This window comes from Variovorax sp. GW821-FHT09B01 (genome assembly GCF_059418345.1).
This window is the reverse complement of sequence record NZ_JBWKPQ010000007.1, coordinates 55524-110975: the sequence shown is the minus strand read 5'-3', so window position 1 is coordinate 110975 and position 55452 is coordinate 55524. Positions and strand designations below refer to the sequence as shown.

Genomic DNA, 55452 nt, shown 5'->3' with positions numbered 1-55452 from the left:
GATTCGCTCAAGCTGGTGGAAGGCCAGACGGCCTATGCCGTGATCAAGGCCTCGAGCGTGATGGTGGGCACCGACTGAGGCGCGGCGCGTCAGGCGGGCGCGGCTGCCTGCGCCGCGGCGAACCAGGCCGCGGGCGCCGGTGACCATTGGCGATCGGGTTGCCGCTCGAGCAGGGCGCACGCCAGTGCCCCGAGGTCCGCATCGAAGACCTCGAGCGCCGCCTCGGCACCGCCGTCTTCGCGACGCGCGCTCGAGGCGAAGCGCGCGAAGGCGTTCCAGTCCCGGGCCAGCTGCTCGACCAGGATGCGGGCGAGTTCGTACGACAGCAGGTTGCCGTCGTCGGTCCGGAAGAAGGATTCGCCCGACCAGAACTGCTGGATCTGCGCCTCGCCCCAGAACGCGAGATGCTTGCGCCGCAATTCCTGCGGCGTGTGCATCGCGGGGCCGGCGCCCGCGAGCCGGCGCTCGGTGTTGACCGCGAGGCCTTCGTCGAGCCATCGGGGCAGGTCCAGGTGCGACAGGGCGTTGTGCGTCATCTCATGCGCGATCACGGGCTCGATGGCCGAGAGGTCGGCCCGCTTCGCGAGAAAGTGCGGGCAGCCCGCGTCGATGAACATGCCGCCGCTGAAGGCGAATTCGCCTTGCTCCGGGTAGTAGCCCGAAACGTAGCCGTAGTAGCTCTCCTCGTCGTCCACGACCAGCAGGATGCTCCTGTCGCCGGCTTCGAACAGGGCGATGCCGGCCAGGACCTGCTGGATCCGCTTGCGCGTGGCGACCACATAGGCCGCCGTGGCCGCCGCGACCACGGGCTCGAGCGAGGACAGCACCCAGGCCTGTTCCGATTCGTACAGATGGAAGTGGGGGCCCAGGGCATCCCGCAGATGCAGCAGCCATGCGCGCCGTCCCCGCGCGAGCGCTTCGCGTCGAAGGCCGGGATCGTCCTGCGAGGAGGCCCAGGCTTCGAGCGCTTGCCAATCCAGCAGCGGAAGACCCTGCGTCGTGTCCATGTTCGCGGACAGGGAGAACGCCGGCGCAGCGCCGACGGCAAGCTCGGCCGGTGCCGCTTCGGCGACGAAGCCGTGGGGCAGCGCGGCATCGTCCGCGTCCTTTCCCGCGCCTCGCGGCAATCTCGGCAAGTGGGTCCATGCGATCAGCGCACCCATGAAGGGAACGAGCCAGGCCATCGCGATCAGCAGATTCCGGCGCAGCGCGGTCTCATCGATGGCCCGGATGCGCCGCGTGATCCACGCGTTGAGCGCGAGCAGCGAGGCGAGGGTCGCGACGAGGAGGAGGGTGTCCATCGTCGAATTCTAGGGAGCGCGCCAGTGCCCAAAGTCATGGTCATGGGCCAAAAGATTTTTTGACATGTTATGTCGGCGGCCCTATAGTGAACCCACCGAGGCAAGAGCGCCTTCACGTCACTCAATCACCAGGAGGGGTATGCAAACGCTGCTGAATCAACTCGAGGGTCTGGACGTTCTGGCGGGGGCCGCGATGGGCGGCGTGACGGTGCAGCTGCAGCCGATCCCGGGCCAGACGCCCGTGATCCAGGTGAGCATCGAGGGCCGCGACGAGCTCCCGATCTTCGTGACGAGTTCCGACATGCAGATCATCTGCATCTGTTACCTGTGGACCGAGGCCGACGTCAAAGCCGAGCGGCGCACCGAGCTGCTGGAGTCCCTGCTCGACCTCAATCCCTCCGTGCCGTTGTCGTCCTTCGGACGCGTCGACGGCCGCTACGTGCTCACCGGTGCGCTCGGGCGCGATGCGCGCGTCGAGGACATCGCGCGCGAAGTCGCGGTGCTCAGCGACAACGCGCTCGATGCACTCGATGCGTTGTCCGAATTCCTGAACTAAGCGAGGTCATCATGACGGTCATCAAGAAACTGGTCACCCTGCTGCGCGGCAGCGCACGCGAGATCGGCGAGAGCGTGGTCGACAGCAACGCGACCCGCATCTACGAACAGGAAATCATCGACGCCAAGCACAGCATCGAGAAGGCCAAGGGCGACCTCACGGGCGTCATGGCCAAGGAGATGCAGTCGGCCCGCGAGATCGAGCGCCTCAAGAACGAGGTAGCGCGCTACGAGGGCCTCGCGCTCGAGGCGCTCAACAAGACGCAGGAAGGGCTGGCGCTCGACGTGGCCGCGCGCATCGGCACCATCGAGCAGGAGCTCGAGGAGCAGGCCAAGGCCCATGCCTCGTATGCGCTGCAGGTGAGCAAGCTCAAGGAGCTGATCCGCTCGGCCGAGGCGCGCATCCGCGAGCACGAGCGCGAGATCGGCATCGCCAAGACCACCGAGAGCGTCTACCGCGCCACGCAGTCGATCTCCGAGAACATCGGCAGCGGCGGCTCGCGGCTGGCCAATGCGCGCGAATCGCTCGAGCGCATCCGCAAGCGCCACGAGGACCTGTCCGACCGCATGACGGCCAGCGAGTCGCTCGAGAACGAGCTGGGCCACGCCGCGCTCGAGAAGAAGCTCGCGGCGGCCGGCATCGGCAGCGATGCCAACCGCACCGGCAAGGTCATGGACCGCATCCGCGCGCGCCAGGCCGGCGCGGCCGGCGGCGGCACGCCGGAGTCCGGCGCGCAATGACCGTGCGGGCCAAGCCGGCACGCTGGCAGGGCTCGGACGACGCCATTCGCGCGGTGCAGGTGGCCTTCGACGTCGAGGAGGCGGTGCTCGAGGCGGTGCGCAAGGCGGCGTTCGACCGGCACGTGTCGACCTCCGACCAGATCCGGCAGGTGCTGGGCCTCACGACCACCGCGGGCCCCAAGCGCCCGCGGCTCACGGTGTCGCTCGGTGCGGCAGACTACGAGTTCCTGGCGGCGCGCTACGGACTGGCGGCCGACGACCGGCTCGCCATCAAGGAACGGGCGACGCGCGACCTGATCGCATTCGCGGGCGGTGGGAAGGCCGCGGCGAAGAGCACGACGAAGAACGCGATGAAGAGCACTGCGAAGAGCGCCGCCAAGAGCGCTCCCGAAGGCGTGAAGCAGAGCGCCCGCACCGGCAAGCCGGCGCGGCGATAACAACAACGCAGAGACCACCGGCTGGCCCGGGGGAGGATCGATGGGCAATTTCATGGAAGCGGTCACGGGCTACCCGACCGCGATCTACACGGTGCTGCTGGGCGTCGTGCTGGTCTACTGGGTGCTGGCGATGCTGGGCCTGGTCGACATCGAGCACCACGGCATCGACGTCGACCTCGCGCACGCCGACGGCGATGCCGAGGACGTCGGCGACCTCGCGAGCTACGTGGTGGCCATGGGCCTCAACGGCGTGCCGTTCTCGGTCGCGGTGAGCCTGCTGGTGCTGGTGGCCTGGGTGGTGTCGTGCCTCGGCGGCGAATGGCTGCTGCCGCTGGTGCCGACCACGCTGCTCAAGCTGGTCGCGGGCACCGCGCTGCTGGTGGCGAGCGCCGTGGTGGCGATCCCCGTCACGGCGGTGGCGATCCGTCCGCTGCGCGGCCTGTTCGTGAGCCACACGGCCGTGAGCAACGCGGCACTGGTCGGCCAGACCTGCAAGGTCGTCACCGGCGTGGTCAACGAGAAGGACGGCCGCGCCGAAGTGGCGCGCCGCGGCGCGAGCCTCAACATCCGCGTCTGGGCACCGGTGCCCAACACCCTGAAGCGCGGCTCGATCGCGCTGATCCTCGAATACGACGAGGTGGCCGCGCGCTACCTCATCGCCGCGCACGACGACCTCGCGTCCTGAGCGCGGCGCCCCGCCCGATCCCCTGTTTTCCGCTTCAAGTACTGGAGAAAAAAGATGGAGCCCATCCTCATTGCCGTCGCCGTGCTGGCCATTGTCATCCTCGGCCTGTTCGCGATGTTCGCCAAGTTCTATCGCAAGATCGAACAGGGCCACGCGCTGATCGTGAACACGCTGCGCGCGGAACCCGAGGTCACCTTCACTGGCCGCATGGTCTACCCGATCATCCACAAGGCCGAGCTGATGGACATCTCGGTCAAGACGATCGAGATCGACCGTTCGGCCAACGAGGGCCTGATCTGCCGCGACAACATCCGCGCCGACATCAAGGTGAAGTTCTTCGTGCGCGTCAACAAGACGGCCGACGACGTGCTCAAGGTGGCGCAGGGCATCGGCTGCGCGCGCGCCTCGAACCACGAGACGCTCGAGGAGCTGTTCTCGGCCAAGTTCTCCGAGGCGCTCAAGACCGTGGGCAAGTCGATGGACTTCGTCGATCTCTACCAGGCGCGCGACAACTTCCGCGACCAGATCGTGAGCCAGATCGGCAACGACCTCTCGGGCTACGTGCTCGAAGACGCGGCGATCGACTTCCTCGAGCAGACGCCGCTGTCGGAGCTCGATGCCAACAACATCCTCGATGCGCAGGGCATCAAGAAGATCACCGAGCTGACGGCGGTCGAGCACGTGCGCACCAACGAGCTGCGCCGCAACGAGGAAATGCAGATCAAGAAGAAGAACGTCGAGACGCAGGAAGCGCTGCTCGAGCTCGAGCGCCAGCAGGCCGACGCCACCTCGCGCCAGCACCGCGAGATCGCCAGCGTGCGCGCCCGCGAGGAAGCCGAGACGCTGAAGATCCAGGCCGAGGAGCGCACCAAGTCCGAGAGCGCGCGCCTGCTCTCGGAGCAGACCGTGGCCGTGCAGCAGGAGAACGTGCAGCGCGAGAAGGAAGTGGCCGAGAACAACCGCAAGCGCGCGGTGGCGATCGAGGAAGAAAAGGTCACGCGCGCCCGCGATCTCGAGATCGTCGACCGCGAGAAGGAAGTGACGCTGCAGCGCATCGAGAAGGACAAGGCCGTCGAAGTGCAGAAAAAGGCCATCGCCGACGTGATCCGCGAGCGCATCGTGGTCGAGCGCACCGTGGCCGAGCAGGAAGAGGCGATCAAGGAGCTGCGCGTGGTGGCCGAGGCCGAGCGCACCAAGAAGTCGGTGGTGATCATGGCCGAGGGCCAGGCCGACGAGAAGATGGTGCTCGACGTGAAGGCGGCCGAGACGCAGGAGAAGCGCGCACGCCACAAGGCGGCCGAGGAACTGACGCTGGCCGATGCCAAGCTCAAGGTGGCCGAGCGCGACGCCGAGTCGAAGAAGCGCGAGGCCGAGGGCGTGGAGGCCATCTCGGCCGCGCCGGGCCTCGCGGCCGCCAAGGTGCAGATCGCCACCGCCCAGGCCAAGCTCGCGAGCTTCGAGGCCGAGGCCACGGGCAAGGAGAAGATCGGCTTGGCCGACGTGCACGTGCGAGCCGCCGACGCCGATGCGATCCTCAAGGCCGGCCAGGCCGACGCGCAGGTGATCGAGGCGCGCTCGCAGGCCGAGGCCGCGGGCATGCGCGCCAAGTTCGAGGCCGAGGCCACGGGCAAGGAAAAGCTCGGCCTGGCCGAGGTCAACGTGCGCACGGCCGACGCCGAGGCCACGCTCAAGTCGGGCCAGGCCGATGCGCAGGTGATCGAGGCGCGCTTCGGTGCCGAGGCCAAGGGCCTGCACGAGAAGTTCGAGGCCATGAAGTCCATGAGCCCCGAGACCCGCGACCACGAGGAATTCCGCATGCGCCTCGAGAAGTCGCACATCGAGACCCTCAAGGGCATCGAGGCCCAGACGGCCATCGCCAAGGAGCAGGCCGAGGTGCTGGGCACCGCGCTGTCGAACGCCAAGATCGACATCGTGGGTGGGCAGGGCGACTACTTCGACAGCTTCGTGCGCTCGCTCTCGGTGGGCAAGGGCATCGATGGCGTGATCTCCAAGAGCAACGCGATCCAGGTCGCGTTCAAGGACCAGCTCTCGGGCAACCGCGACGTGGTGCAGGACCTGCGCGACATCGTGGGCGCGCTCGGCTCGTCCTCGGGCGAGATCCAGAACCTCAGCGTGGCGGCGCTCGTCAACAAGATCGCCACCGAGGGCAGCGAGACCCAGAAATCGGCGCTGCACAACCTGATCTCCACCTTCCGCAACTGAGCGCGGGCTGACCCGCACGGCACCCACCCATGGACACCAACCAACCGGGCCATCCGCCCGGTGCCGCGGCCGATGCGACCGAGGCCCTGGTCTCGGGCAGCGGCAGCTACGACCTGCTGAAGAAGCGCCTCGAGACCCAGGGCGAAGGCCTGCTGAAGAAGGCGCGCGCGCTCAACGAGAAGCGGCTGGCCGAGTTCGGCCGCTCCGAGCAGTCGCTGGTGCTGCGCACCCGCGCGCGCACCGAGAACAACGCCGTGGCGCGCGACATCGTGCGCATCGGCGACCTGCTGCTGTTCGGCTACAACGTCTTCATCGGCCTGCGCAAGGAAACCGCCGTCGGCGACGTGTTCGGCCTCTACCGCATGGCGCAGCTCGGCGCGCCCGATGCCGACGAGCTGCAGCCGGTGCCGATCGCCGGCACCTTCCTCGAGGACGCGCGCTTCGCCTCCGACTTCCGCGAGCTCTACGCCTACTACAAGCAGGCCACGCTGCTGCAGCTGCGCGTGACGCAGGACAAGCTGCTGGCCGCGTTCCAGATCGGCCAGCAGCTGCACGACGTGCGCGTGTTCCGCTGGGCCATCGAGCGCGACGGCGGCATCCACTACATCGACAACCGCGGCGAGCGCGACATCGCACTGCCGGCCAGCCACGACTTCGAATGGACCGTCGCCACGCGCGAGGACCACGTGGGCGGCAAGCATCCGCATGTGAACGTGCTCGACACCGTGTTCGTCGAGACGCTGGGCGGCGACCTCACGATCAAGGTCGAGAACAACACCGAGACCGGGCTGGGCATCTACAACGAGCCGGTGGAGGACCGCAGCCAGTCGCTGACCGACGCCGAGATCGCCTGGGCCAAGCTCGGCATGCTGATCCTGCTGCGCGTGAAGCCCTACCGCGAGCAGGTCACGCGCTACCTGGTGTTCAACATCCGCACGCAGCAGGTCGAGCGCATCGATGCCATCGGCGGCTCGTGCGTGCAGCTGCCCGAGGACCACGGCATCATCTTCCCGGGCGGCTACTACCTGCAGTCGGGCGAGCACAAGCGCTTCGACCTGCCGGCCGACATGGTGGGCAGCCTGCGCTTCAAGCGCATGCTGCGCTCGCCCAACGGCGAGGACGTGGCCTATGTCTTCTACGACCCCAAGCCCGGGCGCTACGCGCTGTTCAACTACAACCTGATCGACAAGACGCTGGCCACGCCGATCGTCGCCAACGGCTATGCGCGTTTCGCCGACGGGCGCATCCTGGTGTTCAACGGCGACGAGAACGAGCCGACCCGCGTGCACCCGATGCAGCTGTGGCAGACGCCGTTCGCGAGCGAGGAGCATGCCGGTGCCCAGCCGCCGGCCACCGGCTTCTTCGGCAAGATCGGCAATGCCGAGCTGGTGCGCGGCGTGTCCGACCTGATGGGCATCGCGCGCGCGGTGCGCGAGCAGGCGCCCACGCGCGCCGCCTACGAGGACCTGATCCGCCAGTGCACGCGCGTGAGCGATGCCTACTTCTGGCTCGACTCGCCCGAGACCGACAACCTCTCGGGCGAGCTGCGCAGCATCGCCGAGGTGGCGCGCGGCACGCTGGCCGAGTTCGAGAAGGTCGACACCATCCGGCGCGAAACGGCGCGCGCGCTGGCGCAGGCCGAGGCCGAGCAGCATGCGCTGCTGGTCGACATCGCCAGCACCTTGTGGCGCGCGCCCGACGACTTCGTCAAGGCGCTGGCGCGGCTGCGCGAGCGCCGCGGCCAGCTGCAGATGCTCAAGGAGCTGCGCTACGCCGACCTGCCGCGCATCGCCGCGATGGACGCCGCGCTCGAGACCGAGCAGCAGCGCATCGGCGAGCGCGCGATGCAGTTCCTGGCGGCCGACACCGCCTTCGACGGCCAGCGCCAGGCGCTCGACAAGCTCGCGCTCGAGCTGCCGCAGCTCGGCACCTCGCCGGCGCTCGGCAAGCTGCTCGCCACGCTCGACGAGCAGGCCGCGGGCCTCGACCTGCTGACCGAGCAGCTCGGCAGCCTGCCGGGCGGCGACGCGGTGGTGCGCACCTCGATCCTCGACCGCATCTCGCTGATCTACGCCGACATCAACCGCATGCGCGCCGACGCGCGCTCGCGCCGCAAGTCGCTGGGCGCGAACGAGGCGCGCGCCGAGTTCGGCGCCCAGTTCAAGCTGTTCGGCCAGGCGGTGGAGAACGCGCTCGAGTTCGCCGACACGCCCGAGAAGTGCGACGACGCGCTCACGCGCCTGCTGGCCCAGCTCGAGGAGATCGAGGGCCGTTTCGCCGAGCAGGAGGATTTCCTGGCCGATATCGCCGAGAAGCGCGAGTCGGTCTACGAGGCGCTGTCGGCGCGGCGCCAGACATTGGTCGAGGGACGCCAGCGGCGCGCCAAGGGCGTGATCGACGCGGCCGGCCGCATCCTCGACGGCATCGCGCGCCGCGTGGCGCAGTTCGGCGAACTGGGCCAGGTCCACAGCTACTTCGCGGCCGATCCGATGATCGCCAAGCTGCATGCGCTGATCGCCGACCTGCGCGCGCTCGGTTCGGCGGTGCCGGCCGACGAGCTCGACACGCGGCTGAAGACCGCGCGCGACCAGGCGCTGCGCGCGGTGCGCGACAAGCGCGAGCTGGTGAGCGAGGGCGGCGACACGCTGCGGCTGGGCCGCCATGCCTTCACCGTGCACCGGCAGCCGATCGACCTCACGCTGGTGGCGCATGGCGAGGGCCTGGCCTACCAGGTCACGGGCACCGACTACCTGAGCCCGGTCAACGACGAGCGCCTGCTGCCGCTGCGGCGCTACTGGAACCAGGCGCTGGTGTCCGAGACGCCCGCGCTGTCGCGCGCCGAGTACCTGGCCGGCTGCCTGCTCGAGGCGCTGCTCCAGGGCCGGGCCGAGCGCAACTGGGCCGAGCTGCTGGCGCTGCTGGCCGAGAACCCGCTGCATCCCGAGCTGCTGGAGCTGGTGCGCCGCTTCGCCGCGCCGCGCTACCAGGAGGGCTACCAGAAGGGCGTGCACGACGAGGACGCGCTGCGCCTCCTGGCCGCGCTGGTGCCGATGCAGGACGAGGCCGGCCTGCTGGCCTGGGGCCCGACCGAGCGCGCGCTGGCCTTGCTCTACTGGCAGCACGGCCACCTGGTGGCGATGCGCGAATCGATGCAGCGGCGCGCGCGCGCCGCGCTGCAGATGCAGGAGCTGTTCGGCCGGCGCGATGCGCTGGCGCAGCTCGAGGCCGACATGGCGCGCGTGCTGCGCCACTTCGCGCAGGAGTTCCTGCCCGACCTGCTGCCGCTGCCCGAGCCCGCCGCCGACGACGCGGCGCTCGAGGCGCACCAGGACGAGGTCACCACGCTCTGCGGCCGCGCCGGCGCCTACCTGGTGCGCGAGCTCGCGAGCGCGCAGGGCGGCGAGCACTGGGTGGTGTCGGGCGCGGGCGAAGACCTCGCGGCCGCGCTGCTGCGCGAGCTCGAGCGCGGCGGCCGGCGCGAGGCCTGGCAGCACGACCTCGACAGCGCGCCGCCGCCCGAGCGCTGGCGCCTGGCGCGCGACTGGGTGCGCGCCTATGCGCTGCACCAGTCGCCGCAGTCGCTGGCCTGGGTCGACGACGCGGCCAGCGTGCTCGCCATCCCGGTGCAGCGGGTGCGCGTCAACGCGGCGCTCGACCGCACGGTCGAGGGCCTGCGCGGCGAGCATCCGCGCGTGGCCGAGGGCCGCGTCACGCTCAACCTCAACGACTTCTGGCGCCGCTTCCAGTTCCATGCCGCGCACGCGGTGCCCGACTTCCAGGCGCTGCACGTGCTGCGCCACGAGCTGCTCGCGCACGAGAAGACGCGGCTCAAGCTCGGTCAGTTCCAGGCCAAGCCGCTGTCGACCTTCGTTCGCAACCGCCTGATCGACGAGCTCTACCTGCCGATCGTGGGCGACAACCTCGCCAAGCAGATCGGCGCGGCGGGCGAGGGCAATCGCACCGACCGCATGGGCCTGCTGCTCTTGATCTCGCCGCCGGGCTACGGCAAGACCACGCTGATGGAATACGTGGCCGACCGGCTCGGGCTGATCTTCGTGCGCATCAACTGCCCGGCACTGGGCCATGGCGTCACGGCCGTCGATCCGGCCAGCGCGCCCAACAGCGCGGCGCGCCAGGAGCTCGAGAAGCTCAACCTGGGCCTGGCGATGGGCAGCAACGTGATGCTCTACCTCGACGACATCCAGCACACCAGCCCCGAGTTCCTGCAGAAGTTCATCGCGCTGGCCGACGGCACGCGCCGCATCGAGGGCGTGTGGAACGGCGAGCCGCGCAGCTACGACATGCGCGGCAAGCGCTTCGCGATCGTGATGGCGGGCAACCCCTACACCGAGTCGGGCGACGTGTTCAAGATCCCCGACATGCTCGCCAACCGGGCCGACATCTACAACCTCGGCGACGTGCTCTCGGGCCGCGAGGCCGCGTTCGCGCTGTCCTACATCGAGAACAGCCTCACGGCCAACGCCACCCTGATGCCGCTGGCCTCGCGCGACCCGAAGGACGTGCAGCTGCTGGTGCAGATGGCGCAGGGCCAGGAGGTGCCGAGCAGCGCGCTGTCGCATCCCTACAGCGCGGTCGAGCTCGAGGAGATCAAGGGCCTGCTGCAGCGCCTGTTCCGCGTGCGCGACCTGCTGCTCAAGGTCAACCTCGCGTACATCGAATCGGCCGCGCAGCAGGAGCACTACCGCGCCGCGCCGCCATTCAAGCTGCAGGGCAGCTACCGCAACATGACCAAGCTCGCGGGCAAGGTCACGGCGCTGATGCGCGACGACGAGCTCGATGCGCTGCTGCGCGACCACTACCGCGGCGAGGCCCAGACGCTGACCACCGGCGCCGAGGAGAACCTGCTGCGGCTCGCGCAGCTGCTCGGCAGCCCCACGGCCGAGGAGGCCGCGCGCTGGAGCGCGATCTGCGAGGAGTTCGTGCGCCGCCGCAAGCTCGGCGGCGACGATACCGACGCCAGCCAGCGCATCACCAGCGGCCTGCTCGACGTGGCGCGCGCGGTCGATGCGCTCAAGCCGCCGCCGCCCGAGGCGCCGGCCGAGCCGCTGCCGGAGCCGCCGAGCGAGAGCCAGCGCCTGGCCGAGGCCATGCTGCAGATCGCCGTGACCTACCGCGAGCTGATCCTGCCGCTGGTCACGGCCACCGAGCGCCGGCTCGAGCTCGACCGCACCATCCGCCACGACATGGAGCGCCTCGCGGCCGAGATGCAGGGCACGAAGGCCGCGGCGAAGCGCCCCCCGGGCAAGCCGGAGAAGGACCAATGAGCACCTCGCCTTCCGAGCGGCACGACGCGCTGCCGGTGCTGCTCGCGCAGCTCGATGCCGCCATGGCCGACCACCGCCTGAGCGACGACGAGCGGCGCGTGCTGGTGCACACGCTGCGCGAGGCCTCGCCGCCCGAGGACGGCCTGCGCCAGCTGCGCAACCGGGCCTTCGACCTGGTGCGCGCGCGCACCGCCGATCCGCAGCAGCTCGGGCTGCTCAAGTGGCTCGAGGGCGTGGTGCGCGCCATCGACGTCGGCCGCTCCCCCGGCACCGCCGACGGTGCCGCGCCGCGCTCGCAGGTGTTCTTCAGCCCGGGCACGGCCTGCCTGCAGGCCATCGTCCAGCAGCTGCGCGGCGCGCGCCGCAGCGCCGACCTCTGCGTCTTCACGCTGTCGGACGACCGCATCAGCGACGAGGTGCTCGCGGCCCATCGGCGCGGCCTGCGCGTGCGGCTGGTGACCGACAACGACAAGGAATACGACCTCGGCAGCGACGTGGGCCGGCTGCGCAACGCGGGCATCCCGGTGGCGGTCGATCGCACCGATGCCCACATGCACCACAAGTTCGCGATCTTCGACGGCGCCTGGCTGCTCAACGGCAGCTACAACTGGACCCGCAGCGCCAGCGAGTTCAACGAGGAGAACCTGGTGCTGAGCAACGACGCCACCTTGCTGCGGCGCTTCGCCGACGAATTCGACACGCTGTGGCGCGAACTGCAGGAAGACCGATGAGCCGACGCATCGACTACGACTGGGAGCTGCCGCCCGCCATGCTGCAGCGGCTGGGCCGCGACAGCTACGGCGCGCAGCGCATCGTGCACGAGGACGGCCACCTGCTCGTGATCCTGCACGAGCCGCCCGCGGGCAGCGGCAGCGAACGCCGTCATTCGGTGTTCCTGCGCAAGCCCGATGGCGGCTGGTTCCACAAGGGCAGCACGCCGGGCGAGCGGGCCTTCGCGAAGCTGCTCGAGAGCTACCGCGCCGCGCTCGCCACCTTCGAGCAGCGCCACGAGGCGGCCGCGGATGCTGAGGCCCTGTTCCAGATCCTCGGGCCGCTGATCCCGCTGTCGCGCGCGGCCGCCAACCTGCAGGCCACCTTGCAGGCGGCGCGCGAGGCGGTGAAGGACGACCCGCTGCTGGTCGACCTGCGCGACCGCGCGGTCGAGATCGCGCGCGGGCTCGAGCTGCTGCTGGCCGACACCCGCATGTCGCTCGACTTCCGCCTCGCCCATGCGGCCGAGGCGCAGGCGCGCGCGGCCCTGGAGGCCACGCGCGCGCAGCACAAGCTCAACACCATCGCCGCGCTGACCTTTCCGCTGATGGCGATCGGCGCGGTCTTCGGCATGAACCTGCACAGCGGCGCCGAGAACCTGCCGGCCTGGGTCTACTGGGCGATCTTCCTGGCCGGCCTGCTGATGGGGCTGATGCTGCGCGGCTGGGTCAAGGCGCCTGAAGCAGCCGGGGCGGCCGCGTCGGCGGACGGCAAGGCGAAGGCCTCGATCGCGTCGAAGAAGAAGTAGAGCACAGCCGGGGCGCTCAGTCGCGCCAGACCATCTCGAAGGTCTCGCACAGCACCGGCATGCGCAGGTCGGGCGTGCGGCCGATGCGCTCGCACTCGCCGCTGAAGTACTGCCAGTGGCCCTCGCGCCAGTAGCGCAGCGAACCGTCGCCCTCGGCCTCGATCGCCGCGAAGTCCGCGCCGACCTCCTCGAAGGGCATCACCACCACCGCGCGCGTCTCGATCACGCACAGGGGCCGGCCGTGCCAGTCGGTCACCACGCTGAGGTCGCCGGGGCGCGGCCGCGGGCGGCCCGTGGCGGCGAAGGACCATTCGAGGCTGGCCGTGCCGCGCTTGCGGCCCTCGAGCACGAGCTGCGCGAGCTCGGTGGCGCCGGCCTCGTTGTCGTCGAAGTGGAAGGCTTCGCAGAAGCGCGAAGCGGCCTCGCTGCCGAGGGCGGCCTCGAAGCGTTGCCAGAAGGGAAGGATCTCGTCGGGGATCGCCATGCGCGTGCCTGCCAAAGGGGGCAGAGCATAGCGAAGAATGAGCGCTGAATGAGGGGCGCCGTGGGCGCATCCTGCGATGCGTGGGGCGCGGCGCCTCTCGTTCAGCCCTGGCGTGGCGCCAGGGTCAGGCGCGCACGCCGAGCACCGACAGGATGACGGCGGCCAGCGTCAGCGCGACCGGTGCCTTGTGCACGGCGAGCACATGGGCATGCGCGGCCAGGCGCGATTGCAGCAGGGCCTTTTCGGAATGAAGAGCTGTGGTCATGAGACGACTCCTTGAACAGTGACGCGGACACCGTGTCCGCATGACTGCAACGATAGTCCTGCGAAAGCACCATGGTTCGTGCCTTTCATCGACACGGCGTTTCCGTTTCGGCAACGATCCAAAGGAACCCGGCGCGCGCGAAACGATCGGGCGTGGTGCCGGGAGCATCGCGGTCAGCCAGGGGTCAGCCAGCGATCAGCTTCTGCACCAGTTCCGCCGTGGTGGCCGCCGCGTACTTGCGCATCAGCCGCGCGCGATGCAGTTCCACCGTGCGGTGGCTGATGCCCAGCGCCTTGCCGATCTCCTTCGAGGTCAGGCCGCGCATCACCTGGGCCGCCACCTCGCGCTCGCGCGGCGTGAGCTGGGCCTTGGCCGCGCGGCGCGAGCCCAGGTCCTCGAAGGTCCAGATGCCCGACTCGTGCGGGATGGCCCGGTTCATCGCATGGCCGGTGACATGGCACCAGAAGGTCTCGCCCGCGATCGCGCCATGCAGGTTGCCGAGGCGGCGCATCATGCGGTTGTCGGCATAGTGCCCGCTGGCATTCATGATCGGCTCCATGCGCTTGCCGATGCGCTCGAACTCGGCGAGGCTGGGGTAGAGGATGCTGAACGAATGCCCCACCAGCGCGGAGGGCGTTGCGCCGAAGATCTCGCACACGCGCTGGTTGCAGGCCACGATGGCGCGGTGGCGCGACACCACCATCCCGACCGGGGCATGCTCGAAGGCCAGCCGGTAGTCGATGTCGGGCGTTGCCGCCTCAGCCTTGCGATCGGTCGTCTCCTGCATCGGGGGTCACCATTACGAAATACTACGTATGCGGGTACGTAGTATCGTTCAGGGCTTTCCCACCCACTCTCGACACAGCCAATCAAGGAGCACGAGTGAACAAGATCTATCCCTCCGCCGAGGCGGCGCTCAAGGGGGTCGTGGCCGACGGGCAGATGCTCGCGGTCGGCGGCTTCGGCCTGTGCGGCATTCCCGAGGCGCTCATCGAGGCGCTCAAGGATTCCGGCGCGCAGAACCTCACCGTGATCTCGAACAACGCGGGCGTCGACGGCTTCGGCCTCGGCAAGCTGCTCGAGACGCGCCAGATCAAGAAGATGATCGCCTCCTACGTGGGCGAGAACAAGGAATTCGAACGCCAGTACCTGGCGGGCGAGCTCGCGCTGGAATTCACGCCCCAGGGCACGCTGGCCGAGAAGCTGCGCGCCGGCGGCGCCGGCATCCCGGCCTTCTTCACCAAGACCGGCGTGGGCACGCAGGTCGCCGAGGGCAAGGAACTGCGCGAGTTCGACGGCGAGACCTACGTGATGGAGCATTCGCTGGTGCCCGACGTGGCGCTGGTCAAGGCCGACGTGGCCGACAAGTCGGGCAACCTGCGCTTCCGCCTGACGGCGCGCAACTTCAATCCCGCGGCCGCGATGGCCGGCAAGATCTGCATCGTCGAGGTCGAGAAGATCGTCGAGGTGGGCGAGCTGGCCCCCGACGACATCCACCTGCCGGGCATCTACGTGCACCGCCTGGTGCTCAACGCCACGCCAGAGAAGCGCATCGAGAAGCGCACCGTGAGCGCCGGCGTCGATGCCGCGGCCGCCAAGGTCGAGGCCCAGACCGCCATCGCCCAGGCCGCCGCCGGCAGCGAAGTGCCGGCCAAGGTCGTCAACAAGAAAGAAGGAGCCTGAGATGCCCTGGACCCAAGACCAGATGGCGGCGCGCGCCGCGCAAGAGCTGGAAGACGGCTTCTACGTCAACCTCGGCATCGGCATCCCGACGCTGGTGGCCAACCACACGGGCACCAAGGAAGTCTGGCTGCAGAGCGAGAACGGCATGCTGGGCATCGGCCCGTTCCCGACCGAGGACCAGGTCGACGCCGACCTGATCAACGCCGGCAAGCAGACCGTCACCACGCTGCCGGGCTCGGCCATCTTCGGCAGCCACGACAGCTTCGCGATGATCCGCGGCGGCAAGATCAATCTCTCGATCCTCGGCGCGATGCAGGTGAGCACCCAGGGCGACCTCGCCAACTGGATGATCCCCGGCAAGATGGTCAAGGGCATGGGTGGCGCGATGGACCTGGTGGCCGGCGTCAAGCGCGTGATCGTGCTGATGGAACACGTGGCCAAGAAGAAGGACGGCACCGAGGACTTCAAGATCCTCGAGAAGTGCACCCTGCCGCTGACCGGCGTGGGCGTGGTCGACCGCATCATCACCGACCTCGCCGTGATGGACGTGGTGCCCGAGGGCCTCAAGGTGATCGAGCTCGCGCCCGGCGTGAGCTTCGATGCGCTGCAGGCCAAGACCGGCGCCAAGCTGATCCAGTAAGGCGAAGGCCGCAACGACGAACGAAGGGCAGGGCCGCGCGAGCGGGCCCTGCCTTTCTTCCTTGGAGAGAACGAAAGATGAGCGCGAGCGACATCCTCCACGACCTCTGGCGCCAGGCCGGCCTGCCGGCCGACGCATTGCCGCTGGCGCGGCTCACGGGCGCCGACCCGGTGCTGCCGTCGTCCTTCGCGGTCGGCGCGGCGGCGCAGGGCAGCATCGCCGCGGCCGCGCTGGCGGCCTGCGAACTCGGCCGTGCGCGCGGCGTGCCGCGCCAGGCGGTCGCGGTCGACATGCGCCATGCCGCGCTCGAATGCACCGGCTGGTTCAGCCTCGACGGCCGCGTGCCCGAACTCTGGGACGCGTTCTCGGGCCTCTACCGCACCTCCGACGGCTGGGTGCGCATCCATGCCAACTTCGCGCACCACCGCGAAGGCGCGCTGCGCCTGCTGGGCCTCGATCCCGCGACGGCCGTGCGCGCCGATGCCGAGGCCGCGCTGGCCGGCTGGCGTGCGCTCGACTTCGAGGAAGCCGCTGCCGCGCGCGGGCTGGTGGCGACCGCGCTGCGCCGCTTCGACGAATGGGACGCCACGCCGCAGGGCCGCGCGATCGCCGCGCAGCCGCTGTTCACCATCGAGCGCATCGGCGACGCGGCACCGCTTGCATTGCCGCCGCTGCGCGAGGACCAGCGGCCGCTCGCGGGCCTGCGCGTGCTCGACCTCACGCGCATCCTGGCCGGCCCGGTCGGCGGGCGCGCGCTCGCGGCCTATGGGGCCGACGTGCTGCTGGTCAACTCGCCGCGGCTGCCCAACATCGAGGCCATCGCCGACACCAGCCGCGGCAAGCTGTCGACGCATGTCGATCTGCGCACCGACGAAGGACAGGCGGCGCTGCGCCGGCTGGCCGGCCAGGCGCATGTGTTCGTGCAGGGCTACCGGCCCGGCGGCCTCGAGGCGCTGGGCTTCGGGCCGGCGCAGCTCGCGGCGCTACGGCCCGGCATCGTCTGCGTCTCGCTCACGGCCTATGGCACGCAGGGCCCGTGGGCCGGCCGCCGCGGCTTCGATTCGCTGGTGCAGACCGCCATGGGCTTCAACCAGGCCGAGGGCGAGGCGGCCGGCGACGGCAAGCCGAAGCCGCTGCCGATGCAGATCCTCGACGAGGCCACGGGCTACCTGATCGCCTTCGGCGCGGCCGCCGCGCTGCATCGCCAGCAGCGCGAGGGCGGCAGCTGGCAGGTGCGCGTGTCGCTCGCGCAGACCGGGCACTGGCTGCGCGGACTCGGCCGCGTGCCCGGCGGGCTCGCCACGCCCAGGCCCGACATCGCGCCCTATGTGGAAACCGAGCCCTCGGGCTTCGGCGAACTCGCGGGCCTGCGGCACAGCGCGCTGCTCGCGCGCACGCCGGCCGCATGGCCGCGGCCCTCGATGCCGCCGGGGAGCCACCCCGCGGAGTGGCCTTAGGCCCCGAGCGCTGCGCGCACCTTGTCGCCTAAGCCGCGCAGCCGCTCCACCGGCTCGTTCGAGAACACGAAGCGCAGGTACTGCGCGCCATGCGTCTCGCCCCAGCCCTGCATGGCGGTGGCGCAGACGCGCGCCTTCAGCAGCCGCTCGGAGAGAGTCTGGCCGTCGATGCCGAAATCGCTGGCGCGCAGCAGCATCGACCAGCCGCCGGCCGGCATGCCCACGGGCAGGCCGCGCAGTTCGTCGAGCAGCGTGTCGCGTCGCCGTTCCAGCTCGGCCACGTAGGGCGCCAGCGTGCGCGGCGACTGCGCGAGCGCGGTGGCGACCGCGTCCTGCGCGATGCCCACCGGCACCACCACGTTGGCGAGCGACACCGCCACCAGGTCGGGCATATAGCTCTCGGGCGCCACGGTCCAGCCCACGCGCCAGCCGATCATGCGCAGCTCCTTGGCCGACGAGCCCACGGTGATGGTGCGCTCGGCCATGCCGGGCAGCCCGGCTGGATGGATGACCTGGCGGCCGTCGAACAGCAGCCGTTCCATCGCGGCGTCGAGGATCAGCGTCAGGTCGTGCTGCACGCACAGCGCGGCGATCGCGCGCCAGTCGTCGGCGTCGAAGAAGCCGCCCGAAGGCATCGAGGGCGACATCAGCAGCATCGTGCGCACGCGCGGGCCCATGGCGGCGCGCAGCGCCTCGCGGTCGAGCTTCCATTCGCCGCCGGGCGTGAAGCGAAACGGCACGTACTTCGGCGTGCCGCCCGCGAGCCGGATGCGGTTGAGCAGGCCGGCATAGGTCGGGTCGGTCACCAGCACCTCGTCGCCGACCTCCACCGTGGCCAGCAGGGCATTGAGGATGCCCGAGAGCCCGCCGGCCGAGATCACGCAATGGCGCGCCTCGTAGGCCACGCCCGAGAGTTCCGACACATGGCGCGCCGCGACTTCGCGCAGCCGCGCCTGGCCGACGAAGGGCAGGTAGCTGTTGTCGGCGTCCTCGGTGGCGGCGCGCACGGTGCGCGCCACGGCTTCTGCATCGGGCGGGATGTCGACGTCGAGGTTCTCGAGCCGTAGGAAAGGCGGGCCCTCGGCGTCGTCGGCGATGGCGCCCATGCGGTCGACGCCGATGCCGGCGATGTGGGTCAAGCGGGCGGGGCGGTGGCGTGGCATGCGGGCGTCTCCTGGCAGGCGTTGTCTGCGCATTCTGCGGCCGGCGCGCGCGCGTTCACACCCCCAGGCTGGCCGCGAGTTCGTGGAAGATGCGGTAGAGCGCGGGCTGTTCCTCGAAGCCGATGCCCGGCGACTCGGGCAGGGTGGCGCGCCCGTTCTCGATGCGGACCTCGCGGCTGAAGCCGCCGAAGGGGCCGAACAACCCCGGATAGGACTCCGCGCTGCCGAGCCCCAGCCCCGCGGTCGCATGCAGCGACATCAGGTTGCCGCCGTGCGGCACGATGTTCTCGCGCGCGACGCCGTGCGCCCGTGCCAGCGCCACGATGCGCTGCAGCTCGAGCAGGCCGTAGGCCAGCGGCGGATCGGGCTGCAGCACGACGCGGCCTTCGAAGCCGCCGTAGCGCAGGAAGTTGGCGACCTCCTCGTGCGAGAACAGGTTCTCGCCGCCGGCCACGGTGCCCGCGTAGGCCTCGCTCACCGCGCGGTAGGTCTCGAAGTCGGCCGGGTCGCAGGGCTCCTCGAGCCAGCGCAGGCCGTAGGGCGCGATGGCGCGCGCGAAGGCCAGCGCCTCGTCGCGCCCGAAGGCGCAGCTCGCGTCGAGCGCCAGCCGCGCGCCCGAGCCCACCAGCGCCAGCACCGACTCGATGCGCCGCAGCTCCGCGGCCAGCGGCAGGCCGCCGGCCTTGATCTTGAGCTCGGTGTAACCGGCATCGAGATGGCCGCGCACCTCGTCGCCGAGCCGGGCCAGGTCGTCGTGGTCGCGGTAGAAGCCGCCGCCCACGTAGCAGCGCACCGAGCGCGCGGGTTCGATGCCGGGCTCGCCCATGCGCTCGGCCAGCACCCGGTACAGCGGCAGGCCGCGCATCTTGCCGACGATGTCCCAGAGCGCGAGTTCCAGCGTGCCGACCGCCATCGAGCGTTCGGCATGGGCGCCGGCCTTCTCGCGCCGCAGCATCAGGTCGAGCGCGCGTTGCGGGTCGACGATGCCGCTGGCGGGGTCGTTGAGTTCCCCGGGCGTGGCGCGCAGCAGGCGCGGGATGAAACGTTCGCGCAGCGGTCCGCCGCAGCCGTAGCGGCCGAAGGAGTTGAAGGCATGGCCGACGACGCGGCGGCCGTCGCGGAACTGGTCGGTGACGACGGCCACCACGCTGGCGGTGATTTCGCTGAAATCGATGCGCGCGTTGCGCAGCGAGGAGGCGATGGGAACGGTGCGTTCCGCGATGCTGACGATCTTCATGGGCGGTGCGGCATCAATCGACCACGGCGCCGGTGCTCTTCACGATCGGCCCCCACTTGTCGTGCTCGGCCTGGATGAAGGCGCCGAAGCGCTCGGGCGTGCCGTGCACGGGCGCGCTGCCGAGCCGCGCGATCTGCTCGCGCACGGCGGGCGTGTCGAGCGCCTGGCGCGTGGCCTCGTTGAGCCGCTCGACGATGGCGCGCGGCGTGCCCGCCGGCGCCATCAGGCCGTACCAGGCGAGCGCCTCGTAGCCGGGCACGCCGGCCTCTTCCATCGTCGGCACGCCGGGCAGCAGCGGCGAGCGCTGGCGGCCGGTGACGGCCAGCGCGCGCAGCCGCCCGGTCGCGAGGTTGGGCATGGCCGAGACCATGCTGTCGATCGCGAAGTCGATCTGCCCGCCCATCAGGTCGGTGGCCATCGGCGCCTGGCCCTTGTAGGGCACGTGCGTGAGCGCCACGCCGGTCATCGAACCGAGCAGCACCGCCGACAGGTGCTGCGGCGTGCCGTTGCCGGACGAGCCGAAGCTGTACTTGCCGGGGTTGGCCTTCAGCAGCCGCAGGAACTCCGCCGCGCTGCGCGCCGGGTTCGCGTCGTTGACCTCGAGCACCAGCGGCACCGCCGCGAGCTGCACCACCGGCACCAGGTCCTTGAGCGGGCGATAGGGCAGCTTCGGATAGAGCCAGGGGCTGATCGCCAGCGGCCCGCTCGAGGACAGCAGCAGCGTGTAGCCGTCGGGCTTGGCCTTGGCCACGAAGTCGGTGCCGATGTTGCCGCCGGCGCCGACCCGGGCCTCGATCACCAGCGGCTGCCCGAGCGCGGCCTGCAGGCGCGGCGCGAGCAGGCGCGCGAGGGCGTCGGAGGGACCGCCGACCGGGTACTGGATGACGACGCTGATGGGCTTCGAGGGATAGGCCTGCGCGGCGGCCGGCGGGCTCGCGGCGACGGTGGCGAACAGCGCGAGCGCGGTGGCCAGGCGGGCGAGGGGGCGGGGATGGGTCTTCATGCTTGTCTCCTTTTTGGTGTCGATGGAAAAGCGTCAGCGGTGGACGCGGGGATTCGTGGTCTCGATGGCCTGCACGAGGCGCGCGATCTCGTCGTCGTCCGTGAGGTAGTGCGGCGTGAGCCGCAGCACGCCCGGCAGGCCCGCGGCCTCGAGCGCCCAGCGCGCGTGCTGCGGGCCGACGAAGGAGGCGTGGACGCCCGCGTCGGCGAGGCGGCGGACGAAGGCCGCGCCATCGCCGAAGGCCTCGGGCAGGCGGTAGGTCAGCAGCGCGCTGCGATCGGGCTGGCCGGCCTCGAGCGGCTGCCAGCCGAAGCGTTCCTGCAGCGCATGCGCGAGGCGCTGGCGAATCAGCGCGTTCTGTCGCGCGATGCGCGCCGGGTCGACCGCGAGCGCGTAGTCGCAAGCCGCGCCCAGCGCCAGCCGCAGGCCCGGATGGAACTCGTGGCCCTCGAAGCGCCGCGCATCGGACCAGGGCTGCAGGCGCTCGGCCTCCAGCCACTGCGCGCCGGCCACGTCGATGGCATCGGGCGTGCCCAGCGCTTCGAGCGCGCGCTGCGACAGGCACAGCACGCCCGCGCCGCGCGGGCCGCGCAGCCATTTGCGCGTGGGGAACACCAGCACGTCGCAGCCCAGGGCCTGCATGTCGACCGGCCCCTGGCCCACCGCATGGCTGGCGTCGAGGAACAGCAGGCCGCCGTGCGCGTGCACGCAGTGCGCCACGCCGTCCATGGGCGTGGCCGCGCCCCAGGCGGTCGGCACGGCGGCGAGCGAGACCACGGGGCGGCGGCCGGCGGGTGCGTGGCGCAGCGCATGGTCCAGGCGCTGCGTCAGCGGCGTCGCGCCGGGCCGCGTGCCGATCACCGAGAAGCCGAGCCGCCGCTGGCGCGCCGCATTCAGCAGGTAGAGCGCGTTGGCGCCGTATTCGTCGTGGGTCGTGATCACGTGGGTGGCCTGGGCCGCGCCCATCGCGGTGGCCCAGGCCTGGCTCGCGGAGCCCAGCAGCGCGACCTGGTGCGGCTGCGCATTGACGAGCCGCGCCACGCTGTCGCGCACCGCATGCAGCGCGTCCGCATGCCGTTCGGCGGCGCGGTGCGTGCCCTGCTTGCGCTCGGCCTCGAGCCAGGCCTGCCATTGCGCGTAGACGGGTTCGGGCGGCAGGCTCGCCGAGCCATGCGCGAAATGCGCGAGGTGCGCGCCGGCGCCCCAGGCGGGCGTGTCGCGGCGCAGGCGCGCGAGCTCGGCCTCGGTGAAGGGCGCGGCCGCGTCCGGCTCAGTGGCGATCGCTGGCATCGACGTCGAGTGCGGCGAGATCGAAGGCCTGGTCGCGCAGCGCCAGCCGCAGGGCCTCCTGCCGCTGCGCATCGAGCGCCTCGAGCGGCGGCCGCACGCGCGCCCATTGCGCATCGCCCGTGGCCATCGCGATGGCCGACTTCATGGCGGGAATCAGCGGATGGGCCGCGAACTTCGCGCGCACCGCATTGAGCGCCGCCTGCCGCGCATCGGCATCGGCGTCGCGCCACGTCTCGAACAGGCGCACGATGGCGCGGGGATTGACGTTCGCGGTGGCCGAGATGCAGCCCGCGCCGCCGTGGCGCAGGGTGTCGAGCAGGAGGGTCTCGGTGCCCGCGAAGACGTCGAGCCCCTCGGGGCCGAACTGCGCGATGGTGCGCGCGGTGTAGTCCCAGTCGCCGCCGGTGTCCTTCATGCCGGCGACCGTGCCCGGGTAGCGCTTCAGCAGGCGCTTGACCAGCGCGTGGGAGAAGCCCACCTGCGCCACCGGCGGGATGTGATAGAGGTACAGCCGCAGGCCGCTGTCGCCGACCCGCTCGATCACCTCGCTGAAGAAGGCGAACAGCCCGTCGTCGGTGACGCTCTTGTAATAGAAGGGCGGCAGCGCCAGCACCCCGGCGCAGCCGTGGTCGACCGCGCAGCGCGTGAGCCGCACCGCGTCGGCCAGCGAGCAACTGCCGGTGCCCGGCAGCATGCGCGCGGCCGGTACGCCCGCGGCCACGGCCTGCTGCAGCAGCTCGATGCGCTCGTCGACCGAGAGCGAGTTGCCTTCGGAGTTGGTGCCGAACATCGCGAGCCCGCAGTCCTGCGCCACCAGCCAGCGGCACAGCCGCAGGAAGCGGGCGGCGTCGGGCTTCAGCGCGGCGTCGAAGGGGGTGAGGACCGGGGCGAGCACGCCGCGAAGGCGTTGGGGGGTGGAGGGCGGCATCTGGATTCCAGCAAGGGTTCGGGGTGCCGGAATTCTTGGGGCGCGCGGGCTCCAGCGGGTTGCCGATCGGGCGTCTGGTTTTGCGAAAATCGCAAAGGATCGGGATGCCGGAGTGCCCAGGCTACAGCCGAGCGAAAGTAGACTCGGGTGGCCGCCAACTTTTGAGGAAACCGCAAATGATCGACCTGGTCAGCCTGAAGGATTTCCTGGTCCTGTGCCAGACGCGCAGCTTCAGCCGCGCCGCCGAGCGTTGCCATGTGTCGGTGTCGGGGCTGAGCCGGCGCATCCAGGGCCTCGAGCAGTGGATCGGCGCGCCGCTGTTCGACCGGCGCACCGCGGCGCTCGAGCTCACGCAGCCCGGCGAGCGGCTGCAGGCGATCTCCTCCGAGGTGGTCTATGCGCTGGCGGGGCTGCGCAAGTCGATCAAGGCCGATGGCGAGGACCGGCAGCAGCGCATCCGCTTCGCGGCGCCGCACATCATGTCGGCCGTGTTCTTCCCCGACTGGGTGCCGCGGCTGCACAACGACTTCCGGAGCGCCAAGTTCAGCGTCAGCTCCGACAACCTGCCCGAGTGCTTCGAGATGCTGGCCGAGGGCTCGGTCGACTACGTGGTCGCGCTGTTCGACGAGGCCGGCGCCGTGGCCGCGCGCGCGGGCTCGGCCTGCGAGGCGGGCGACTGCCTGGTGCTGGAACTGGGGCGCGAACGGCTGGTGCCGGTGAGCGCGCCCAATGCCGCGGGTGGGCCGCTGTTCGACCTGCGCGATCCCGGCGGCGCGCCCGTTTCCTTCCTTGGCTATGCCGAGGAATGCCACCTCGGCTGGTCGCTGGCGCCGCTGCTCGAGCGCCACGGCGAGCTGCGGTTGCAGCGCCACCACGAGGCCAGCCTCACCGACGGGCTGCGCTTCATGGCGCTGTCGCGGCTGGGCGTGGCCTGGCTGCCGCAGGCGCTGGTGCGCGAGGACCTCGATGCCGGGCGCCTCGTGCGGGCCGGCGGCCCTTCGCTCGAGGTGCCGCTGCGCTTCATGCTGATGCGCCGGCGCGCGCCGCTGGCCGAGCAGGCCGAGCGGCTGTGGCGCCATCTGGGCGAGCTGGTGCGGGCCGAAGCGCCCGCGCCGGGCGAGCCGGTGCTCGAGGGCGTGGCGTAGGGGCGTTGCGGCTCAGGCCCGCGCGCCGGCATCGGGCAGCAGCAGGTCGCGCTGCGCCTGCGCGGTCTGCTGCAGGAACTCCCAGGTCGCCTGCATGCGCGCGAGGTGCTTGGTCTCCGCCGGCATCGACATCCAGAAGGTGCGCGTGAAGTTGGCCTGGCCCGCGAGCACCGGCTGCAGGCTGCCGTCGCCCTCGGCCAGGAAGGCCGGCAGCACCGCGATGCCCGCGCCCGCCGCCACCGCGCGGTGCTGCGCCAGCACGCTGGTGCTGCGCAGCGCGAAGCTGTCGGGGCGGTGCAGCTCGTCGAGGTACTGCAGCTCCTTGCTGAACAGCAGGTCGTCGACATAGCTGATGAAGGTGTGGCCGCGCAGGTCCTCGCGCGTGGCGATCGGCTTGTGCGCCGCGAGGTAGGGCTTCGAGGCGTAGAGGCGCAGCGTGTAGTCGCTGAGCTTGGTGACCAGCACCGGCCCGCGCGCCGGCCGCTCGAGCGAGATCACGATGTCGGCCTCGCGCCGCGACAGGTGCACCAGCCGCGGCATCGCCAGCAGGTCGATGGTCAGCCGCGGATGCTGGCGCGCGAACAGCGCGAGTTGCGGCGCCAGCACCGCGGTGCCGAAGCCCTCGGTGGCGCCGATGCGCACCAGGCCCGACAGCCCTTCCTGCGAGGCCGGTGCCGTGCTCTCGACCGCGAGGAAGGCGCTCTCCATCGCCTCGACCTGCGGCTGCAGCCGCCGGCCGGCCTCGGTGAGCCGGTGCCCGCCGGCCTCGCGCGCAAAGAGCGGCGCGCCCACCTCCTTCTCGAGCGCCTGGATGCGCCGCGCCACCGTCGTGTGGTCGACCTCGAGCCGGCGCGCCGCGCTCATCAGCGTGCCCGAGCGCGCGAGTTCGAGAAAGAAGCGAAGGTTGTCCCAGTCCATGTGTTCCTCCGGGCGGCGCCGTGGTGCGGGCGATCTGCATTTATGCAAAACCCCAGCGCAATTTTGTCTATTGTCATAGCAAAACTGCAAAGCTACGATGCCCGCTGTTCCGCCGCCTTCGGCACCGCATTCACAGGAGACAAGCACATGGACGCCAGCACCCAGCCCTCGACCCAGATCGCCACCGTCAAGCTCTTGATCGGCGGCAAGTTCGTCGAGTCGAAGACCACCGAATGGCGCGACATCGTCAACCCGGCCACGCAGCAGGTGCTGGCCCGCGTGCCCTTCGCCACGCAGGATGAACTCGACGCCGCCGTCGCTTCGGCCAAGGACGCCTTCAAGACCTGGCGCAAGACGCCACTCGGCGCGCGCGCCCGCATCTTCCTCAAGTACCAGCAGCTGATCCGCGAGAACATGGCCGAGCTGGCCGCGATCCTCACGGCCGAGCAGGGCAAGACCCTGCCCGATGCCGAGGGCGACGTGTTCCGCGGCCTCGAGGTGGTCGAGCACGCCTCGAACATCGGCAACCTGCAGCTCGGCGAGCTGGCCAACAACGTGGCCAACGGCGTCGACACCTACACCCTGCTGCAGCCGCTGGGCGTGTGCGCGGGCATCACGCCGTTCAACTTCCCGGCCATGATCCCGCTGTGGATGTTCCCGATGGCCATCGTCACCGGCAACACCTTCGTGCTCAAGCCCTCCGAGCAGGACCCGATGGTCACGATGCGCCTGTGCGAGCTCGCGCTCGAGGCCGGCATCCCGGCCGGCGTGCTCAACGTGGTCCATGGCGGCGAGGCCGTGGTCAACGGCATCTGCGACCACAAGGACATCAAGGCGATCAGCTTCGTCGGCTCGACCAAGGTCGGCACCCACGTCTATAACCGCGCCACCCTGGCCGGCAAGCGCGTGCAATGCATGATGGGCGCGAAGAACCACGCCATCGTGATGCCCGACGCCAACAAGGAACAGACGCTCAACGCGCTGGCCGGCGCGAGCTTCGGTGCCGCGGGCCAACGCTGCATGGCGGTGTCGGTGGCGGTGCTGGTGGGCGACGCGCGCAAGTGGGTGCCCGAGCTGATCGAGAAGGCCAAGACCCTGAAGATCGGTGCCGGCACCGAGAAGGGCGTGGACGTGGGCCCGCTGGTCTCGTGCGCGGCGCACGACCGCGTCAGCAGCCTGATCGAACGCGGCCTGGCCGATGGCGCCGAGCTCGTGCTCGACGGCCGCAAGCCCAGCGTGCCCGGCTACGAGAAGGGCAACTTCGTCGGCCCGACGATCTTCACCGGCGTGAAGCCCGGCATGACCATCTATGACCAGGAGATCTTCGGACCGGTGCTGTGCGTGGCCGATGCCGAGACCATCGACGAGGCCATCGAGCTGATCAACAGCAACCCGAACGGCAACGGCACCGCGATCTTCACGCAGTCGGGCGCCGCGGCGCGCCGCTTCCAGGAAGACATCGACGTGGGCCAGGTCGGCATCAACGTGCCGATCCCGGTGCCGGTCCCGATGTTCTCGTTCACCGGTTCGCGCGCCTCCAAGCTCGGCGACCTGGGCCCGTACGGCAAGCAGGTCATCATGTTCTACACCCAGACCAAGACCGTGACGGCACGCTGGTTCGACGACAGCACCGTCTCGCACGGCGTCAACACCACCATCAGCCTCAAGTGAGGAAGCGCCTTCGCGTCGCGGCCTGGGGCGCGGTGGCGACGCTCGCGCTGCTCGCTGGCGGCGCGCGGGCGGCCGCCGACGCCGGCGCGGACGACTGCGATCCCAACGGGAACCAGCAGCAGATGAACGCCTGCGCGGCGCGCGATTTCCGCGCCGCCGATGCGGCGCTCAACATCCGCTATGGCGAGGTGATGAAGACGCTGTCGCCGCAGATGCGCACCGCGCTGCGCAACGAGCAGCGCGCCTGGCTCAAGGGCCGCGACCCGGCCTGCAAGCGCGCCTCGAAGGCCAACGAGGGCGGCTCCATGTGGCCGCTGGTATTCAATTCATGCCTGGAGAAATCGACCCGGAAACGGACCGCCGAACTGGATCGCTGGAAGGGTCGCGAACAATGAACTTCGAACTGTCCGAAGAGCAGAACGCCTTTGCGCAGACCGCGCGCGATTTCGCGCAGGCCGAATTCGCGCCGCATGCGGCGCAGTGGGACGCCGAGGCCTTCTTTCCGAAGGAGGCCATCGCCAAGGCCGGCGAGCTGGGCTTCTGCGGCCTCTACGCGCCCGAGCGCATCGGCGGCCTCGGCCTGCCGCGGCTCGATGCGGCGCTGGTGTTCGAGGAGATGGCCGCGGTCGACCCCTCGACCACGGCCTTCATCACCATCCACAACATGGCGACCTGGATGCTCGGCACCTGGGCCACCGATGCGGTGGCCGAGCAATGGGGAGAGGACCTCACGAGCGGGCGCAAGCTGGCCTCGTACTGCCTCACCGAGCCGGGCGCCGGCTCGGACGCGGGCTCGCTCAAGACGCGCGCCGAGCTGCAGGGCACCGAGTACGTGATCAACGGCGGCAAGGCCTTCATCTCGGGCGCCGGTTCCACCGACGTGCTGGTGCTGATGGCGCGCACCGGCGGCGCGGGCGCCAGCGGCATCTCGGCCTTCGCGGTGCCGGCCGACGCGCCGGGCGTGAGCTACGGCAAGAAGGAACACAAGATGGGCTGGAACAGCCAGCCCACGCGCACCATCAATTTCGACAACGTGCGCATCCCCGCCGCAAACCTGCTGGGCAAGGAAGGCGAGGGCTTCCGCATCGCGATGAAGGGGCTCGACGGCGGGCGCATCAACATCGCGACCTGCTCGGTGGGCGCGGCACAGGGCGCGCTCGACGCGGCGCGCCGCTACCTGCACGAGCGCCAGCAGTTCGGCAAGCCGATTTCGAGCTTCCAGGCGCTGCAGTTCAAGCTGGCCGACATGGCGACCGAGCTGGTGGCCGCGCGCCAGATGGTGCGGCTGGCCGCGAGCAAGCTCGACGCCGGCCATGCCGACGCCAGCACCTATTGCGCGATGGCCAAGCGCTTCGCGACCGATGCGGGCTTCAATGTCTGCAACGACGCGCTGCAATTGCACGGCGGCTACGGCTACCTCAGCGAGTTCCCGCTCGAGCGGCTGGTGCGCGACACCCGCGTGCACCAGATCCTCGAGGGCACCAACGAGATCATGCGCGTGATCGTTGCGCGAAAATTGCTGGAAGGGGACAGCGATATCCGCTGACGCCCCGTATCCGGAACCCCTCAAGACAATGACCGACTCCGTAGTTCTCTTCGACGAAATCAAGACCGCCGGCGGCCAGCGCTTCGGCGTCGCCACGCTCAACGCACCCGCCTCGCTCAACGCGCTGTCGGTGGACATGGTGCGCCTGCTCACGCCCCAGCTGCGCAAATGGGCGAAGGACGACGGCATCGTCGGCGTGCTGCTGCAGGCCGCGGGCGAGAAGGCCTTCTGCGCGGGCGGCGACCTGCGCCAGCTCTACCAGACGCTGCTCGAGTGCGGCCCCGAACGCAACACCTACGCCGAGGACTTCTTCCGCGAGGAGTACGAGCTCGACCACCTGATCCACACCTTCCCGAAGCCCTTCCTCTGCTGGGGCCACGGCATCGTGATGGGCGGCGGCGTGGGCCTGATGTCGGGCTGCTCGCACCGCGTGGTGACCGCGCAGAGCCGCATCGCCATGCCCGAGATCAGCATCGGCCTGTACCCCGACGTGGGCGGAAGCTGGTTCCTGCGCCGCACGCCGGGTCGCACCGGCCTGTTCCTCGCGCTCACGGCCGCGAACCTCAATGCCGCCGACGCGATCTTCTGCGGCCTGGCCGACGTGCTGGTGCCGCAGGAGCACAAGGGCCAGGTGCTCGAGGCCATCGCCGCCGCGAGCTGGGCCGGCGAGGGCAAGGCCGACCGCGCCACGCTGTCGCGCATCCTCGCCAAGGCCGGCGAGGGCGCCGAACTGCCGGCGTCGAAGGTGCGCGAGCACTACGACACCATCAACGCGCTGATGGCCGGCGACGACCTGCTCGACATCGCGCAGCGCCTGCGCGGGCTGCAGAGCGACGACGCCTGGCTGCAGAGCGCCGCCAAGACCTTCATGAAGGGCGCGCCGAGCTCGGCCGCGCTGAGCTTCGAGCTCTGGCAGCGCGTGCACCGCATGTCGCTGGCCGAGGTGTTCCGCCTCGAGTACTGGGCTTCGCTGGGCTTCTGCGCGCACAAGGACTTCGCCGAGGGCATCCGCGCGGTGCTGATCGACAAGGACCGCAATCCCAAGTGGTCGCCCGCGAGCATCGAGGAGATCTCCCAGGCTTTCATCGACGACCACCTGCGCCCGCGCGGCGAGATGCCGGCGGAGCTGGCGACGCTGAAATAAAGACACTCAATCCTTCGGAGACAACACATGAAGATCGCATTCATCGGCCTCGGCAACATGGGCGGCCCGATGGCCCTCAACCTGCTCAAGGCCGGCCACACGCTCAGCGCCTTCGACCTCTCGGCCGACGCCTGCCAGAAGTTCGCGGGCGAGGGCCTGCCGATCGCGAAGTCGGCGGCCGACAGCGTGGCCGATGCCGAGGTCGTGATCAGCATGCTGCCGGCCAGCGCGCACGTCGAGGGTCTGTTCCTCGGCGGCGCGGGCAAGCCCGGCCTGCTCGAGAGCATCCAGGCCGGCGCGCTCGTGATCGACAGCAGCACCATCGCCGCCGCCACCTCGCGCAAGGTGGCAGAGGCGGCGGCCGCCAAGGGCATCGCGATGATCGATGCGCCGGTGTCGGGCGGCACGGGCGGCGCCATCGCGGGCACGCTGACCTTCATGGTCGGCGGCGAGACGAAGGACCTCGAGCGCGCGCGGCCGGTGCTCGAGAAGATGGGCGCCAACATCTTCCACGCGGGCGCCGCGGGCGCGGGCCAGACCGCCAAGATCTGCAACAACATGCTGCTCGGCATCCTGATGATCGGCACCTCGGAGGCGCTCGCGCTCGGCGTTGCCAACGGGCTCGATCCCAAGGTGCTGTCGGAGATCATGCGCCGCAGCTCGGGCGGCAACTGGGCGCTCGAGAAGTACAACCCGATGCCCGGTGTGATGGAGACCGCGCCGGCCTCGAAGAACTACGCGGGCGGCTTCGGCACCGACCTGATGCTCAAGGACCTGGGCCTGGCGCAGGAGAACGCGACCGCGGTGCGCGCCTCGACGCCGCTCGGCGGCATCGCGCGCAACCTCTATGCCGCGCACAGCCTCGCGGGGCATGGCGCGCTCGATTTCTCGAGCGTGCTGAAGCTGTTCCAGAAGCCCTGAGCCGGCGCGGCTCGATGACCGACAGCGGCCTCAGTGCCGCTGTTTGCGCTTGTGGGCGGTCTTCTCGGCTTTCTCGAAGGCTTCGTCGCTGGGCGCGCCTTCGCTGCCCGGCTTGCGCATGTGCTCGCCGCTGCCGTGCTTGATGCGCTCCTGCTTGGCGTGGATGTTGGCGTAGAGGCCCTTGGTCTTTCGGGTCGGCATCGCTGGCTCCTTGCGTTGGATCTGTCAGCGTGGTCACCGTGCATGGGCCGCCCGGCGCGCGCAGGCCGCGTCGCAGCGTAGGACATGCCGCGCGGCACGTCGTTGCCGCAGCCGGGCGCGGGGCCTTTGCGCGCATCGTCAGAATGGGGGCATGCCCCATGCCACTTCACGTCTACCGCATCGCCTGTCGTACCGCGCATCGGCGAGCCTGCTGCTCGCCGCCTTCATCGCAGGCTGCGCCGCGCCGCCCGCGCGCATGCAGACCCAGCCCGCGCCCACCGCGCCACGCACCGCCGCGCCTGCGCCCGTCGCGCCGGTCGCACCCGCTGCCGACGAGGCCCGCATCCAGCAGGACTTCGAACGCTGGGTCGCGCAGTTCCGCACCCAGGCGCGCGCCGCCGGCATCGAGGAGGCCACCTTGCACGGCGCCTTCGACGGCGCGAGCTACCTGCCGCAGGTGGTGGAGCGCGACCGCAGCCAGGCCGAGTTCGTGCGCGCGGTCTGGGACTACCTCGACACGGCCGTCTCTGCCCAGCGCGTGGCACGCGGCCAGGAGCGGCTGCAGGCGCTGCGGCCCCAGCTCGATGCGGTGGCCGCGCGCTACGGCGTGCCGGGCGAGATCGTGGTCGCGATCTGGGGCATGGAGAGCAACTACGGCGCCAACTACGGTGACATCTCGACCATCGACGCGCTCGCCACGCTGGGCTTCGAGGGCCGGCGCGCCGGCTGGGCGCGCGAGCAGCTGATGGCGGCGCTGAAGATCCTGCAGCGCGGCGACATCCCGCGCGACCGCATGATCGGCTCCTGGGCCGGCGCGATGGGCCAGACGCAGTTCCTGCCGACCGTGTTCCTCGCGCATGCGGTCGATGCCGACGGCGACGGCCGGCGCGACATCTGGGACAGCATGGCCGACGTCACGGCCTCGACCGCGAACTTCCTCCAGCACTCGGGCTGGCAGGCCGGCCAGCCCTGGGGCGTGGAGGTGCGGCTGCCGCCGGGCTTCGACCTCGCGCGCGCCGACGGGCAGCAACGCCAGTCCGCGAGCCAATGGGCGGCCGAGGGCGTGCGCGCCATGGACGAGGGCACGCCGCTGCCCGCGCTGGCCGATGCCTCGATCCTGCTGCCGGCCGGCGCGCGCGGGCCGGCCTTCCTGGTCGGACCGAACTTCCGCACCATCCTGCGCTACAACAACGCGACCAGCTATGCGCTGGGCGTGGGCCTGCTGGCGCAGCGCCTCGCGGGCGGGCCCGGCGTGCGCGCCGACTGGCCGCGCGACCTGCAGCCGCTGTCGCGCGCCGAGACGATCGCGCTGCAGCAGGCGCTCAATGCGCGCGGCTTCGGCGCGGGCACGGCCGACGGGCTGCTCGGCCCGGCCACGCGCGATGCGATCCGGCGCTGGCAGCGCAGCGTGGGCGAGCCGGCCGACGGCTATCCGACCGTGCAGCTGCTGCAGCGCCTCGCCACGCCCTAGCGCTCATTCGCGCTCATTCGTCGGAGGTTGCGAGCGTGGCCTTCTGGCGCCGCGTCGCCCCCGCGCGCCACAGCGTGAGCTCGACCGCGTCGCCGGGCTGCAGGCGCTCGAGCACGGTCAGCACGTCGTCGGCGCTGGTGACGGCCGCGCCGTCGATCGCGGTGATCACGTCGCCCGGCACGATGCCGCGCTCGCCGCGCGCGAAGGCCCGCAGGCCCGCGCGCGCGGCCGGGCTGTCGGGCTGCACGCGCAGGATCGCCACGCCGCGCGGCAGGTCGAGCGCGCTGTTGAGTTCCTTGGGCGCGTAGGTCAGGCCCAGCGCAGGCCGCACGAAGCGGCCGTCGCGGATCAGCCGCGGCACGATGCGGTTGACCTCGTCCACGGGGATCGAGAAGCCGATGCCCGCGCTCGCGCCCGAGGGGCTGAAGATGGCGGTGTTGACCCCGATCAGCCGGCCCGCCGAATCGAGCAGCGGGCCGCCCGAGTTGCCGGGGTTGATCGCGGCGTCGGTCTGGATCGCGCCGCGGATGGTGCGCCGGTTGACCGAATCGATCTCGCGGTTGAGCGCGCTCACGATGCCGGTGGTCAGCGTCTGGTCGAGCCCGAAGGGATTGCCGATGGCGTAGACCTTCTGCCCCACCTGCAGGTCGGCGCTGGTGCCCAGCGGCAGTGGCCGCAGCTTGGCCGCGGGCGCATCGATGCGCAGCACCGCGAGGTCGCGGTCGGGGAACACGCCCACCAGCTGCGCGCGGTAGCTGCTCTGGTCGGCCAGCGTCACGCGCGCGGCGGCCGCGTTCTGGATCACGTGGTAGTTGGTGACGACGTGGCCCTGCGTGTCCCAGACGAAGCCGGTGCCCGTGCCTTGCGGCACCTGCTGCACGTTGAGCGAGAACAGGCCGCGCTCCAGCCCGATCGAGGTGATGTTGACCACCGCGGGCGAGGCGGCCTTGAACACGGCGATGTTGTTCTGCTCGTCGGCGCCGAGCGCGCCGCGCGCGGCGATCGGGCGCGGCGCGGCCTCGGCGCGCGGCTGGGCATGGCCGGGGAGGGCGAGCAGGGTGGTCAGCAGGAGCGGGAGGAGGAAGAGGGTTCGCATGGCGCGGTGGGCATTGAGCGGGAGCGGGGCGGACTTTAGCGGGCCGCGGTGACCGGCGATGGATTGCGATCCTCGCGGCGGCGTTCGGTTCGGCGCGCGGCGGGATTTTTCCGGCGCGCCCGGCTGGCGCTCGTCCGACGCGGCCCCACCGGGTGGGCGCCAATAATCGCGCCATGCTGTCGTTCCTTCGCTCCCGTTGCCTGTCCGCCCTGGCCCTCGGCCTTTCGCTCTCGCTGCTGCTGGCCGCCGCGCCCGCCGCGGCCCAGGACCGCGCGCAGGCGCTGCTGCAGTTCGAGGGCGTGCCGGCGCGCTACCAGGCCGCCTACGCACCCGGCGCCGTGGCGCGCGGCGCGAAGCAGCAGCTCGATCCGGCCGACGAGGCCATCGCGGGCGGCGCGCTCAAGGCGCTCGATGCCGCCTCGGCCCATGCCTTCGACGCGCATGCCGCGCTGGCCGCGGTGCAGGCGGCCGTGGCAGCGGCCGGGCAGGGCGGCGCGGCGCCGTCGCCCGCGGTGCTGGGCGCGGTCGCGCACCTCGCGAAGGTCCGCGCCGACTATGGCGCGATGGACGACGCGGCGCGCGCCGACTTCATCAAGCGCCAGCAGGCCAACCCGCCGGGGCCGGCGCGCACCGGGCTGCTCGATCGCATGGCGGTGGCCGAGCTGCGCGAGGTCGACTTCTCGAGCGAGCTGCTGATGAGCGCCGTGGTCAAGCAGCTGGCGCGCGGCAACGCGGCCCAGTTCACCTCGCTGCCCGAGGCCACGCTCGAGGGCGCCATCGACTCGCTGTGGTCGCGTGGCGTGACCTCGACGCGCCAGCGCAACCTGCTGACCGTCGCGCGCGAGCTCGAGCGGCAGCTCACGCTGGTCTGGCTGTCGGCGCTCGGCGACGAGGAGATCGCCGCGCTGGCCGCCTGGCGCGGCGATGCGCAGGCCGATGGCGAGCGCGAGGCGCTGGTCGGCAGCTACCGCGCCGAGGTCAAGGCCGGCGACACGCGCGCGATCCGCGCGGTGCTGCGCGCCTGGCCGCGCTAGGCGGAAGGTATTCGGCGCGCGGGCGGAAAGCCCGGCGAATCGGCGTCGAATGTAGCTATTTGGGCGTCGTCGTCTGAAAGTTCCCGGCCATTGTTTCAATTTCGTGAACACCGTGATTCATTGGAGCAAGGGTTTTCCCTGGTTTGATGAGGCAAACTCCGCCTCACCCAAAAGAAGACCATCCAAAGGAAAGACACTCATGAAGACCTCGAACATCCTCGCTGCCGCCGCCCTGTCGCTGATCGCCGTTGCCGGCGCCCACGCGGAAACCTATGAAGGCGTGCATTCGGTGACCTCCGGCTACAGCCGCGCCGACGTGGCGCCCCAGGCCGCCGCCGCTGCCCGCGAAGGCAACATCTACGCCGACGGCGCGACCGCCAACCTGGCACCCGTGGTGGCCGGCAACACCGACCGCGCCGTGGTCCGTGGCGAAGCCGTGGCAGCCGCCCACGCTCCCGGCCAGAACCTGCGCCGCGAATCGTTCCCGGGCAGCGTGATCCCCGCGCAAGCCCGCACGCTGACGCGTCAAGCCGGCCTGTGATGCCGGGCGGCGCAAGCCGCTTTCGCTGAAGAGAATTGGTTAGGGAAACCGGGCCACGCGACGAGCGTGGCCCGGTTTTTCGTTGGGGCGGACATAAAGCAGGGAGAAAACGCGGCGCAGCTTGTAAGATAAGAATCATTCCCATCTTCAAGCCGCGCGGGCCCGCGCCCGTCCGTGACCGTGTCCCTCCCGCTCGCCGACCTCCCGCTGCAGACGCAGGTTGAAGTCCTGTACAGCCACCACCACGGCTGGCTGTGGCGCTGGCTGCAGCGCCGGCTCGGCGACGGCCACCGCGCCGCCGACCTCGCGCACGACGTGTTCGTGCGGCTGCTGGCGCGCGAGGAGCTGCTGGCGATCCAGGAGCCGCGCGCCTTCCTCACGACCGTGGCGCAGCGGGTGCTGGCCAACCACTGGCGGCGCCAGCAGCTCGAGCAGGCCTACCTCGAGGCGCTGACCCTCGTGCCGGCCGAACTGGCGCCTTCGCCCGAGGAGCGCGCGCTGCTGCTCGAGGCGCTTGCCGAAATCGATCGCCTGCTCGACGGCCTGCCGCTGGCCGTGAAACGCGCCTTCCTGATGACGCGGCTCGATGGCCTGAACCATGACGAGGTCGCGCAGGCGCTCGGCCTGTCGGTCACCACGGTCAAGCGCTACGTGCTCAAGGCCGCCCTGCAGTGCTATTTCCCGGACGCGCTGCCGGCGGGCCGGTGAGCAGCTTTCCTCCTCCCGGCATCGCCGAGCCGCCCGTCTCGGCCGAGGTCGCGCGCCGCGCGGTCGAGTGGATGCTCGAACTCCAGGGCGAATCCGTGCCCGCGCGCGTGCGCGACGAGTGGCGGCGCTGGCGCTCGGCGCACCCCGAGCACGAGCGCGCCTGGCGCCGCATCGAGTCGGTCGACGCCGCCCTGGGCCCGCTGGCCGCGCCCGGCCATGCCGCGATCGCGCGCGCCACGCTGGAAGCGGCCGCGCCGCTGCGCCGCCGCCAGGCGGTGCGCGCGCTGACCGCGCTGCTGTTCACCGGCGGTGGCGCCTGGCTCGCCGCCGAGCAGACCCCCTGGCGCGAATGGACCGCCGACCACCGCACCGGCACCGGCGAGCGCCGGCGCATCGTGCTCGACGACGGCACGGCGCTGGTGCTCAACAGCGGCAGCGCGGTCGACATCCGCTATGGCGCGGCCGAGCGGCGCATCCGCCTGATCGCGGGCGAGGTGCTGGTGACGAGCGCCAAGGACGCGGCCGCGCGCCCGCTGCTGGTCGAGACCGCGGATGGCGAGGCGCGCGCGCTGGGCACCGTGTTCTCGGTGCGCCGGCTGCCCGAGGCCAGCCTGCTCGCGGTGTTCGAGGGCGCGGTCGCGCTGCGGCCGCGGCAGGCCGCCGGCGACACGCGCGTGCTGCAGGCCGGCGAGGCCACCCGCTTCACGGCCACCGGGGTCGATGCGCCGCATGCGCTCGAGACCGGCAGCGCGGCCTGGACCGAGGGCCTGATCGTGGCGCGCGGCATGCGGCTGGCCGACTTCCTGGCCGAGCTGAGCCGCCATGCCGCGCAGCCGATCCGCTGCGACCCGGCGATCGCGGGCCTGCGCATCTCCGGCACCTATCCGCTGGCCGACATCGACAAGGTGCTCGACACCCTGAGCGCCACCCTGTCGCTCGAGATCCAGACCGTCACGCGCTTCTGGGGCCTGCGCGCCACCGAGGTGCTGCTGGTGCCCCGGAGCAGCACGGCGCGCGCGCCGCAGCGTTGAAAAAACGCGCGGGCGAAAAAAAAGTTGCCGCGACCTGGTCCGTTTCGCTTTTTCGCGGGACATGGAAGGTGAACAGCCATCTTCCATGGCCGCGAAAGGTCGAAATTCCATGAGTCAGACAGAACAACGGGCGCCGCTGCGGCTCGCCCTCGGCCCGGTGGCGCTCGCCGCCGCGCTGGCCCTCGGCGCCGTCGCGTCCCTGCCGGTCCGCGCCCAGGCCGCGGCACCGGCCCACGGCTACGACATTCCCGCCGACACGCTGGAGAACGCGCTCAACCGCTTCGGCCGCGAGGCCGGCATCCTGCTGTCCTTTCCGACCGAGCTGACCGCCGGGCTGCGCAGCAACGGCCTGCGCGGCAGCTACACGGTGCAGGGCGGGCTCGACAGCCTGCTGGCCGGCAGCGGCCTGCAGGCCGCGCGCCAGCCCAACGGCAGCTTCATCCTGCAGCGGCGCGCCGCGGCACCGCAGGCCGGCAGCGGCAGCCTGCCGCCGGTGACCGTGACCGCCGGCACGCAGCCCGAGACCGCGAGCAGCCATGTCGAAGGCTATGTGGCCAAGCGCAGCGCCACCGGCACCAAGACCGACACGCCGCTGATCGAGACGCCGCAGTCGATCTCGGTCGTCACGGCCGATCGCATGGCGGCCATGGGCGCCGCGCGCCTGCCCGACGCGCTGGCCTACACGCCCGGCGTGAAGGCCTTCGACGGCTACGACAGCCGCTACGACTGGCTCTCGCTGCGCGGCTTCGACGCCTACTCGCCGGGCTTCTACCTCGACGGCATGCAGATGCGCAACAACGCGGGCTACGCGGTCTGGCGCATGGAGAGCTACGGCGCCGAGCGCATCGAGGTGCTGCGCGGTCCCTCGTCGGTGCTCTATGGCCAGACCGGCCCGGGCGGGATGGTCAATGTCGTCAGCAAGCGGCCGACCGAGGAGCCGTTGCGCGAAGTGCAGGTGCAGGCCGGCAACCGCTCGCTCAAGCGCGTGGCGGCCGACTTCTCGGGGCCGCTCGATGCGCAGGGCCAGTGGCTCTACCGCCTCACGGCGATGTCGCAGGACAGCCAGACCCAGGTCGACCGCGTGGGCGACCGGCGCCAGTTCCTCGCGCCCTCGCTGACCTGGCGGCCCTCGGGCGACACCTCGCTGACGGTGCTGGCCCACTACGCGAGCATCCGCGCCGGCAATGCCTACGGCTTCCTGCCCGTGACCGGCACGCTGCTGAGCACGCCCTACGGCCGCATCCCGAGCTCGACCTTCGTCGGCGAGCCCGGCTTCGACCGCTACAACCAGAACCAGTGGGACCTCGGCTACCTGTTCGAGCACCGCTTCGACGACACCTGGACCGTGCGGCAGAACGCGCGCTATGGCCGCATCAAGACCGACTACCGCCAGATCTACGCCAACGGCTTCGTCACCAACGATCCCGACAACGTCTTCGATCCGTCGAACTTCCACACCATCAACCGCTCGCTGTTTGCCAGCAGCCCCGAGCGTGGCAAGACCTTCACGCTCGACAACCAGGTGCAGGCCAAGCTTCGTTCGGGCGACTGGCAGCACACCGTGCTGCTGGGCCTGGACTACCAGCGCAGCGTGTTCGACCAGGTGATGTACTTCGGCGAGGCGCCGCAGCTCGAGGTCTTCGCGCCGGTCTACGGGCAGTCGTTCTCGATGCCCGCGCCCAACACCGACTCGCGGGTGCGGCTGTCCCAGACCGGCATCTACCTGCAGGACCAGATCAAGTGGAACGAGCGCTGGGTCGCCACGCTCGGCGGCCGCTACGACCGCGCGCGCGTCGACACCGACAACCACCTCGACCAGAGCACGACGCGCCAGTCCGACCACAAGTTCACCGGCCGCGCGGGACTGGTCTACCTGGCGCCCGGCGGCCTCGCGCCCTATGTCAGCTACTCGGAGTCGTTCTCGCCCTCGACCACCATCGATCCCGACACGCGCCAGCCCTTCAAGCCCGAGACCGGCAAGCAGTACGAGGTCGGCCTGCGCTACCAGCCCGTGGGCACGCGCGACAGCTATAGCGCGGCCGTGTTCGACCTGCGGCGGCAGAACATCGTGACCTTCGACCGCGACTTCGTGCCGCGCCAGACCGGCAAGGCGCGCGTGCGCGGGCTCGAGCTCGAGGCGGCCTTCGAGCCGATGCCGCGCTTCAACGTCGTGCTGGCCTACAGCTGGACGCCGTCCGCCAAGGTCGTCAGCGACAGCAACCCCGACCGCATCGGCAAGCAGCTCGTGGGCACGCCGCGCAACCAGGTCTCGGCCTGGGCCGATTACCGCTTCGGCAACGGCGTGAAGGCCGGCCTGGGCGTGCGCTTCATGGGCTCGACGCACGGCGCCAACGGCACGGCGCCCGCGAAGATCCCGTCGTACACCGTGTTCGACGCAATGCTGGGCTACGACTTCGAGCATTGGGCGCTGGCGCTCAATGCGCGCAACCTCACCGACCGGATCTACCTCGGGCGCAACTGCGACGCCTACAGCTGCGGCTACGGCGAGCGGCGTTCGCTCGTGGCCACCGCCACCTACCGCTGGTAGCGCCGCGGGCTCGGCTATCGTCGGAGGATGTTCGCTCTTCGAGGGAGATCCTCCATGCCCCACCGTCTTTCGCTGCCCGTGCTTTCCATCGGCTGCGCCGTGCTCGCCCTCGGCGGCACGGCCTTCGCCGACACGCTCAAGAAGCCCGCCCTCGACCAGCTCGCCGCGCGCTGGCAGGCCGGCCAGACCGCGAAGGACTTCAATGCCTTCCTGGCCCAGGCCGTCGCCGCGAACCCGGCCCACAAGGAACTGGCCACCGCCGTGTCCGCGTATGGTCAGCGCCAGCCGCTCGCGGGCGATGCGCTGGTCGACATCGCGCGCCTGCTCGGCCTGTACAACCGGCTGCAGAACCAGCAGGCGGCGATCGCGAGCATTGGCGCCATGGTCGCGATCCCGACCGTGCGCAACGTGCAGGTGCCGCCGCACGAGAGCCCCGCGATCCTCGACTTCGGCCGGCTGGTCGAGAAGATGGCGAAGGACTTCGGCCTGTCCTGGCGCAACGTCGACAACCGCATCTTCGAGGTCAGCCTCCAGGGCCGCGGCAGCGAGGAGTTCGGCATCCTCACGCATGCCGACGTGGTGCCCGCCGTGCTGTCCGAATGGGTGCTCGACGACGGCACCCGACTCGATCCCTTCACCATGACCCGCGTGGGCGACTTGCTCTACGGCCGCGGCACCATCGACGACAAGGGCTCGATCGCCGCCGTGCTCCATGCGATGAAGGCGGTCAAGGACAGCGGCCTGCCGCTCGAGCGCGGCATCCGCCTGATGATCGAGACCACCGAGGAGACTGGTGGCGACGCGATGCTCTACTACCGCAACAAGACTGCGCTGCCGGCCTACAACATCGTGCTCGACAGCAAGTACCCGGCGGTGGTGGCCGAGAAGGGCTCGGGCGCGCTCAAGGTGTTCTTCCCAGCGCAGCCCGCCGACCCCGCGGCCACCACCATCGTCGCGATGGCCGGTGCCGCCTCGGCCAATGCGATCGCGCAGACCGCCACCGCCACGCTCAAGAGCGGCGACCTCGGCGCCGCGGCCGCGACGCTCGAGGCCGCGAAGGCCGGCTTCCTGCGCAAGTACGAGGCCCAGGGCGGCAAGTTCGCCATCGATATCGCGCGCGGCGCCGACAGCATCGAGCTCAAGGTCACCGGCGTCTCGGCCCACGGCTCGCGGCCCGAGGAGGGCGTGAACCCGGTGCCGCGCCTCGCGCTGTTCCTCAAGGAATCGGGCCTGGCGCTCGCGCCCAACGGCTTTCGCCAGGCGGTCGACTACCTCGATGCGCTCTACGGCACCGGCTACCTCGGCGAGAAGCTGGCCCTGGGCTATGCCGACGACTTCATGGGCCCGCTGACCTTCTCGCCGAACCTAGTGCGCGCGGGCGCCGACGGCCGCGTCGAGGTCACGGTCAACGTGCGCATGCCACGCGGCCGCACGCCCGACGAACTCAAGGCCCAGGTCACCGCGAAGGTGCAGGCCTGGGCCGATGCGGCCAAGGTCCCGCTCGAGCTCCAGTACGACCAGGGCAACTGGATGGCGCGCGACCCCAAGGGCGCCTGGCTCTCGACGCTGCTGAACATCTACGGCGACACCACCGGGCTGGAGGCCAAGCCCGTGCCCACGGCCGGCAGCACCACCGCCAAGCTGATGCCCAACGCGATCAACTTCGGCCCCGCGATGCCCGGCAAGAAATACACCGCGCACAACGCCAAGGAATACAAGGAAGTGCCCGACCTCGACGCGGACATGCAGATGTTCACGGAGATGCTGGTGCGGATCGGCAATCTGCCGCAGATGCAGTAGCGGCAAAGCCCCGGAGCTCGACCAGCTCGTCGAGGATCGGGCACGCCGGCCGGTGGTCGCCCCGGCACAGGTCCGCGAGCCGTTCGAGCACGCGCTTCGTCGCCTGCAATTCCTCGATGCGCGAATCGAGCGCTTCGGCGCGGCACAGCGTGAGGCGCTTGACCTCGGCGCTCGTGCGTTCCTCGTCGCGCCACAGCGCCACCAGCCGTTCGATCTCGTCCATGGCGAAGCCCAGCGCCAGCGCACGGCGCGCGAAGCGCAGCACGGTGACATGGGCGTGCGTGTAGCGGGGCTCGGCCGCGGCGATCAGGCCACGCGCCTCGCATTGGCGCAGCAGCCGTTGCGAAACGCCGGCGCGCGCGAGCGCGGCCTCGAGGTCGAACCGCGGCGCGGTGTCGGCGTGGACGGGCGATGGAAGGGTGCGAGGGGTCATGCGGCCTCCTGTGGAAGAGGCCCGAAGTCTTCGGTCTCGCACGGTGTCAAGGTCAAGCCGCGGCGCGGCTTTTCCTTGCGGCGCGTGGGCCTATCGCAGGCCGTGCGCCTGCAGCACCGTCTTGAGCCTGCGCACCTCGTGCTGCAGGTCGAGGATCAGCGCCGCGGCATCGAGGCCGACGCCGAAGTCGCGCTCGAGCCGCCGTGCCTCCAGCGCATGCTGCAGGTCGGCGCTCGAGAAGCGCCAGCGCTCGGGCTGCGCTTCCTCGGTCTCGATGCGCACGATGCCGACCTCGACCAGTTGCACGACCCAGGCGGTGTCGGCGCCGCAGGCATGCGCGAGTTCGCTCGCGGCCAGCGGATGCAGTTGGCCGACGGCGGTGGTGGTGATGGAAACGGTCGCCATCTCAGACTCCCAGGTGCTGGCGTGGGTTGAAGGAGGCCGAAGCCTTCGCGAGCGCCTCGTAGGCACTGCGCGTGGCCTCGCTGTCGGCGGGCGGCAGCGCGATGTCGAGCAGCAGGTAGAGGTCGCCGGGCGTCTTGCCCGCGAGGCCGCGGCCCTTGAGGCGCAGCTTGAGGCCGCTCTTGGCCTGCTTCGGCACCGTGACCTCGACCGCGCCGCCGCCGGGCAGCGGCACCTCGACCTGCGCGCCGAGCGCGGCCTCGGTGGGCGTGACCGGCAGGGTCATGTAGAGGTCGCGCGCCTCGACGCGGTAGAGCTTGTGCGGCGCGATGCGCACCTCGAGGTAGAGATCGCCGGCCGGCTCGCCGCCATGGCCCGGCAGGCCCTGGCCCGCGAGGCGGATGAACTGGCCCGGATGCACGCCGGGCGGGATCTTCACGCTCAGGGTGCGCGTTTCCCAGCGCGGCTGGCCCTGCGCGTCGAGCACCTGCGAGCGCAGGCTGATCTCGCGCTCGGCGCCGCCGATGGCGTCCTCGAGCGCGATCTCGATCGCGGCATGGTGGTCCTCGCCGCGCGCGCGGAAGTTCTGCCGCGCGGCGCCGCGGCGCTCGGCCTCGCCGAACATCGAGGAGAAGAACTCGCTGAAGTCGGCATGGTCGGCCGGGCCCTGGCGCGGTCCGCGGTGGAACTCGAAGCCGGCGTCCCAGCCCGGCGGCGGCTGGAAGTCGCCGTCGGGGCGGCCGCCGCGCGCCACGCGGTCGGCCAGGGCGTCGTAGGCGGCGCGCTTCTCCTTGTCGCCGAGCACGTCCTTGGCTTCGTTGATGTCGCGCATGCGCTGCTCGGCGTCGGGCTCCTTGCTGACGTCGGGGTGGTACTTGCGCGCGAGCTTGCGGTAGGCCTTGCGCACCTCGTCGTCCGACGCGGTGCGCTCGATGCCCAGGGCGCTGTAGTAGTCCTTGAATTCCATGGTCTTGGTGTGGGGTGTGGGGACGGCTCGCGCGCGGCGCTCGGAGAACCCTAGGCCAGCGCGGCGTCGCCGTCGGCATGCCGCAGCAGCGGCGTCACGGCCCATGTGGGGCCGCTGCGGTCGAAACGCAATGGCTGCGCGTTGCCCAGCAGCCCCAGGTCGACCGGCACGCCCAGCAGCGCGGCCAGCGCATAGAGCGTGCCGCCGTGCGCCACTACCAGCACCGGCGCGGGCTGGGCCAGGGCCTCGGCCAGCGCGGCGCGCTTGCGCGCGACGAACTGGGCCAGGGTCTCGCCGCCCTCGGGCTCGCAGGCCCAGTCGATGTTGGCCGAGGAGGTGCCGATCAGCGCGCCGAAGTTGCGCTCGCGCAGCACGGCCTGCGCCGTGGGCACCAGCTTGAGCGCGCTGCCCACGGCGTGCGCGGTGTCGAAGGCGCGCCGCGCATCGGAGCATACGATGGTGCGGATCGGCTCGCCCGCCAGCAGTTCGGCCGCGCGCGCGGCCTGCTGCAGGCCGAGTTCGCTCAGCGGCTCGTCGGTGGCCTGGAAGATGCGCTGCGCGTTGCGGCCGGTCTGGCCGTGGCGCAGGAAGTAGAAGTGGTCGCAGGCCGGCGCCAGCGGCTGCGCGGCGGCGAGGGCGATCAGCTGGTCGAGGCCCGAGGGCCGGTGGCCGGAGGCGGAAGGAGTGGCGGCAGTGGTTTGGGACATGGCGTCGATTCTGCGCAATCCATGTGTCGCAGCGGCGGGCTCGGGTTTGCTCGATCTCAGTACGCGAACTGCAGCGGCCGTCCCTCGCGCTGCGCCTCGACGTCGGCGCGGTGGAAGGGCAGCGCGTGCCACTGCTTGGCCGCGAACAGCGGCAGCTGGTCGTAGGCGCGCGGCGAAGCGAGGTCGCTGCTCTGGCCGTAGGTCAGCAGGCCCTGCGCCACCGGCCCGCGCTCGTCGAAGCCCACCACCTGGATGTAGCTGCTGCCGTAGTTGACCTGGTAGCCCTTCGGGTCGATCAGCGACTGGCCCTGCGACTCGAGCTTGTTGAGCACGCCCTCGAACTCGTCGCCGCCATGCAGCGCGATGCGCTGGCCGCGCACCTCGCGCGACTGCGGCACGCCCAGCGGCACGTCGGCCGCGAAGCCCGCGGTGCGCAGGATGCCGACCGCGTCGCCCAGGGCCTTGAAGACCGCGGCGCGGGTGGCGGGCGCGGCCATGTCGAGGCCGGCCGGCGTGGTCACGGGCTGCGCCGGATCGAAGGGCAGGCGCCAGACCTTCGGGATGTCCTTGGCCTTGCGCCAGAACTCGCGGAACAGCGCCGCGCCCTTCGCGTCGGCGTTGCTGGTGCGGTCCCAGGCCGCGAGCACGCGGCAGCCCAGCGCCTGGTCGACGTCGAGCGCGCCGCCGGCGGCCGCGCAGGCGGCCTGCAGGTCGTCCATCACCAGCAGGCCCGCGAGGTTGCGGTCGCGGAAGATCACGCTGCGCAGCTCGGCCGCGCCCATGCGGTTGCCGGGCAGGCCGTCGGCGCCCGCGAGCCGGCCCTCGATCTCGAGGATGCCGCTGCGCGTGCGCAGCCGCTGCGGCACGCCCACCGGCCCGACCAGCGGCGACACGCCCGCCATCGGCGCGATGCGCGGGTTGCTGAGCCAGTAGCTGTCGTTGCTGTTCTGCACCCAGTCGGGCGTGACCACGACCGGCATGCGCACGGGCGCGATGAGGCCCGGCGACGCGGCCGTGGCGTCGCGCTGCCAGGCGCAGGCGGCACGCGAGCCGTCGAGCACGGCGAGGCCGGCCGCGTTGAGCAGCGCCGCGGCGCCCGGCGAGGGCACGCAGGCGCGCAGCTGCTCGGCCGAGACGTCGGGCACCACCGAGAGGTCGGCATACATCGCATTGCCGTCGCGGTCGGCCGCGATGGTGTTGATCCACGGCATGCCCTGGTTGCCCATCGCGGCGCGCAGCTCGGCCACGTTGCGCGCCTGGGCCATGCCCATCCAGGCCTCGGCCGAGCGCACGTTGAGCGTGTTGGCGTCGCGGATCGCATAGGCGCGCTGCGCGGTCCAGCCCAGGCCGGCCTTGGGCAGCGCGATCAGCGGGCCCCATTCGCTCTCGTAGAAGGTGTGCTGCAGCGCCGGCGCGCCATCGCTCGCCGGCAGGGTCACGGTGCGCGCCGTCATGCGGCGGCGCTGGCCGTCGACGATGTAGACGGTCGGGTCGGCCGGATCGAGCTGCAACTCGTAGAGCGTGAAGCGCTTGCCGGTCGACACGGTGTGGGTCCAGGCCACGTCCTTGTTGAAGCCGATCGCCACCACCGGGCTCAGGCCGCCGGTGGCGCCCATCACGTCGACGCGGCCGGGGATCGTCAGGTGCAGTTGCCAGAAGCGGTTGGTGCCGGTCCACGGGAAGTGCGGGTTGCCCAGCAGCAGGCCGCGGCCGTCGGGCGTGGCGTTGCGCCCGAAGGCCCAGCCGTTGGAGCCGAGCTCGCCGCCCTCGGGGTTGGCGTTGAAGCTGTGGCGGCCGATCTCGGCCACGGCCTGGTCGAGCGGCACCGGCGCCGCGCCCGTGCGCGCGCCCGGCACGGGCGGCACCGCCTCGAGCACCGCGCCCGCGAGCGCGCCCAGGCCGCCCTGGATCATCGATTGCTCGGTGGCGCGCGCCAGGTCGGACGCCGTCATCGGCCGCACCCAGGGCTTGCCGCGGCAGGCCGCGGGCAGGCCGTTGGGGCCGGCGTCCTGCAGGTAGCGGTTGTAGCCGGCCACGTAGCCGCGCATCATGGTCTGCACCTCGGTGCTGGTGGTGGCACCGGCGCGCGCGAGCGCGGCGTCGTCCATGTGGTAGCGCACGAACAGGTCGATCTGCGCGTTGGGCATCAGGCCCAGGCCGAAGGCGCCGCGCTCCTGCGCGCCGAAGAAGCGCGAGCGCTCGCCGCGCATCGTCACCAGGTGCTCGGCGGTCTGGCAGACGTTGTCCTGCGCATGCGCGTAGGCGGCGCCGAAGGCCAGGCCTTCGTAGTCGGGCGCGGTGACGTGGGCGATGCCGTAGGTGGTGCGCTCGATCGTGACCGCGCGCCCCGAGGGTGGCGGGGCGCTGGCGCAGCCCGCGAGCAGCAGGGCGGCGGCGAGCAGGGAAAGGGGAAGGGTGGCTGCCTGTCTCTTGGTGTTGTGCATGGTGGTGCGGCGCGAAGCCTTCGTTGGAAAACAGCGGGGGACCGAGCGTAGGCCCGCCTCTGCCGCGCCACCTGTCGCCGGCGCGGCAGCCGGCGCCGGAACGTCTCGCTTCAGCCGAAGCGCATGCCCTTCGGGCGTGCCTGCAGCCGCTCGACGTAGGCGTCGATCCGGGGCCGGTTCGAGCGGCCGCCGAAGGCGCGCAGGTAGATGAACATCGAGCCGATCATCACGTCGGCCGCGGTGAATTGCGCGCCGAACAGGTAGGGGCCGTCGCCGAGCTCGCGCTCGACCGCGTCCTTGGCCTCCTCGAAGTCGGTCCAGCCGCGCGCGCTGTTGTTGCTGCGCAGCCTGAGCATGCTGTCGCCCATCGCGGGCTCGAGCTGCGCGGTCGAATAGACCATCAGCGACAGGAAGCGGCCGCGCGCGGGCGTGCCCACGGGCGGCGCCAGCTTCTTCGCGGGGTACTTCTCGGCGATGTAGAGGCAGATGGCCGCGTTCTCGAACAGCCGCGTGCGGCCGTCGACCAGCGCGGGCAGCTTGCCGGCGGGGTTGATCTTGCGGAACTCGGGCGTCTTGTGCGCCTTCTCGCGCAGCAGCGTGGGCACGATCTCGTAGTCCACGCCCGCCTCGTCGAGCATCCACTTGGCGACCTGCGCGCGGCTGTGCGGGTCGAAATACAGCTTCATGGTCATGAGGGTGTCTTCTTTGGGTTGGTGCTGGCTCAGAACTTCGGGATGCGCAGCGTCTTGCTGATCATCAGCGTGCCCGAGAGCGCGAACAGCAGCGCCATCGGATGCAACTGCCACGGGCCCACGCTCCAGGCGCCGCCCCACAGCGCGTCGCCCAGGCGGCCCTGCGAGGCGGCCCAGGCGAGCACGCCGACCAGCACCACGCTGGTCGGGATCGGCGTGCCCTCGAAGTACTTGACCTTGTCGCCGCCGGCCGAGAGCGATTCGGCCGTGACGTTGAAGCGCGCGAGCCGGCTCACGCCGCAGCAGACGAAGTAGACCAGCGCCACGCAGTCCCAGCCGCCGTCGAGCCCGGCCGCGAAGCCCAGCGCGGCCGGCGCCACGCCGAAGGAGATGATGTCGGCCAGCGAATCGAGCTCGCGCCCGAGCGCCGAATGGGTCTGGCGCCAGCGCGCGATGCGGCCGTCGAACACGTCGAACACGAAGGCCGCGGGCGCGAGCGCGGCGGCCCAGTAGAAGTGGGTGAGCGACTGGCTCGCCATGTAGGCCATCGCGAGGAACACGCCGCCCACGCCGCAGGCCGCGTTGCCGAGCGTGAACACGTCGGCGAGGTGGAAGCCGCGGATCATCGAGAAGTGCTTGCGCACGGGAGCGGGGCGGTTCATGGAGCCTTCTGGAACTGCGGAAATGCGCCGAACCTTAACCGAAGCGCCGAGGCCCCGATGTAGTCGCGCTCCGACGCGCGGGCGCGGACGGCGTCAGCGGCGTTCGCGGCCGCTCGGCGCCACGCCGAAGCGCTTGCGGAAGGCGGTCGCGAAGTTCGTCGCGTGGCGGTAGCCCACGAGCTGCGCGGCCTCCTGCACGCTCAGGCCCTGCGCCAGCCGTTCGCGCGCGAGCGCCATGCGGCGCTCGTGCAGCCATTCGAAGACCGAGCACTGGTAGGCGGCGCGGAACTTCAGGCGCAGCGTGCTCTGGCTCATGCAGGCGAGGCGGGCCAGCGCCTCGAGCGTGTGGTGTTCCTCGGGCGCGTCGTGCAGCCGTTCGCGCACGCGTTCGAGCAACTGGCGCTCGCGCGACGAGGGCAGCGGTGGCGCCGCGGGTGCTGCATCGGCCAGCGCATGCGCGAGCATTTGCAGGCCCACGCCCTGGCACAGCAGCGCCTGCAGCGGGCCCTGCCACTGGCCGCCGAGCACCTGCTCGATGGCCTGCACGAGGTGCGGCGGCACCGCCCAGTGGCGCGGTCGCCCGGCCGGCGAGCGTAGCGCGGCGGCGATCAGCTCGTCGAGCTGCGCGTCGCCCGTGCCGAGCGGCGCGGCGGCCGACACGTTGATGCTGCGCAGCCGCTGGCGGGCCGGGTGGATGCCGGTCATCGACAGCCCGTCGCCATAGGCGGCGCTGAGGCCGCCGTGCGTGCGCATCGGCACGCTGTCGCCGCGGCCCAGCGCGGCCTGTGCCTGGCCCTGCAGCACCACGATGGCCGAGAACCGGGGGCTCGCCTGCGAGGTGGCTTCGTAGTGGTGGTGCACCACGATGTCGGAGGCGGCCAGCGTCAGGCCCGGGCCCAGCGCATGCGTCTCGACGCGACCCTCGGCGATGCACAGCGCCTCGGGGTCGCGCGGTGCGCCCGACAGGTAGGGCAGGCGATAGCGGAAGCCCGCGTCGCGGCCGAGCCGGTCGAAGTCGGCGGCGCTGAAGCAGCACGGCGAAACGCCGGGCGCGAGGGGCGCTTCGCTTTCGGCGCCCGGCATACGTTTGCCGCGCTTCGGCATAGGTCGGTGCATCGCCAGATGGTAACAATTCTCATTTGTCGTTAAACCCTTTGTCCTCACCGCCGCCATGCCGACTGCCTTCCGTTCTACCGCGCCGTTCCGGCGCCATTCCCTGAGCCTCCTGTTCGGCGCGGCGCTGCCTTCGATGTCCGCGCTGGCGCAGGCACCCGATGCCGGATCGGTCGCCGCGTTGCCCGCCATCGAGGTGACCGGCACGGCCGTCACGCCCACCACCGAGGGCACGCAGTCGTACACCACGAAGGCCGCGCGCACCGCGACCGGCCTGCAGCTCTCGCCGCGCGAGACGCCGCAATCGGTCAGCGTGGTCACGCGCCAGATCGTCGAGGACCAGGGCCTGCAGACCACCGGCGACATGCTGAACAGCGTCACCGGCATCTCGATCACGCGCAGCGACGCCAACCGGCTCTCGGTGTCGGCGCGCGGCTTCGCGATCGACAGCTACCAGTTCGACGGCCTCGTGAGCCCGGTGCTGTCGCCCTGGTCCTTCGGCGAGAGCAACCTCGACACCGCCATCTACGACCGGCTCGAGGTGGTGCGGGGCGCCACCGGCCTGATGACCGGCGCGGGCAATCCGTCGGCCGCGATCAACTTCGTGCGCAAGCGGCCGCTGCGCGAGTTCGCGGCCTCGGCCGGCGTGTCGGTGGGCAGCTGGAATTTCCGGCGCGCCGAGGTCGACATCTCGGCGCCGCTCACGCAGGACGGGCGCATCCGCTCGCGCCTGGTGGCGGCCCATTCGGACGGCGACAGCTACACCACCTTTCTCGGCAACCGCTCGAACACCTTCTACGGCGTGCTCAGCGCCGACCTGACGCCGGCCACCGAGCTCACGCTGGGCCTGAGCAAGCAGGACACCGTCACGCGCGGCTTCGGTGCCGGCTTCCCGCTGTTCTACACCGACGGCCGGCGCACCGACTTCGACCGCTCCGTGGCCAGCAACACGGCATGGACCCGGGCCGAGACCGACACCACCACCGCCTTTCTCGACCTCACGCACCGCTTCTCCAACCGCTGGACCGCGCGCCTGGCCTACAGCCACGCCAGCACCGACATGATGATGAAGCACCTCTACCGCGGCGGCGCCGTCAATGCCTTCACCGGCGCGATGAGCGTGGCGCCGTCGTACATCTACTACGACGGCGAACTCAAGCGCAGCGCCGCCCATGCCACCCTCGGCGGCCCGTTCCGCCTGCTGGGCCGCGACCACGAGTTCTCGCTCGGCTGGATGCGCTTCGACGACCGGCTCGACCTGCCGCAGTACCGCGCGCTGAACCAGCCGCCGATCGGCAGCTTCTTCGACTGGCGCGTCGACCGCATCGCCGAACCGCTGTGGTCGAGCGTGCCCTCGCAGGCCGACACCATGCGCGCGCGCCAGGACGGCACCTATGCCGTGGGGCGCTTCTCGCTGGCCGACCCGCTGCACCTGATCGTGGGCGCGCGCGTGAGCAACTGGAAGACCGACCAGAACTATTTCGGCGCGATCCGCAGGTACGAGCACCGCGACCGCATCACGCCCTACGCGGGCCTGCTCTACGACATCGACGACACCTACACGGCCTACGCCAGCTACACCAGCATCTTCAAGCCGCAGAACAACCGCGACGCGGCCGGCGAGATCCTCGACCCGGTGACCGGCAAGAGCTTCGAGCTGGGCCTCAAGGCCGCCTACGCGGACGGCCGGCTCAACGGCGCCCTCGCGCTGTTCCAGACGCGCCAGGACAACCTGGCCGAGGCCATCGCCGGCCAGACCGCGGGCGGCGTGCCCAACACCCAGGCCTACCGCGCGGTGGCCGGCGCGAAGGTGGAGGGCGTGGACCTCGAGCTCAGCGGCGAGATCGCGCGCGGCTGGAACCTCGCCGCGGGCTATACCCACTTCCGTGCCCGCGCCGCGAACGGCACGCCGATCAACACCGGGCATCCGCGCAGCCAGCTCAAGATCTTCAGCAGCTACCGGCTGCCGGGCGACTGGAGCGCGCTGACCGTGGGCGCGGGCGTGAACTGGCAGGGCCGCGCCTACGAGACCGTCATGGCGCCGCCGGCCAACCGCTCCACCGTGGTCGCGCAGTCGGGCTATGCGCTGGTGAGCCTGATGGCGCGCTACGAGATCCGCAAGAACGTCTCGGCCACCCTGAACATCAACAACCTGACCGATCGCAAGTACTACTCGCAGGTGGCCTTCTTCAACCAGGGCTGGTACGGGTCGCCGCGCAACGCGACGCTGTCGCTGCGCGTGCAGTACTGAGGCGCGACCAGGCTCAGAGGCCCTGTCGCGCCTCGGCGATGCGCGCGAAGCGGCCGAGCAGTTGCGCGGAATCGCCGGTGGCCTGCACGCGCTCGCGCAGCGCCTCGGGGTCGAGCCCGGCCGTCTTCAGCGGGCCGGCCAGGCGATCGATGTAGTCGCGCATCGCGTGGGCATCGAACTCGGGATGGAACTGCACGCCCCAGGCGCTGTCGCCGACGCGGAAGGCATGCACCGGGTCGTGCGCGCTGCCGGCCAGCCGCACCGCGCCCTCGGGCAGGCGCAGCGCGCTCTGCCAGTGCACCGCATGGGCCGCGAAGCGCGCCGGCAGGCCGCCCAGCAGCGGGTCGGCGGCGGCGGCCTCCTCGAGCACGACGCTGACCGTGCCGATCTCCGGGCCGCGCGGATGGTCGCCGGCCTCGCCGCCGAGCGCATGCGCGAGCAGCTGGTGGCCATAGCAGATGCCGAGCACCGGCGTGCCCTGCGCCACGGCGCGCGCGAGCCAGCCGGCGGTGTGTTCGCTCCAGTCCTCGCGGTGCGACACCATCGCATGCGAGCCGGTCAGCACCGCGCCCGCGATGGCGGCGGGATCGGGCAGCGTGTCGCCGCGGCGCGGATCGATCACGGCAATCGGCAGCGTGTCGCTGGCCAGGCCGTCGGCGATCCAGTGCTCGAAGTCGCCGTGCGTCTCGCGCAGGGCGTCGAAGGTGTCGCCGAGCTTGACGATGACCAGGGGGAGAGGGTGCGCTGTATCCATTCCCCGATGATGCCAAAGCCTCAGGCCAGCACCACGCGCTCGCAGGCGCGGCGCAGCGCCGGCAGCGCCGGCATGTCGCGCGAGGCGGCATCGGTGACGACCACGTCGATGTCGGCGCTGCGCGCATAGGTGACGCGGCTGGCCTGGCCGATCTTGGCGTGGTCGGCCAGGATCACGAGCTGCTGCGCCTGCTCGGCCATGGCGCGCGCGATCGCCGCCTCGTGGTGCTCGAAGCTCATCGCGCCGTGCTTGGGATGCATCGCCACCGGCGACAGCAGCGCCACGTCGGCGCGGTAGCGGCGGATCTCCTCGACCGTGCCGGCGCCGCAGGTGGCCTGGGTCTTGACGTCGATCTCGCCGCCGAGCAGCACGGTGCGCCCGCCGGTGTCGCGGCCCTCGGCCGCGCCCGCGAGCTTGAGCGCGATGCTCAGCGAGTTGGTGATGACCGTCATGCCGCTGAGCGTGGCCAGCGCCTCGGCCAGCAGCGCGGTGGTGCTGCCGGTGTCGAGGAACACGGTCTGGCCCGGTTCGAGCAGCGCGATCGCGGCCTTGGCAATGGCGCGCTTCTCGCGCTGCCGCGCCACCAGCCGCACCGCCAGCGGCGGCTCGGGCTCCGCGCCCGTGGCCACGGCACCGCCATGCACCCGCCGCAGCTCGCCCAGGCCCTCGAGCTCGAGCAGGTCGCGGCGCACGGTTTCGCGCGAGACCGCGAGGTCCTGCATGATCCGCTCGACGCTCAGGCGCGAGAAGGTGGCCAGCAGGCTGCGGATGCGCAGGAATCGTTCTTCTTGAAGCATGGGATGCCGATGGGAGAGGGAGCGATGGCGCCGGTGGCGGACCGGCGCCATTGTGCGGGAGGCGTGCGGGCGGCGCGTGACGCTCAGGCCGCCTGGCCCATCGCCGGATCGCTGATGCCGTGGCTGCCGTTCTCCACGCGGCCCGCGAAGCGGCGCAGGTAGCTGGTGCCGTCGTCCACGTTGGCCGTCACGCTGAAGTCGTACCAGTGCTTCGCCGGTGCCAGGTCCCACTTCTGCACGACCACCTGGCCCGGCGCGAGCGCGAAGGACCACGGGCCGTCGGTGCGGTAGGCATTCGGCGCCACCGTGACGGTGCAGCTGATGTTGCCGAGGTTGTGCATCTCCAGGTGGACGTCGCCGTTGGCGGCGTCGTAGCAGACGCGCACCTCGGGCAGCGCCGTGCCGCCCGCGAGCGCGGCCGGCAGCTTGCCGCCGAAGCGCCGGAAGTAGCCGTTGGGGCCGAACACCGAGAGGTCGTAGCGCCCGCCGGCCGCCACCGCCCAGGCGTCGTTGAGCAGCTTGCCGGGTTCCACCGTGTAGCGGCGCGGCACCTTGTCGAGCGCGAGATGGTCGTAGACATGGAACACCGCGCCGGCGCCGCCGGTGTTGCCGAACACCAGCCAGAACTTCTGCTGCGCCACGTCGGGCCGGCCGCTGGTGTGCAGCTCGTAGGGCAGGGCGCGCGAGTAGCGCACGCCGGTGGCCTGCTGGGGCAGGGTGCCGGTGCCTGGCGCGGGCGCGACCGGGGTGGGCAGCAGCAGCTGCTTCGCGATGGCATCGTCGGCCGCCTTGCCGTCGATGTGCGGCAGCGCGGGCAGCGCCGCATTGGGCGTGGCGAAGTCGAAGCAGGTGCTGAGGTCGCCCGCGACCGCGCGCCGCCAGGGGCTGATGTTGGGCTCCATCACGCCGAAGCGCGTCTCGAGGAAGCGCACCACCGAGGTGTGGTCGGCCACCTGCGAGTTGACCCAGCCGCCGCGGCTCCAGGGCGACACCACGTACATCGGCACGCGCCAGCCCATGCCGAAGGGCGAGCCGCGGTAGGGCGCCTTCAGGTCGTTGCGCTCGCCCAGCGTCGACACCGTGCTCATGCCGGCCTCGCTGCCATCGGCGTTCAGCGAGGGGATCGAGGGCGGCGGCATGTGGTCGAAGTAGCCGTCGTTCTCGTCGAACATGATGAACAGCACGGTCTGGCTCCAGACCGCGGGATCGGCGGTGAGGGCATTCAGCACGCGCTCGGTGTATTCGGCGCCCCACAGCGGCGACGAGGGGCCGGGATGCTCAGAGTACTTCTCGGGCGCGACGATCCAGCTCACCTGCGGCAGGCGGCCGGCCTTCACGTCGTCGGCCAGGGCGTCGATCGAGCGCGTGGACAGGCCGCGCGCCTTGAGCGAGCGCTGCGCCTCGGTCGGCTCGGCCGCGTAGTAGGCCTGGCGGAAGCTGGTGAAGCCTTCGAGCGGGTTGTCGGTGTAGTTGTCGGCCATGTCCTGGTAGATCTGCCAGCTCACGCCGGCCTGTTCCAGGCGCTCGGGGTAGGTGGTCCAGTCGTAGCCGGGCGCGTTCGCGAGATCGTCGTTCGAGTTGTCGATCGCGGGACCGCCGCCCTGTCCCAGCGGGTCGTTGGTGCCGCTCCAGAGGAACAGGCGGTTCGAGTTGGTGCCGGTGAGCTCGCTGCAGTGGTAGGCGTCGCACAAGGTGAAGGCATCGGCCAGCGCGAACTGGTAGGCGATGTCGCTCTGCGTGTAATAGCCGAGCGCGCGCGCCGTCTTGGCCGCCACCCACTGGTTCATGCGCCCGCCGTTCCAGGCCTGCTGGCCGTCGGACCAGCTGTGGGCCATGCCGGTGGTGCGCTGCGCGCTGGTGGCGGTGGTGTCGTAGCGGAAGGGCACGCAGGTGCCGCTGCCCGTGGTCGGCGGCTGCTGCCACACCGGCTTGCCGTTGGCCAGCGGCACCGGGAAGCGGTCGCCGAAGCCGCGCACGCCGCGCAGGGTGCCGAAGTAGTGGTCGAAGGAGCGGTTCTCCTGCATGAAGATCACGACGTGCTTGACGTCGCTGATGGTGCCGGTCTCCTGCGTGGCGGGAATCGCCAGCGCGCGGCGGATGCCGGGCGGCAGCAGGCCGAGCGCGGCGGCCGCGCCCGCGGTGGTGGCGGCGCCGCGCAGGAAGCCGCGGCGGGAAGGGGTTGCTTGCTTGTCGCTCATGGTGTTCGGGCTCAGGGCGCGCAGCGCACCGACTCGGGACGGCGCGGCGGCAGTTGGGAATCGGGCGTGCCGCCCGGCGGGGTCAGCGCCTCGATCGGCGGACCGGCGGTGGCCGGGTCGTTGGGCACGAGGCTCGTGGCCGGCGGCAGGGCGATGGCGCCGCCGCCCCCTCCGCTGCCGCCGCCGCACGCCGTGAGCACGGTGGCGGCGAGCAGCGCCAGGGCGCAGGCCGCGCGTTGCATCGTTGGGTTGCGCATGCGTGTCTCTCCTCAGGGCACCAGCGTGGTCAGCGAACCGCGCGAACGCGCGATCGATTCGATCTCGGCCGCGCTCAGCACGCGGTTCCAGGTCGCGAACTCGGCGAAGTCGAAGCGCCCGGCGATGGTGTTGCTCGCATTGCCGTTGCGGTAGTTCGGGCCGTAGCCGCCGTCGCCGTCCTCGTTGAGCGAGAAGCCCTTGTTGAGGCCGTTGAGCGCGGCCGCGAAGGCGCTGGTCAGCGTCACGGAACTGCTCTGCAGGCCCAGCGAGGGGTCGAACACGTAGTAGTTCGCCTTCAGCGCCGACACGTCCACCGTCATCACCACATAGGCCCAGGTGTTGGCGCTGAAGCCCAGGTCCTTGTCGCCCACGCGCTCGCCGCCGCGGCCGATGTTGAAGCGCAGGGCGCTGCCGTACTGCCCGATCGCGATGCCCGGGTTGGAGCCGCTGCCCCAGTCCTTGTTCGAGATCACCGGCATGCCCGAGCGCGTGGCGTCGGAGCGGAACCAGAAGCCGAAGCTGAAGGGCGCGCTGGTGCTGGTCACGCTGGCGGTCGGGATCGAGTAGCCGCCGTCGCAGGCCGTGCAGACCTTGGTGCCGGTGTAGTCGGTCGACAGCAGCGCGCGCGTGCCGCTGCCCAGCGGTCCGTCGCCGGCCGCCGCATAGACCGCGGTGGCGCCCTTGACCCAGGGCGTGAAGACCTGGCCGCCCGCGATGCGGTCGCCGAGCGCGCCGTTCAGCGGGAACAGGTGCGTGAGGCCGTTGGCCACGCTGGGCAGCAGCACGATCGGCTTCACGTAGTCGAGCGAGGCGCGCAGCGAGACCGGCGTCTTGTCGGCCACCACCGTGTAGTCGTAGGCATAGGTGCCGCTGGCGTCGAAGGGCATGGTGGTGTCCTCGAAGCCGAGGGCCGTGCCGGGCAGCGTGGCCACGGCCGCGCCGTCGCGCAGCACCGTGATCGAGGCCACGGGGGCCGGCAGCGTCCAGCTCAGGCGGATGCCGTTGCGCTTGTCGTTGGCCACCGCGGCGAGCCGGCGCACGCCGGGCGCGCCCAGCAGCGGCGCGCCGTCGATCGCGTACTTGTCGGCCGCGGGCAGGGCCGA

General features: G+C 71.1%; 51 protein-coding genes (2 of these 51 running past the window's edge). 26 read left to right on the top strand and 25 right to left on the bottom strand.

The window, feature by feature from the left end:
* Positions 1 to 78, top strand: the final stretch of a protein-coding gene (locus AC07RV_RS21195; protein ID WP_093344803.1) for a TOBE domain-containing protein. It extends 132 nt beyond the left edge of the window; the window shows 78 of its 210 coding nt (coding positions 133-210); its start codon lies off the left edge, out of view; its stop codon occupies positions 76 to 78.
* Between the two features lie 11 nt (positions 79 to 89).
* Here the strand turns inward: AC07RV_RS21195 and AC07RV_RS21190 are convergent, their stop codons facing one another.
* Positions 90 to 1301: a hypothetical protein gene (locus AC07RV_RS21190; RefSeq protein ID WP_296782063.1), complete on the bottom strand. Its 1212-nt coding sequence runs from the start codon at positions 1299 to 1301 to the stop codon at positions 90 to 92.
* Positions 1302 to 1440: 139 nt separating this feature from the next.
* Here AC07RV_RS21190 and AC07RV_RS21185 point away from each other — a divergent pair, with 139 nt between their 5' ends.
* Genes AC07RV_RS21185 through AC07RV_RS21150 form a run of 8 tightly spaced genes read left to right on the top strand, consistent with a single transcriptional unit; the run spans position 1441 to position 12746 of the window.
* Positions 1441 to 1857, top strand: a complete 417-nt coding sequence (locus AC07RV_RS21185; RefSeq protein ID WP_093344797.1) for a YjfI family protein — start codon at positions 1441 to 1443, stop codon at positions 1855 to 1857.
* An 11-nt stretch (positions 1858 to 1868) separates the two neighbouring features.
* Positions 1869 to 2597, top strand: coding sequence for a PspA/IM30 family protein (locus tag AC07RV_RS21180; RefSeq protein ID WP_296782062.1), 729 nt, complete (start codon positions 1869 to 1871; stop codon positions 2595 to 2597).
* On the top strand, positions 2594 to 3034 hold the full coding sequence (locus AC07RV_RS21175) for a hypothetical protein (RefSeq protein ID WP_296782061.1): 441 nt from the start codon (positions 2594 to 2596) through the stop codon (positions 3032 to 3034). The genes AC07RV_RS21180 and AC07RV_RS21175 overlap by 4 nt, the downstream gene beginning before the upstream one ends.
* Before the next feature lie 52 nt (positions 3035 to 3086).
* Positions 3087 to 3719 (top strand): ubiquinone biosynthesis protein, encoded by a 633-nt coding sequence (locus tag AC07RV_RS21170; RefSeq protein WP_296782060.1) that lies wholly within the window; start codon positions 3087 to 3089, stop codon positions 3717 to 3719.
* Between the two features lie 54 nt (positions 3720 to 3773).
* Entirely contained in the window at positions 3774 to 5942 is a 2169-nt protein-coding gene (locus tag AC07RV_RS21165) for a flotillin family protein (protein ID WP_296782059.1), read from the top strand.
* A 29-nt stretch (positions 5943 to 5971) separates the two neighbouring features.
* Positions 5972 to 11227 carry a DNA repair ATPase gene (locus AC07RV_RS21160; RefSeq protein WP_296782058.1) on the top strand — a complete coding sequence of 1752 codons (5256 nt, stop codon included), beginning with the start codon at positions 5972 to 5974 and terminating at the stop codon, positions 11225 to 11227.
* On the top strand, positions 11224 to 11958 hold the full coding sequence (locus AC07RV_RS21155; protein ID WP_208512793.1) for a phospholipase D-like domain-containing protein: 735 nt from the start codon (positions 11224 to 11226) through the stop codon (positions 11956 to 11958). Before AC07RV_RS21160 ends, AC07RV_RS21155 begins: the two co-directional genes overlap by 4 nt.
* On the top strand, positions 11955 to 12746 hold the full coding sequence (locus AC07RV_RS21150; RefSeq protein ID WP_296782057.1) for a hypothetical protein: 792 nt from the start codon (positions 11955 to 11957) through the stop codon (positions 12744 to 12746). The genes AC07RV_RS21155 and AC07RV_RS21150 overlap by 4 nt, the downstream gene beginning before the upstream one ends.
* A gap of 16 nt (positions 12747 to 12762) precedes the next feature.
* On the opposite strand, the gene AC07RV_RS21145 is transcribed toward AC07RV_RS21150, so the two are convergent.
* The 3 genes from AC07RV_RS21145 to AC07RV_RS21135 all read right to left on the bottom strand — a co-directional run bounded on the left by AC07RV_RS21145 (position 12763) and on the right by AC07RV_RS21135 (position 14282).
* A complete protein-coding gene (locus AC07RV_RS21145; protein WP_296782056.1) occupies positions 12763 to 13230 on the bottom strand; it encodes an ASCH domain-containing protein in 468 nt (155 codons plus the stop codon).
* Between the two features lie 124 nt (positions 13231 to 13354).
* Positions 13355 to 13495, bottom strand: coding sequence for a hypothetical protein (locus tag AC07RV_RS21140; protein WP_172705439.1), 141 nt, complete (start codon positions 13493 to 13495; stop codon positions 13355 to 13357).
* A gap of 184 nt (positions 13496 to 13679) precedes the next feature.
* A complete protein-coding gene (locus AC07RV_RS21135) occupies positions 13680 to 14282 on the bottom strand; it encodes a LuxR C-terminal-related transcriptional regulator (protein ID WP_296782055.1) in 603 nt (200 codons plus the stop codon).
* A 95-nt stretch (positions 14283 to 14377) separates the two neighbouring features.
* On the opposite strand from AC07RV_RS21135, the gene AC07RV_RS21130 reads away from it, so the two are divergent.
* The 3 genes from AC07RV_RS21130 to AC07RV_RS21120 all read left to right on the top strand — a co-directional run bounded on the left by AC07RV_RS21130 (position 14378) and on the right by AC07RV_RS21120 (position 17275).
* Positions 14378 to 15178: a CoA transferase subunit A gene (locus AC07RV_RS21130; protein WP_093344776.1), complete on the top strand. Its 801-nt coding sequence runs from the start codon at positions 14378 to 14380 to the stop codon at positions 15176 to 15178.
* 1 nt (position 15179) lies between these two features.
* Positions 15180 to 15818 (top strand): 3-oxoacid CoA-transferase subunit B, encoded by a 639-nt coding sequence (locus AC07RV_RS21125; protein ID WP_057595049.1) that lies wholly within the window; start codon positions 15180 to 15182, stop codon positions 15816 to 15818.
* 77 nt (positions 15819 to 15895) lie between these two features.
* A complete protein-coding gene (locus tag AC07RV_RS21120; RefSeq protein ID WP_296782054.1) occupies positions 15896 to 17275 on the top strand; it encodes a CoA transferase in 1380 nt (459 codons plus the stop codon).
* Here the strand turns inward: AC07RV_RS21120 and AC07RV_RS21115 are convergent.
* From AC07RV_RS21115 to AC07RV_RS21095, 5 genes are read right to left on the bottom strand one after another with little or no spacing between them, the layout of a single operon-like run.
* Positions 17272 to 18438 carry a pyridoxal phosphate-dependent aminotransferase gene (locus tag AC07RV_RS21115; RefSeq protein WP_296782053.1) on the bottom strand — a complete coding sequence of 389 codons (1167 nt, stop codon included), beginning with the start codon at positions 18436 to 18438 and terminating at the stop codon, positions 17272 to 17274. The two genes, AC07RV_RS21120 and AC07RV_RS21115, sit on opposite strands and share 4 nt — an antisense overlap.
* Before the next feature lie 55 nt (positions 18439 to 18493).
* The gene (locus AC07RV_RS21110) at positions 18494 to 19675 is read right to left on the bottom strand and encodes an enolase C-terminal domain-like protein (protein WP_296782052.1); all 1182 of its coding nucleotides are present in this window, start codon (positions 19673 to 19675) and stop codon (positions 18494 to 18496) included.
* Between the two features lie 13 nt (positions 19676 to 19688).
* Positions 19689 to 20678: a Bug family tripartite tricarboxylate transporter substrate binding protein gene (locus AC07RV_RS21105; RefSeq protein WP_296782051.1), complete on the bottom strand. Its 990-nt coding sequence runs from the start codon at positions 20676 to 20678 to the stop codon at positions 19689 to 19691.
* A 33-nt stretch (positions 20679 to 20711) separates the two neighbouring features.
* Entirely contained in the window at positions 20712 to 21968 is a 1257-nt protein-coding gene (locus AC07RV_RS21100) for an aminotransferase class V-fold PLP-dependent enzyme (protein ID WP_296782050.1), read from the bottom strand.
* The gene (locus AC07RV_RS21095) at positions 21949 to 22896 is read right to left on the bottom strand and encodes a dihydrodipicolinate synthase family protein (RefSeq protein WP_296782049.1); all 948 of its coding nucleotides are present in this window, start codon (positions 22894 to 22896) and stop codon (positions 21949 to 21951) included. The genes AC07RV_RS21100 and AC07RV_RS21095 overlap by 20 nt, the downstream gene beginning before the upstream one ends.
* A 176-nt stretch (positions 22897 to 23072) precedes the next feature.
* On the opposite strand from AC07RV_RS21095, the gene AC07RV_RS21090 reads away from it, so the two are divergent.
* Positions 23073 to 24041, top strand: coding sequence for a LysR substrate-binding domain-containing protein (locus AC07RV_RS21090; RefSeq protein ID WP_296782048.1), 969 nt, complete (start codon positions 23073 to 23075; stop codon positions 24039 to 24041).
* 12 nt (positions 24042 to 24053) lie between these two features.
* On the opposite strand, the gene AC07RV_RS21085 is transcribed toward AC07RV_RS21090, so the two are convergent.
* Positions 24054 to 24959, bottom strand: coding sequence for a LysR family transcriptional regulator (locus AC07RV_RS21085; RefSeq protein ID WP_296782047.1), 906 nt, complete (start codon positions 24957 to 24959; stop codon positions 24054 to 24056).
* A gap of 147 nt (positions 24960 to 25106) precedes the next feature.
* Here AC07RV_RS21085 and AC07RV_RS21080 point away from each other — a divergent pair, with 147 nt between their 5' ends.
* Genes AC07RV_RS21080 through mmsB form a run of 5 tightly spaced genes read left to right on the top strand, consistent with a single transcriptional unit; the run spans position 25107 to position 30241 of the window.
* Complete coding sequence (locus AC07RV_RS21080) at positions 25107 to 26630, top strand: CoA-acylating methylmalonate-semialdehyde dehydrogenase (RefSeq protein ID WP_208510962.1); 1524 nt, start codon at positions 25107 to 25109, stop codon at positions 26628 to 26630.
* Entirely contained in the window at positions 26627 to 27025 is a 399-nt protein-coding gene (locus tag AC07RV_RS21075) for a lysozyme inhibitor LprI family protein (RefSeq protein WP_093344747.1), read from the top strand. Before AC07RV_RS21080 ends, AC07RV_RS21075 begins: the two co-directional genes overlap by 4 nt.
* A complete protein-coding gene (locus AC07RV_RS21070; protein ID WP_296782046.1) occupies positions 27022 to 28176 on the top strand; it encodes an acyl-CoA dehydrogenase family protein in 1155 nt (384 codons plus the stop codon). Before AC07RV_RS21075 ends, AC07RV_RS21070 begins: the two co-directional genes overlap by 4 nt.
* Positions 28177 to 28204: 28 nt before the next feature.
* On the top strand, positions 28205 to 29320 hold the full coding sequence (locus AC07RV_RS21065; RefSeq protein ID WP_296782045.1) for an enoyl-CoA hydratase/isomerase family protein: 1116 nt from the start codon (positions 28205 to 28207) through the stop codon (positions 29318 to 29320).
* 27 nt (positions 29321 to 29347) lie between these two features.
* On the top strand, positions 29348 to 30241 hold the full coding sequence (gene mmsB / locus AC07RV_RS21060; RefSeq protein ID WP_057595062.1) for a 3-hydroxyisobutyrate dehydrogenase: 894 nt from the start codon (positions 29348 to 29350) through the stop codon (positions 30239 to 30241).
* Between the two features lie 30 nt (positions 30242 to 30271).
* Here mmsB and AC07RV_RS21055 read toward each other — a convergent pair whose 3' ends face one another.
* On the bottom strand, positions 30272 to 30442 hold the full coding sequence (locus AC07RV_RS21055) for a hypothetical protein (RefSeq protein WP_172705438.1): 171 nt from the start codon (positions 30440 to 30442) through the stop codon (positions 30272 to 30274).
* Between the two features lie 151 nt (positions 30443 to 30593).
* Between AC07RV_RS21055 and AC07RV_RS21050 the strand changes: the two genes are divergently transcribed.
* Positions 30594 to 31913, top strand: coding sequence for a lytic murein transglycosylase (locus AC07RV_RS21050; protein ID WP_296782044.1), 1320 nt, complete (start codon positions 30594 to 30596; stop codon positions 31911 to 31913).
* Positions 31914 to 31926: 13 nt separating this feature from the next.
* Here the strand turns inward: AC07RV_RS21050 and AC07RV_RS21045 are convergent, their stop codons facing one another.
* Entirely contained in the window at positions 31927 to 33009 is a 1083-nt protein-coding gene (locus AC07RV_RS21045) for a S1C family serine protease (protein ID WP_296782043.1), read from the bottom strand.
* A 173-nt stretch (positions 33010 to 33182) separates the two neighbouring features.
* On the opposite strand from AC07RV_RS21045, the gene AC07RV_RS21040 reads away from it, so the two are divergent.
* The 6 genes from AC07RV_RS21040 to AC07RV_RS21015 all read left to right on the top strand — a co-directional run bounded on the left by AC07RV_RS21040 (position 33183) and on the right by AC07RV_RS21015 (position 40671).
* Positions 33183 to 34043 carry a hypothetical protein gene (locus AC07RV_RS21040; protein WP_296782042.1) on the top strand — a complete coding sequence of 287 codons (861 nt, stop codon included), beginning with the start codon at positions 33183 to 33185 and terminating at the stop codon, positions 34041 to 34043.
* Between the two features lie 199 nt (positions 34044 to 34242).
* Positions 34243 to 34584 (top strand): hypothetical protein, encoded by a 342-nt coding sequence (locus AC07RV_RS21035; RefSeq protein ID WP_057595065.1) that lies wholly within the window; start codon positions 34243 to 34245, stop codon positions 34582 to 34584.
* 180 nt (positions 34585 to 34764) lie between these two features.
* Entirely contained in the window at positions 34765 to 35292 is a 528-nt protein-coding gene (locus AC07RV_RS21030; RefSeq protein WP_444814645.1) for a sigma-70 family RNA polymerase sigma factor, read from the top strand.
* Entirely contained in the window at positions 35289 to 36323 is a 1035-nt protein-coding gene (locus tag AC07RV_RS21025) for a FecR domain-containing protein (protein WP_296782040.1), read from the top strand. The genes AC07RV_RS21030 and AC07RV_RS21025 overlap by 4 nt, the downstream gene beginning before the upstream one ends.
* Before the next feature lie 109 nt (positions 36324 to 36432).
* Positions 36433 to 38871: a TonB-dependent siderophore receptor gene (locus tag AC07RV_RS21020; protein WP_296782039.1), complete on the top strand. Its 2439-nt coding sequence runs from the start codon at positions 36433 to 36435 to the stop codon at positions 38869 to 38871.
* A gap of 54 nt (positions 38872 to 38925) precedes the next feature.
* The gene (locus tag AC07RV_RS21015) at positions 38926 to 40671 is read left to right on the top strand and encodes a dipeptidase (RefSeq protein ID WP_296782038.1); all 1746 of its coding nucleotides are present in this window, start codon (positions 38926 to 38928) and stop codon (positions 40669 to 40671) included.
* Here the strand turns inward: AC07RV_RS21015 and AC07RV_RS21010 are convergent.
* The 8 genes from AC07RV_RS21010 to AC07RV_RS20975 all read right to left on the bottom strand — a co-directional run bounded on the left by AC07RV_RS21010 (position 40625) and on the right by AC07RV_RS20975 (position 48061).
* Positions 40625 to 41104 carry a MerR family DNA-binding protein gene (locus AC07RV_RS21010; protein WP_296782037.1) on the bottom strand — a complete coding sequence of 160 codons (480 nt, stop codon included), beginning with the start codon at positions 41102 to 41104 and terminating at the stop codon, positions 40625 to 40627. The genes AC07RV_RS21015 and AC07RV_RS21010 overlap by 47 nt on opposite strands.
* 90 nt (positions 41105 to 41194) lie before the next feature.
* Entirely contained in the window at positions 41195 to 41509 is a 315-nt protein-coding gene (locus tag AC07RV_RS21005; RefSeq protein WP_057595067.1) for a chaperone modulator CbpM, read from the bottom strand.
* A gap of 1 nt (position 41510) precedes the next feature.
* On the bottom strand, positions 41511 to 42473 hold the full coding sequence (locus AC07RV_RS21000; protein ID WP_296782036.1) for a DnaJ C-terminal domain-containing protein: 963 nt from the start codon (positions 42471 to 42473) through the stop codon (positions 41511 to 41513).
* A gap of 50 nt (positions 42474 to 42523) precedes the next feature.
* Positions 42524 to 43180: a histidine phosphatase family protein gene (locus tag AC07RV_RS20995; RefSeq protein ID WP_296782035.1), complete on the bottom strand. Its 657-nt coding sequence runs from the start codon at positions 43178 to 43180 to the stop codon at positions 42524 to 42526.
* Between the two features lie 56 nt (positions 43181 to 43236).
* The gene (locus tag AC07RV_RS20990; protein WP_296782034.1) at positions 43237 to 45624 is read right to left on the bottom strand and encodes a penicillin acylase family protein; all 2388 of its coding nucleotides are present in this window, start codon (positions 45622 to 45624) and stop codon (positions 43237 to 43239) included.
* Positions 45625 to 45734: 110 nt separating this feature from the next.
* On the bottom strand, positions 45735 to 46316 hold the full coding sequence (locus AC07RV_RS20985; protein WP_296782033.1) for a glutathione S-transferase family protein: 582 nt from the start codon (positions 46314 to 46316) through the stop codon (positions 45735 to 45737).
* A 29-nt stretch (positions 46317 to 46345) separates the two neighbouring features.
* The gene (locus AC07RV_RS20980) at positions 46346 to 46978 is read right to left on the bottom strand and encodes a CDP-alcohol phosphatidyltransferase family protein (protein ID WP_093344709.1); all 633 of its coding nucleotides are present in this window, start codon (positions 46976 to 46978) and stop codon (positions 46346 to 46348) included.
* Positions 46979 to 47071: 93 nt separating this feature from the next.
* Positions 47072 to 48061: a helix-turn-helix transcriptional regulator gene (locus tag AC07RV_RS20975; RefSeq protein ID WP_296782032.1), complete on the bottom strand. Its 990-nt coding sequence runs from the start codon at positions 48059 to 48061 to the stop codon at positions 47072 to 47074.
* A gap of 88 nt (positions 48062 to 48149) precedes the next feature.
* On the opposite strand from AC07RV_RS20975, the gene fauA reads away from it, so the two are divergent.
* Positions 48150 to 50342 (top strand): TonB-dependent alcaligin siderophore receptor FauA, encoded by a 2193-nt coding sequence (gene fauA, locus AC07RV_RS20970; RefSeq protein ID WP_296782031.1) that lies wholly within the window; start codon positions 48150 to 48152, stop codon positions 50340 to 50342.
* Between the two features lie 13 nt (positions 50343 to 50355).
* Here the strand turns inward: fauA and AC07RV_RS20965 are convergent, their stop codons facing one another.
* The 5 genes from AC07RV_RS20965 to AC07RV_RS20945 form a co-directional block, all read right to left on the bottom strand.
* On the bottom strand, positions 50356 to 51096 hold the full coding sequence (locus AC07RV_RS20965; protein WP_296782030.1) for a glutamine amidotransferase: 741 nt from the start codon (positions 51094 to 51096) through the stop codon (positions 50356 to 50358).
* A gap of 20 nt (positions 51097 to 51116) precedes the next feature.
* On the bottom strand, positions 51117 to 51893 hold the full coding sequence (locus AC07RV_RS20960; RefSeq protein ID WP_093344701.1) for a DeoR/GlpR family DNA-binding transcription regulator: 777 nt from the start codon (positions 51891 to 51893) through the stop codon (positions 51117 to 51119).
* Positions 51894 to 51976: 83 nt separating this feature from the next.
* The gene (locus AC07RV_RS20955; RefSeq protein WP_296782029.1) at positions 51977 to 54091 is read right to left on the bottom strand and encodes a phosphocholine-specific phospholipase C; all 2115 of its coding nucleotides are present in this window, start codon (positions 54089 to 54091) and stop codon (positions 51977 to 51979) included.
* An 11-nt stretch (positions 54092 to 54102) separates the two neighbouring features.
* A complete protein-coding gene (locus tag AC07RV_RS20950; protein ID WP_296782028.1) occupies positions 54103 to 54348 on the bottom strand; it encodes a hypothetical protein in 246 nt (81 codons plus the stop codon).
* 12 nt (positions 54349 to 54360) lie between these two features.
* A protein-coding gene (locus AC07RV_RS20945) for a LamG domain-containing protein (RefSeq protein WP_296782027.1) crosses the window boundary here: on the bottom strand, positions 54361 to 55452 show its 3' portion. The gene runs 969 nt beyond the window's last position; the window shows 1092 of its 2061 coding nt (coding positions 970-2061); the start codon falls outside the window, past its right edge; it ends in the stop codon at positions 54361 to 54363.

Bases quoted from the DNA above. Each gene is read 5' to 3' on its own strand.
- AC07RV_RS21190 (WP_296782063.1), bottom strand. From the start codon at position 1,301: ATGGACACCCTCCTCCTCGTCGCGACCCTCGCCTCGCTGCTCGCGCTC.
- AC07RV_RS20985 (WP_296782033.1), bottom strand. From the start codon at position 46,316: ATGACCATGAAGCTGTATTTCGACCCGCACAGCCGCGCGCAGGTCGCC.
- AC07RV_RS20990 (WP_296782034.1), bottom strand. From the start codon at position 45,624: ATGCACAACACCAAGAGACAGGCAGCCACCCTTCCCCTTTCCCTGCTC.
- AC07RV_RS21150 (WP_296782057.1), top strand. From the start codon at position 11,955: ATGAGCCGACGCATCGACTACGACTGGGAGCTGCCGCCCGCCATGCTG.
- AC07RV_RS21045 (WP_296782043.1), bottom strand. From the start codon at position 33,009: ATGCGAACCCTCTTCCTCCTCCCGCTCCTGCTGACCACCCTGCTCGCC.
- AC07RV_RS20965 (WP_296782030.1), bottom strand. From the start codon at position 51,096: ATGGATACAGCGCACCCTCTCCCCCTGGTCATCGTCAAGCTCGGCGAC.
- AC07RV_RS21095 (WP_296782049.1), bottom strand. From the start codon at position 22,896: ATGCCGCCCTCCACCCCCCAACGCCTTCGCGGCGTGCTCGCCCCGGTC.
- AC07RV_RS21125 (WP_057595049.1), top strand. From the start codon at position 15,180: ATGCCCTGGACCCAAGACCAGATGGCGGCGCGCGCCGCGCAAGAGCTG.
- AC07RV_RS20980 (WP_093344709.1), bottom strand. From the start codon at position 46,978: ATGAACCGCCCCGCTCCCGTGCGCAAGCACTTCTCGATGATCCGCGGC.
- AC07RV_RS21085 (WP_296782047.1), bottom strand. From the start codon at position 24,959: ATGGACTGGGACAACCTTCGCTTCTTTCTCGAACTCGCGCGCTCGGGC.
- AC07RV_RS21110 (WP_296782052.1), bottom strand. From the start codon at position 19,675: ATGAAGATCGTCAGCATCGCGGAACGCACCGTTCCCATCGCCTCCTCG.
- AC07RV_RS21035 (WP_057595065.1), top strand. From the start codon at position 34,243: ATGAAGACCTCGAACATCCTCGCTGCCGCCGCCCTGTCGCTGATCGCC.
- AC07RV_RS20995 (WP_296782035.1), bottom strand. From the start codon at position 43,180: ATGTCCCAAACCACTGCCGCCACTCCTTCCGCCTCCGGCCACCGGCCC.
- AC07RV_RS21185 (WP_093344797.1), top strand. From the start codon at position 1,441: ATGCAAACGCTGCTGAATCAACTCGAGGGTCTGGACGTTCTGGCGGGG.
- AC07RV_RS21135 (WP_296782055.1), bottom strand. From the start codon at position 14,282: ATGCAGGAGACGACCGATCGCAAGGCTGAGGCGGCAACGCCCGACATC.
- AC07RV_RS21175 (WP_296782061.1), top strand. From the start codon at position 2,594: ATGACCGTGCGGGCCAAGCCGGCACGCTGGCAGGGCTCGGACGACGCC.
- AC07RV_RS21080 (WP_208510962.1), top strand. From the start codon at position 25,107: ATGGACGCCAGCACCCAGCCCTCGACCCAGATCGCCACCGTCAAGCTC.
- AC07RV_RS21140 (WP_172705439.1), bottom strand. From the start codon at position 13,495: ATGACCACAGCTCTTCATTCCGAAAAGGCCCTGCTGCAATCGCGCCTG.
- AC07RV_RS21065 (WP_296782045.1), top strand. From the start codon at position 28,205: ATGACCGACTCCGTAGTTCTCTTCGACGAAATCAAGACCGCCGGCGGC.
- AC07RV_RS21010 (WP_296782037.1), bottom strand. From the start codon at position 41,104: ATGACCCCTCGCACCCTTCCATCGCCCGTCCACGCCGACACCGCGCCG.
- mmsB (WP_057595062.1), top strand. From the start codon at position 29,348: ATGAAGATCGCATTCATCGGCCTCGGCAACATGGGCGGCCCGATGGCC.
- AC07RV_RS21015 (WP_296782038.1), top strand. From the start codon at position 38,926: ATGCCCCACCGTCTTTCGCTGCCCGTGCTTTCCATCGGCTGCGCCGTG.
- AC07RV_RS21055 (WP_172705438.1), bottom strand. From the start codon at position 30,442: ATGCCGACCCGAAAGACCAAGGGCCTCTACGCCAACATCCACGCCAAG.
- AC07RV_RS21155 (WP_208512793.1), top strand. From the start codon at position 11,224: ATGAGCACCTCGCCTTCCGAGCGGCACGACGCGCTGCCGGTGCTGCTC.
- AC07RV_RS21180 (WP_296782062.1), top strand. From the start codon at position 1,869: ATGACGGTCATCAAGAAACTGGTCACCCTGCTGCGCGGCAGCGCACGC.
- AC07RV_RS21120 (WP_296782054.1), top strand. From the start codon at position 15,896: ATGAGCGCGAGCGACATCCTCCACGACCTCTGGCGCCAGGCCGGCCTG.
- AC07RV_RS21040 (WP_296782042.1), top strand. From the start codon at position 33,183: ATGCTGTCGTTCCTTCGCTCCCGTTGCCTGTCCGCCCTGGCCCTCGGC.
- AC07RV_RS21090 (WP_296782048.1), top strand. From the start codon at position 23,073: ATGATCGACCTGGTCAGCCTGAAGGATTTCCTGGTCCTGTGCCAGACG.
- AC07RV_RS20955 (WP_296782029.1), bottom strand. From the start codon at position 54,091: ATGAGCGACAAGCAAGCAACCCCTTCCCGCCGCGGCTTCCTGCGCGGC.
- AC07RV_RS21005 (WP_057595067.1), bottom strand. From the start codon at position 41,509: ATGGCGACCGTTTCCATCACCACCACCGCCGTCGGCCAACTGCATCCG.
- AC07RV_RS21100 (WP_296782050.1), bottom strand. From the start codon at position 21,968: ATGCCAGCGATCGCCACTGAGCCGGACGCGGCCGCGCCCTTCACCGAG.
- AC07RV_RS21000 (WP_296782036.1), bottom strand. From the start codon at position 42,473: ATGGAATTCAAGGACTACTACAGCGCCCTGGGCATCGAGCGCACCGCG.
- AC07RV_RS21145 (WP_296782056.1), bottom strand. From the start codon at position 13,230: ATGGCGATCCCCGACGAGATCCTTCCCTTCTGGCAACGCTTCGAGGCC.
- AC07RV_RS21115 (WP_296782053.1), bottom strand. From the start codon at position 18,438: ATGCCACGCCACCGCCCCGCCCGCTTGACCCACATCGCCGGCATCGGC.
- AC07RV_RS21070 (WP_296782046.1), top strand. From the start codon at position 27,022: ATGAACTTCGAACTGTCCGAAGAGCAGAACGCCTTTGCGCAGACCGCG.
- AC07RV_RS21020 (WP_296782039.1), top strand. From the start codon at position 36,433: ATGAGTCAGACAGAACAACGGGCGCCGCTGCGGCTCGCCCTCGGCCCG.
- AC07RV_RS20975 (WP_296782032.1), bottom strand. From the start codon at position 48,061: ATGCCGGGCGCCGAAAGCGAAGCGCCCCTCGCGCCCGGCGTTTCGCCG.
- AC07RV_RS21165 (WP_296782059.1), top strand. From the start codon at position 3,774: ATGGAGCCCATCCTCATTGCCGTCGCCGTGCTGGCCATTGTCATCCTC.
- AC07RV_RS21050 (WP_296782044.1), top strand. From the start codon at position 30,594: ATGCCCCATGCCACTTCACGTCTACCGCATCGCCTGTCGTACCGCGCA.
- AC07RV_RS21160 (WP_296782058.1), top strand. From the start codon at position 5,972: ATGGACACCAACCAACCGGGCCATCCGCCCGGTGCCGCGGCCGATGCG.
- AC07RV_RS21105 (WP_296782051.1), bottom strand. From the start codon at position 20,678: ATGAAGACCCATCCCCGCCCCCTCGCCCGCCTGGCCACCGCGCTCGCG.
- AC07RV_RS20960 (WP_093344701.1), bottom strand. From the start codon at position 51,893: ATGCTTCAAGAAGAACGATTCCTGCGCATCCGCAGCCTGCTGGCCACC.
- AC07RV_RS21170 (WP_296782060.1), top strand. From the start codon at position 3,087: ATGGAAGCGGTCACGGGCTACCCGACCGCGATCTACACGGTGCTGCTG.
- fauA (WP_296782031.1), top strand. From the start codon at position 48,150: ATGCCGACTGCCTTCCGTTCTACCGCGCCGTTCCGGCGCCATTCCCTG.
- AC07RV_RS20950 (WP_296782028.1), bottom strand. From the start codon at position 54,348: ATGCGCAACCCAACGATGCAACGCGCGGCCTGCGCCCTGGCGCTGCTC.